Here is a 51,374-nt window from a genome sequence, read left to right as displayed (position 1 = left end):
GTTGTTTCATTCTGATAGAGGAAAAGAGTTTGATAATCATTTGATTGATGAATGTTTAACAGCATTTGGAATTAAACGGTCCTTAAGTCGCAAAGGCTGCCCCTATGATAACGCAATTGCAGAAAGTACATTCAAAGCAGTGAAAACAGAATTTGTGTCAAATACTATTTTTGATTCACTGGCGCAACTTAAATTGGAATTTAATCACTATGTGGATTGGTTTAATTATAATCGACTTCATTCAACATTAAATTACCAGTCGCCGATTGAATACAAAAGAAATCGATGACCTTATCTTTTTGGTACTAAAAAGTGTGGACATACCACCGCCGCCGTCTACAGCGACAGAGCCAGTGACAGCTGGTCCCGCTATGGCCTTTGCACCGCACCTTAGTTTTTAGCGTTTAGTTCTTAATCCTTAGGGTGCGGAAGGTGGTTACGGTGCTTGAGAGGATAATATAACAAAGAATAAAGCCCCCGCGTAAGTTGGGGCGCTGAGCAGGCAAAGTCTGTGAACCTAGCGCTTTAATGACTGAAAGTCAAAACAATGCTTCGACCGATACAATTTTCAAGCTTGCGCTTTTGCTATTAACTGACTGTTATTAACAAGCTGTTATTAATAGCTATTATCAAATAACAAAAGCGCTTTTATTAAAAAGCCAAATGCAACGTAATAAAAAACTAGCCTATAATTGTTTGATTTTATTTAGAAACGCAAATAAAAGCTTCAATAAAATCAATAGCCTACCTGAACAATTTTAGAGCAAAAAACACACTTATAGCACCACAATGCTAATATGCTTGCCTTATCACAGCATCAAAGCATGCCGATAACAAAGTAAGGTTATGGGCTGTTGGGTATGTTTGTGTTTTAGAAGTTATCAGCAATATTAATCATTCCACAAAACTTAAAAACTCCTAAATTTAACACCATATTTTAATTAAGAAATTATCAAGAAAACTTGCCAAAATTTTCACAAAAGATTACACTTTTACTGGTAATAGAAAATCAGCTTATTTAATAAGTGAATAAAAATGAAATGGAACATTCGTTAATAGGTGAAATATAATGGATTATTGTCGTAGGAACAAGAATAGACAGGCCTATATCTTAAATTCTCTTAAATCTCTAAATTATCAAAAATTCTTACAAGCTGATATTTCTTTAGGAAAATTAGCAGATTTGTTTATACCGCGACTAAAATTCATTTTTACATTCTCGAGCGTATTGCCCTTGACTCCGTTGTTGTTATTATCGTATTCATCGAACTCTCAAGCACTAACGGCTCATACAAGCGGTGTTATACAAGGTAGTGCACCTTATTTAACCTTTGACGAAGGTCGAACTAAGGCTATAACTACTAATGAGCTATTGGCTATTACATTATCGGATGGTAGTAAAATCACACCAGAAATTAATAGTTCCTCGTTTATAAAGCCAATTGAGTTACCCGTAGAAGGCCAAAGTTTTGCTGATATTGATATGATGGTACAAGCAGCAACCAATTCAGTGAGTATAGATAGATTAGTGAAACGTTATCATTATTGGAAGGATGATGATGGTGATGGCGAAGGTGGTAATGGAGTTGAAATAAAAGGAAGTATAACGCTCAGGATAATTGATAGAGATGGTCAAGCAGTTAATCGTAGTGATGTTTTAGATATTTGTAAGTCGCCTTATAAAGTGGAATTAAGTAGTACGGATGGTAGTATAAGCACTAATTACGGTATACCAAACACCAGCACTTTTAAAGGTCGTACTGTAGTATATTACATCAAACCGAAGGCAGCACCAATCATTTGTTTTGTAAGGCCGAATCTGTATTGGGGTAATGCTTTACAAGCTGGTCCAGCTGATATATGGAATAACAAAAAAGGATTTTTAGTTCAATCAACCTATCCAAACTCATACAATCAAAATTTTCCGACAACGGGAGCTGATAATTTATATTTTGATTTCATCATAGGTGGAGTAGAACCTGGTCAGTTGACTTGGGAACCTGTTACTCAGGGGGGAATAACTGCTACGGTAACAAATCTTGCAGCTAGTGAAAAATGGATTCCTAATGCTGATAGAGGGAAAGTCGTAGCACGCGTTAAATTAACAGGGCCTGCAGCAAGCGATAGTCAAAAAGAGTCAGACAGTCCTAGTATAATTTCCAAGCCAAGTTTACCACAGACGTTTGAATTAGTGGGTAAAGATAGTCGTGAGAATGTATTAAAATATGGATTTCAATTAAGGGAATGGTACGTTAGTCGATCTAAAAAAGATACATTTTCTAATCAGGAATCTTGGTGTAATAGTATAGGTTATCATATTCCACAGGTAAGTGATCTGACTAATGAAGGTGACTCAGGATTTGGAGCTAAACCATCTTCAAATAGTATTCATTATCAACGCCGAATAGGAGCAGGATTTTTTACAGAGTGGGGGCCTGTGGTAGATTACACTAATGCGGGCTTTGGCAGCTCTTATTGGACAAGTGACTGGAAAATAGAAGATAAAAAAAATAGAATTGCGAGGCTCGAGGTAAACGGAACCGGTCGTGCTGTCAGGAAGGCTGATGTTGACATTTCGGTTGTTTGTGTTTTTAAGGGTAGATAGGAGTTACGGTGTTAATAAAAGACAGAACCAAAGTGAAGATAAGTCCCAACAGGAAAAGTTTGAGGTCTAGGTACTTTAATGATTGAAGGCAAAAAAGCGGTTCGATCAGCAATACTGAAGCTTACGCTTTTGTATAAAGCGCAAAAGCATTTTATTAAAATTCATCACAATAAAAAAGAATTAACCAATAGTTATTTGATTTCACTTAAAAACTTTAATAAAATCAGAGATTCTATCTGAGTTATTTATATAAAAAATTCCACCGCTTTAGGTAAAAATTGCTCAGAAAACATATTAATTTTATTTGTGTGTTTGTTTTGATATCTTTCTAATAAAAGCTTATGTGAAAAAACAGTAACCAAATAGCTGCTGTTTTTTATTGCGTTTGTTTTTTTCGGTTATTTAATCGCCTTTGCTACAATTTCTTGGGCTTCTTGTTGAAGTGTATTTAAATGCTCGTTACTTATAAAGCTTTCTGCATAAATTTTGTAAGCATCTTCTGTTCCTGATGGGCGAGCGGCAAACCAGCCGTTTTGGGTTATCACTTTAAGCCCACCAATTGTAGCATTGTTAGCTGGTGCAGTGGTTAAACATTGAGTGATTTTTTCACCCGCTAAGTTGTCGGTGGTTAGTTGGCTAGCATCAAGTTTGGCTAGTTTTTGTTTTTCACTAAACGAGGCTGGCGCTTGGATTCGTCCATAATAAGAAATACCAAATTTATCTTCAAGTTCTTGGTACTGTTCTTGTGGGTTTTTGCCTAGTTTAGCCGTCATTTCGGCAGCAAGCAGACATAAAATAATGCCATCTTTGTCGGTAGACCATACTTTACCGTTCGTTCTTAAAAACGATGCGCCTGCGCTTTCTTCGCCAGCAAATCCAAGTTTACCATTGTAAAGCCCATCGGCATACCATTTAAAACCAACTGGGTATTCTAAGTATTGTTTGTTTAAGCTATTTGCAACTCGGTCGATCATTGAGCTTGTGACTAATGTTTTACCAATAGCAATATCTTTGTGCCATTGTGGACGGTTTTGGAACAAGTAATTAACACAGGTTGAAAGGTAGGCATTTGGGTTCATTAGCCCTTTTGGTGTCACAATGCCATGACGATCAAAGTCGGTATCATTACCAAAGGCTAAATCAAATTGGTCTTTTAATTTTAATAACCCAGCCATAGCCCAACGGCTTGAGCAGTCCATACGAATAACTTCGTCATGATCTAGATGCATAAAGCTGAAAGTTGGATCGACTTTGTTATTAACAATATTAAGGTTGATGCCATATTTTTCGGCAATGCGTGGCCAATAGGTAATACCAGCACCACCCAATGGGTCAACACCGATTTTGAGCGATGATGATTTGATAAGGGAGAGATCTAAAATGTTTTCAAGATCGTTGATATAGTCGGTTTCGTATTCTTTGGTGTGGATGTAATTTGAATTTAGAGCCTTGTCTAAGGTGACACGTTTTACACCATTGAGTTTATTTTTCAGTAATTCGTTGGCGCGGTTTTCAATTTGTTTGGTGATTTCAGTATCCGCAGGTCCGCCATTGATTGGATTGTATTTTATTCCGCCATCTTCTGGTGGATTATGCGATGGAGTGATAACAATGCCGTCTGATAGTTGTGATTGTTTATTTTGATTGTAAGTTAAAATGGCATGCGAAATAACAGGCGTTGGTGTATAGCCCCAATCATTAGCCATAACCACGGTTTGCTCATTGGCGACAAAAACTTCAAGCACTGATTTTAAGGCAAGTTCTGATAAGGCATGTGTGTCCTGACCAATAAAGCAAGGGCCTGTAATGTTGTTCGCTTTGCGGTATTCGGCAATTGCTTGAGCAACGGCTAATATATGTGCTTCATTAAATGTGCCTTTGTTTGAGCTTCCGCGATGACCTGATGTACCAAAAATGACTAATTGGCTAGCATTATCTGTATCAGGTTGGATTTGGTAATAGTTATTGCGTAATGTTTCAACGTTGATAAGATCTGATGGTTGAGCTAACATTCCTGCGCGGCTTTGCTTGGCCATTTTTTACTCCTCTTTCATAAAAAATACTTTATATGACTAAAAACGTGAATCTGTTGAGTTTATATCACGTTTTTAGTTTTTTTATTTTTATTTAACCTATTAAGGTAAAAATGCGTTGGTGACTTGGTTTATCATGGTTTCAGATATGCCCATGTCACTCATTATTGATTCAATAATATATAATTTTCTGGCAGTATTAGTATTGCTGATAACCCAATAAGGTGTACCAATGATTTCGCGGGGTTTTGTGTTTTTGCCTGATGTTTCTAGTAATTGTTTATCTTTGGCTAAATATTTTCGCTTGCTCCCATGTAAGGATGTTGTGGCAATGGCAAATAGTGCTGGATTATAGTTATACAACGCACTAAGCAGTAATATAAAGCGACTAATAATGGATTTCTCGTTCGTGAAAGCGTCACTAGTTAATAAGTCATTAAACAGGGGATAATGATTCTCTTTTTGTGCAATAGTCTGTTTTTTTGCCGATGTAGATTGGTTTATGTTTAATAAACGTCGTAATATACTTGATGCATCTTCGCCAATGTGTTTAGTTTGACCAGCAATAAATTGGTATAATTCTTCGTCGATTTCGATATTTTTCATTATGTTACTTGTGCCTATTGTATTATTTCACGGGACATCCTAAAGCAGGAATTTTGCCTAAATGCGAATCATGGGTTGATTTGTTATCTAAACAATCATTCGATGGCTGTTTAATGACAGCATTATCGGTTTTTGTAGGTGCTTGATTTGCATCATGACAAGCAGTTATCATAACTGATAATGTTAATAGAAAAAATAACCGTTTCATATATTCATTGCATAGTTGATAAATTTTTGTGCTGAGTATAACCTAACTTAAGCATAAATTATATTGGATATTGATAAAATAATGAAAATGGTATTGTTGTTTTTTAAAAAAAATATTATTCTAAACTGCGTATAACAAGCTTATACTATTATTATATGAGGAATGAATTATGAAAAAAATCGTCACGTTAACTATTTTAGCTGCAATTTTATCTGGATGTAGCAATAGTGATGTTTATTCTGGCGATGTTTATACAGCAGATCAAGCAAAACAAGTTCAGCAAGTAAGTTACGGTACAGTTGTTTCAGTACGACCTGTTAAAATTCAAGCTAATGCGTCAAATGGTAAAAGTGAAAGTGTAGCAGGTAGCCTTGGTGGTGCTGTTATAGGTGGCGTTTTAGGTAATACTATTGGTAATGGTAGTGGTCGTGTGTTAGCTGCTGCAACAGGAGCTATTGGCGGTGCGATTTTTGGTGATGCTATTCAAAATAAATCTAGCCAAGCTAGCGCTGTTGAGTTAGAAATCAAGCAAGAAAAAGGATCTAATATTGTTCTTGTACAAAAAGGTTCGGCTAACGATTTTTACGCTGGTCAAGCTGTTCGTTTAGTCACTAATGGTAAACAAATTAGTGCATCACCACGTTATGGTAGTAGTACAAAAAAATAACGCTTAATTTTATTAGTTTTGGACATATTGTCCTTAAATAACAACTAATTTTCGCTCATCTTGATGATGAGCGAAATGCTTCGGCTAATAATTTGATTAAGACAATTTTTGTTGTTTGTCTTCTACCTATAATTACTCAGTTTTTAACAAAAATTTGCCTGTCTGAATTCTAACGTATAAACTCAAACAAATTATTAATTGTTATAAAAGGATAATAAAGCAATGCGTATATTACATACTATGATTCGAGTTGGCGATCTACAGCGCTCAATCGATTTTTATACTCGTGTAATGGGAATGCGGGTGTTAAGAACTAGTGAAAATACTGAATATAAATATTCACTTGCATTTGTTGGTTATGGTGATGAAATAACTAGCTCAGTTATTGAGTTAACTTATAATTGGGGTACTGATAAATACGAGCATGGTTCGGCGTTTGGTCATATAGCTATTGGTGTTGATGATGTTGCTAAAATGTGTAATGATGTCAAACAAGCTGGAGGAAAGGTAACGCGCGAAGCGGGACCTGTAAAAGGTGGCTCAACCATTATTGCTTTTGTTGAGGATCCTGATGGCTATAAGTTAGAGTTGATCCAAAATGATCAGGCTGATAAAGCGTTAGGTAATTAATTTATTCCATAAAAATATCGCCACTTTTTGGGCGATATTTTTCATCTTATTTCGAATTATTCCCCTAGCAAATCTATTAATAATTGCCTATTGATGATAGCTTGTTTTGGTTGCTCAAGGCTGGCAGCGGTAATAATGGAACTTAAGGCATTTAATGAAGTGTCAAAATCATCGTTAATAATGACATAGTCATATTCGTTATAATGCGAAATTTCAGATCGAGCTTTTTGCATTCTTTTGACAATCACATTGTTGTCATCTTGTCCTCTTTTAACTAGGCGGTTTTCAAGCTCTTTGAGCGAAGGTGGTAATATAAATATGCTTTTTGCTTGTGGCATTTTTTTGCGTACTTGCCTTGCACCTTGCCAATCAATATCCAAAAAAACATTAATTCCTTGCGATAGGCTTTGTTCTATTTCGGCTTTAGATGTTCCGTAATAGTGATCAAATACGTTGGCATATTCGACAAATGCTTGCTGATCAATTAAAGATTCAAAGTGTTTGTGATCCACAAAGTAATAGTGTTCACCATGCGCTTCTCCTGGGCGAGGATCACGCGTAGTATGCGAAATTGATACTTTAGCTTGATGTTGATTTTTTTGAGCTAGATAAGCTTGGATCAGGCTTGATTTGCCTGCACCACTTGGCGCAGAAATAATAAATAGAGTTCCTGTATGCATAGATATATTTGTCACATTAATTGTTATTAAGTTATTTTGATTGTCATCAATATTAGTTAAGCGATATTATAACAAAATTCGACAATATATTGTGGCTTATTGTAAATTAAGTTATTAAATTAATGTTTTGTTTTTAGTCAAAATAGATTTAAATAGTCAGTTTTAATATGTATTTGCAATATAGGCAATATTAATCTATAACATATTGTTATTATTAAGGAATATCTATGCCATTATCATTTAAAGATGGAGTTTATGCTTGTGTCCCAACACTATTGGGGTATATCGGTATTGGTATCGCTGCTGGTGTTGTGGGTAAATCGGCAAATTTATCGGTACTCGAAATTACATTACTGGCTATTATTGTTTATGCAGGCGCTGCGCAGTTTATTATTGCTGGATTAATGATAGTAGCTACGCCTATTTCGGCTATTATTTTTACGGTTTTTTTAGTTAATTCACGTCATTTTTTGATGAGTATGGCAACAGCGCCAGCTTTTCGCAAATCATCGTTATTAAATAATATTGGTATCGGTAGCTTATTGACCGACGAAAGTTTTGCCGTGGCAATAAATGCGATGACAAATAAAGTGCCAGTTAATGTTGCTTGGATGCATGGACTTAATTTAACGGCTTATATTACTTGGATTTTGTCTTGTTTTCTTGGTGCTTTAATCGGAGAGTGGTTGCCTGATCCTATGCAATTTGGCCTAGATTATGCTTTAGTTGCCATGTTTATTGGTTTGCTCTATTTGCAATTGATCAGCGATAATAGCAAAAGTCTTAAAAATCGGCTTTTAGCCATGTTAACCGTTGCTGTTTTGCTAATTTTCTTAATGCGTTTTGTGTCACCTGAAATGGCTATTTTAATCAGTACGTTTGGTGGTTGTTTTATGGGTATGGCAATGGAGAAAAAGCATGACAACTTATAGTTTATTGATTATTTTAGGTTGCGGGTTAGTAACTTGGTTGCCAAGAGTGATTCCATTTATATTGGTTCGCAAGTTTCAGTTACCTAATGTTGTGACTCAATTCTTGTCATATGTACCTTTATGTATTTTAACAGCACTATTTGTGCAAAATTTATTTGTGGCAAAAGAAGGGTATTTTCCAGATTTTAATGTGGAATATTGCTTAGCGACAATTCCAACCGTAATTGTCGCCTTTTTGACTAAGAATCTGATGTGTATTGTAGTTACTGGTATGTGCTTTATGGCGTTAATTCGCTATTTTATGATTTGATTTGTATCAATCAATAACTTAATTTTAATCATTATTGTGAGTTCAAACAAAAACAGGGCAATTGCCCTGTTTTTCTTGTTATATTTTTTTATGTTCTTTCTTTTTGTTCAAGTTTACTAATCGATTTTAATATCTTTTCTGCTTCGCTGTCTTGGCCTAGTTGAGTGAGATAATTAGCCATCGCTTTTTGATAGGCCATATTATTTAAAATGGCTCTTGGTTGTTCATTCCACCATTTTACTAGTGTTTGTGCATCACTATTAGTCGATAATTGCTTAATTCGACCAATATAAGCTGCTTGTTTAAACTGATCTAGTTGCGATTCGCTGTACACTTTAGCTTTGTACATTGCAGGTAATAGGTCAATAATCGCTTGATAATCACCCATTTCATAATAAAGTTGATCTGCTAATCTAAGTACTTCAGCATTGCGAGGTTTTTCGTTTAGTAGCTGATCTAATGTGATGCGTGCAGTAGTGTATTCGTGGTTTTTTAGTTGCAGTCTAATTTGTACTAGCTGAAAGGCAAATAACTCATTAGGTTGGCAACTTTTAGCGGCTTGTTCTAGTGACTGATTAGCGGGGATTAATTCATCATTATCAATTTGAGCTTGTGCCGCAAGTAAATACGATAAGGTGGTATTTTTTGCCCCTTTGGCACTTTTGATAAATAGTTTAGCAGCTTGTTTATAATCACCTTCAAGTAATAACATTTGTGCTTGTTCAACACGTTTTATTGATTTTTTGGGCGACTTTAAGCGTAGCCAATTGCCTAATGCTGTTTTAGAATTAAAAATTTTATTCAACAAACAGTAAATTAAATAAAGGCAAAGTAGACCAACTAATTCAAGTATCATAAATGAATTAAATGACATACTGACACGATATTTGGCAAATTCAAATACCGCTGAACCTTGGTGCCCTTGTAATAATGGTCCCAAAAAGAATCCACCCACTAGCACTAAGAAAATAATTAGTATTTTTATCATTATTATTCTCCTATTTTGACAACATTGAGCGAACGCGGGTTTGCATTAATTTTTCAAGTTCGCCAATGCTAGTTAGGCTTTCAGGCACATTTTGATTGCTGATTGATTGATTTTGCAAATTCTCAAGTTCATTAATAAATGCTTTAACGCTTGGAGCATTCCCATCAAAATAAGCATTAACCCAAATTGCGGTTTCACTTAGTGCACGTTGGTAAATAAGTTCTTGATGTCTTGGTACGGCTTGCGCTGCAATCAATAAACGGAAGCGGATGTTTTCACGTAGGTAAAGCGACTGTTCCAAATTCAGTGGTGCTTTTAATATTTGGCATTTGACGATTTGTTTTTCGTCTTGTCCTGCTTGTTCTAAGCAAGCCTTAAAGTTGGTCTCTTTGTCATCAAGTTTTTCTATGGTGATAAATTTATCCATAAAAGTCTTGGTACTGTTTAATAAATTATCAGACCAATCGTTAACCGATGATGATACCTCACTATTATTATCATTAGCTATATTGTTAATGTTTGTTTGTGGTGTGTTTGTAGCATCTTCGGCATATTGTGTCATGCCAAGATCGATATCTTTATAATTACCTACTAAAGGTAATTCGGTAAGCGATTCTGATAAACCGATTAAATTCATAATAATGCCATCGGTATCAGTAAAGCTTACTTGAGCAAGTGAATTAATATCCTTACTAATTGCTTGTCTTGCAGGCAATAGGCTTGGGTCATCAGCTTGGGTTAGGCTTTCGTCGGCACTTTTTAGTAGTAATCGTGCGGATGTGTAGTCTTGGTCACTCCAAATTTTACGTCCAGCTAAATGTACTAAGTAATTGGCTTGTGAAATTAACCAAACATTGTGATCACTTGTTGACATTGCTGCTAAGCGTTCATTGATATTTTGTAAGCTTTGTTCTGTCAACTTTTGTGAATCATTAATTTGAGTTGTTAATTGTTGCTGTAGCTGTTTTTGATCACTCAGTTTACGATCAACACGCTGTTCTAGTGAATTGAATTGCTGATTTTGTTTATTAACTGCGTCGGTAATACTACTTTGTAAATCATTTGTTATACTTTGCTTGGTTGTTTGTTTTAAATTGGCCAGTTCAGTTTGTAATATTGAGATGGTTTTTTTTTGTTTTTTAATTTCCTGTTGACCATAATAAAGCCCCAAACCACCTAAGCAAACGGTTAATGCTATAGCAATTATTGATAGTTTTGAAACGGGTGATTTGCTTGTGTTATTAGTGTTACCGCTAACACTGTTATTAGGTTGGGATTTAGATTCCACTGATGGATTGGATTGAGTGGTTGTTTGATTTTTTTTATCTTCTTTCATAGTGTTATTCGCTTCATTTTGAACCGCTGTTATCGTTATTTGACTAAACGAAGTTGTGTTTATTGTTGAAAGTGTTGCATTGGCACCGTAATATTTTGGTGGCATAAATAACCTCATTTAGATTTCTAGAAATTTATGTTGCATTATGACATAGAGTTAACATTGTTTTAAATAAATTTTAATTATTGTCTTAATAAGCAAGTGTCATAGATTATTTATATTATCGGCTATAGTATAATTTATCATAACAGATTTAAAAATATTTTGATTATTTGCGTTATTGACCAGTAAGATTTTTTGCCAATTAAGTTGTTTCGCTTTTGCAAAAATTCGTTGACTTGTTACCACAAGATTAGCATGCATTTTATGTTCAAGATTAATATATAACTCAAGCTGGATTAAGTGTTCTAAACTAGTGATAATGATGATTTGATTTTCAATATTACTAGATAATATCTTTGGCGGGTAGGTGATTGGTTCACGGCAGTAACACGTTATTGATTTTACCTTGGCTTTTCGATTTGTTAGTGTTTGAGCTAATAATTGCCGGCCTGAATTACCGCATAAAATTAAAACAGTATGATTTTGTACAGATTCTTGTTGTAGTTTTATCAATAATCCTTCACTGTTTTCTTGCTCTGGATAATTGACTTTAGTTGTGGTGAGCTGATTAAATAATTGTGCTGACTTTTTTCCTATTGCGTAATACCGAATATTAGTTGGTAATATTAGATTGCCAATATAGGCTTTAATGATGTGTGTAACTTGTGGTGAAACAACGATCACAATATCGTTAGGTAAAAGTTTATTCAGTTGTTGTTGTAAATTTAGTAGGTCATTGCCTTGTGAAATAGTAAAAAATGGAAGATGTTGTACAGGCAAATTTGCTTGAGCAAATAGTTGGGTAAGGTTTTCACCCTCTGGAGAGGGTCTAGTTACATAAATCATCCGCCATTTAATTCCTTTAATATTGCTTTTGCACCTTGATCTAATAAGCGTTTTGCTAATTCTTGTCCTAACTTTTTGGCTTCAGTTATACTACCTTCTAATGTCCCTTTGATTATTCTAGAACCGTCAATGCGTCCAACAAGGCCTTGTAGTGATAAAATATTGTTATTTAATTGGCTATAACTAGCAATGGGCACTTGGCATCCGCCTTGTAAGGCTTTATTCATTGCTCTTTCTGCTTCAATACAAACTCGGCTATGTTTGTCATCAAGCACTGAAAGAATTTCTAATATTTGCTTATCATCTGATCGAGTTTCAATACCAATAGCACCTTGTCCGACAGCAGGTAAAATTAAGTCAGTATCAATATATTGTTTGATTCTGTCTTCTAATGCTAAACGCTTTAACCCCGCTGAGGCTAAGATGATGGCATCGTATTGCTTATTATCCAGTTTAGCTAAACGAGTGCCGACATTGCCACGAAGATCTTTAATTTGTAAATGGGGATATTTTGCCCGCAATTGACATTGACGTCGTAAACTTGATGTACCAATTATAGCACCATTGGGTAGCTCATCTATATTTGAATATTTATTTGAAATGAAGCTATCACGTACATCATCTCGCTTGCAAATTGTGGCTAGTGTTAATCCTTCAGGAAACTCAGCAGGGATGTCTTTTATTGAATGGACTGCAATATCTGCTTCGTTATTTAATATTGCTTGTTCTAGTTGTTTTACAAAAAGACCTTTACCACCAATTTTTGATAAAGGGCTGTCTAGCAATACATCACCTTTAGTTACCATGGGAATTAATTCCACAGTCAAATTTGGGTGATTAGTTAAAATTTGTTGCTTAACAAAATTTGCTTGCCATAGCGCTAATGGGCTTTTACGAGTTGCAATGCGAATGTTCAATTAATTTCCCTATTTTTGGTTTAGGTGATTTATATTTAATGAGTAATTTCTACACTAGTGTGATTAATATGATCACCTGAAAGTCAATATGGCCTGATAGGGTGTGACTGTATCAGGCTATTTGAATTTAAGTTGTTATTCTAAATTGTCAACAAAGCTAACGGCATAACCAATATAGTTAGCTGGTGTTAACTGTTTTAATCGTGTTTTTTCACTTTCGGGTAGATCTAATGAGTCAATAAATTTTTGCATGCCTTTTGCATCAACTCTTTTGCCTCGAGTTAATTCTTTTAATTTTTCGTAAGGTTTTTCAATACCATAACGACGCATTACTGTTTGAATTGGCTCGGCTAAAACTTCCCAGTTGCGATTAAGTTCTTCAAGTAAGTGGTCTTGGTTGACTTCGAGTTTGTTTAATCCTTTTAGGGTTGATTGATAAGCTATAATGGCATAACCAATACCTACACCTAGATTACGCAACACTGTAGAATCGGTTAAATCACGTTGCCAGCGGGAAATCGGTAATTTGCTACCTAAATGGTTCATAATTGCGTTGGCAATCCCTAAATTGCCTTCTGAATTTTCGAAGTCAATAGGATTAACTTTGTGTGGCATGGTTGAAGATCCAATCTCGCCAGCAATAGTTTTTTGTTTAAAGTGATTTAGTGAAATATATCCCCAAATATCTCGATCAAAGTCTATTATTATGGTATTAAAGCGTGCTACACAATCAAAGAATTCGGCAATATAGTCATGCGGTTCTATTTGGGTGGTATAAGGATTCCATTTTAGTCCTAGCGAGTTAACAAAATTCTCACTAAATTTATGCCAGTTCACTTGCGGATAAGCAACCATATGTGCATTATAATTACCTGTTGCACCATTAATCTTACCTAGTATTTCAACCGATTTTAGTTGTTTTAATTGGCGCTTTAAGCGGTAGGCTACATTAGCAAACTCTTTACCTATGGTTGATGGCGTAGCGGGTTGACCATGTGTTCTTGAAAGTAGCGGTAAATCACGATAAGCGATAGCTTGTGAGGTGATTTTATCAATGAGTTTATTCCAATATGGCACTAAGACAGCTTCTCGAGCTGTTTTTAGCATTAACGCATAAGATAAGTTGTTAATGTCTTCTGATGTGCAGGCAAAATGGATAAACTCATTAATGGCGTGTAATTCTTCATGAGTGCTTACTTTTTCTTTTAGAAAATATTCTACAGCTTTAACATCGTGATTAGTGGTTTTTTCGATTTCTTTAATGCGACTTGCATCTTGCACATTAAATTGGTCTACAATTTGATTAAGATGATTAATAGCTGATTGACTTAATGTTGGAACCTCTAAAATATCTGCTTGTGAAGCTAATTTTTGTAGCCAACAAACCTCGACCTGAACACGGTATTTTAATAAACCATATTCGCTAAAAATGGTACGTAACTCTGTGGTTTTGTCACCATAACGCCCGTCAATTGGCGAAAGGGCAGTGAGTGCAGATAATTCCATCGGTTTTACTCCGTTACAATATTTGAAATATCAGTTATAAAGTGCAAATTAGTTTGCGCAATTAATTTGGTCTAATAGCTCTTGTGCTGCTTTGCAAATGCGTTTACGGCAAAAAAGAAACTGAAAACGATTTCCACCAACTTGATACCATAAAATAGCCGATCGAACACATCCCAAAAGAGCTGTTCTTACTTTTGCTTGTACCAATGTGTTTTGTAAAAATTCGATTTTCCCAACAACTTTTATTTTTGTTGATATTGGGCTGATGATATCAGAATAAATTCCGGCTAATGAATAGGACAGATCATCAATATTAGTACTAATAGTTTCATCATTTATGTCTAGATAAAGCCCTGAAATGCGTTTTAATCGTTGGTCAATTTTATCTAATGCGTCATCATTTTTTAATAATTTGCTAGTAATGCCAATTGTACCAAACAGGTAACGAATAATTTGGACTTGTTCTTTTTGTCCTGATAATAATAATTGTATTATTGTTTGTAATCCTGTTTTGATATTTTTAATACCATCATAAACATCATCCGTTGTTTTTGGCGAGGTTTTAAACAAGCTTTTTATTGCTTGTTCATAAAGTGTAGCATTACAAACGCCTGTGTTAGCAAGTTGTGGCACCAGTATTGCACTTTGTGTCGCACCAGCGAGGGCAATAGCAATATGGTGGTATTTATTATTCACGTTAGTCTTCCTTACTGTTTGTAATTCGTTCTTCTATAATACCACCACCAAGACATACTTCATCTTTATAAAAGACAGCAGACTGACCTGGTGTAACAGCTACAACAGGATTATCAAATATGACTTTAATTTTGTCATCGGTTAATGGTATTACTTGGCAGGCTATGTCTTGTTGACGATAACGTGTTTTTACAGTACAGCTAAATGGTTTTGTTACTACTTTACGATCAACCCAATGAAGTTGTTGAGCAATTAATCCTTCAGAAAGGAGTGCTGGATGATCGTGGCCTTGTGCCACAATCAATTCGTTATTGGTAAGATCTTTGTCAACAACATACCATGGTGTGTCGTCAGCTTGTTTTAAACCACCAATACCAAGCCCTTTGCGTTGCCCTAATGTGTGATACATCAAGCCTTGATGTTGACCAATAATCTCGCCATCAATAGTGCGAATGTTACCTGCTTGAGCGGGTAAATATCGTGCTAAAAAGTCACTAAATTTACGTTCACCAATAAAGCAGATGCCAGTTGAGTCTTTTTTAGCAGCGGTCGCTAAACCAAGCTGTTGTGCAATTTTTCGCACTTCAGGTTTTTCGAGTTCACCAACAGGAAATAAGCTTTGGTTTACTTGTGCTTCGCTAAGGGTGTAAAGAAAGTAGCTTTGATCTTTGTTATTGTCGATCCCTCGTAATAATTCTACTTTATCACCTGTTTGACGTTTACGGACATAATGCCCTGTGGCAATAAAGTCTGCGCCAAGATCTTCGGCCGCATATTCTAAAAACGCTTTAAATTTTATTTCTTTATTACATAAAATATCAGGATTTGGCGTTCGGCCTGCTTTGTATTCCGATAAAAAGTGCTCAAATACGTTGTCCCAATATTCGGCAGCAAAATTGACAGTATGTAATTTTATATTTAATTTGTCACAAACTGCTTGCGCATCGGCTAAGTCAACGGCGGCAGAGCAATATTCTTCTGTGTCGTCTTCTTCCCAATTTTTCATAAATAGCCCAACAACATCATATCCTTGTTGTTGTAATAAATAAGCAGAAACTGAAGAATCAACGCCACCAGACATTCCGACAACGACTTTTTTTCGAGTGTTTATATTTGGCATAATATTATATTAATAGGTAAAACTAATAAAAAATTTAGTGCTAATTCTAGCATAACTAGCGAAAAAAGCATAAAGTTATGCTGACAACGATTGTTAAGTTAATTTATTTTTTATAATAGCTTTACATTGATTTTATACTGAAACACATAGTTACCTGAAACTTTTTGACATTTTTTTACTTTGGTATTCATAGAAAAAAACGAGAGTTAAATACATTAAAACAGCCTTACCGTCGAAGCCGATAAAGCTGTAATTAGCCCAAGCTTAAATGGGTTTTAGTTAAGATCTTTTAGAAGATAAACTACATGCCCAATAATTTTAAATTCTTGCGGTTCATGCTTATCCCCAATAATGGTTGGATACTTAGGATTGTCGCAAAGTAAAGCTAAGTTTGCTCCTTGATTTTGAATGCGTTTTATACTGATTTGATCCTCATATTCAACAGCATACAAATAGCCATCGATCGGTTTGTAATGCGCTTTATCAATAATAAGAATATCATGATTTGATATTGTTGGCTCCATGCTATCACCTTTTGCCCATACGGCGACTAAGTCTTCGTAATTACAGCCTTGATGCTTTATTAAATTAATATCAAATGGGATTGATTCGATTTTTGAGTAAGATTTCACCATATTATTTAAATGGTGGAATGGAATATATACTGAATCTTGAGTATCTGAATCAGATAATAATCGACATTTTCCTTTTCCAGTTACTAACCATTCAATAGGAACATTACATTTTTGGGCTATGATGGCTAATCTATTTAGTGATGGGTAGGTTTTACCTGATAAGTAATCTCTTATTACAGCTTCTGACATGCCAACTTTTTTAGCAAAGGCATTACCTGAAAGACCTTCTAACACTAGGCTTAATCGATTTTTAAAATTAATGACCCCTGTATTAGTTAGGGTTCGTGTTTTTTCTTTTTCGATTTGGTTTTTTATTTTATTTTCGAACATTTTTTCCTCTATTCCATTTTTTTATTGTTTTTATTGTTTTAAATCGTTTTTTTCTGTGTTATTCTGTTCTATATAAATTCATATCTTTTGAACATTGTATTATCGATAATCTTTACAATAGTAAGAATTTAACTAATAGAGGATCTCATAATGAGAGAGCAAGATCAAGACTGGGCACCATCTAGAGTTGTAGGCGAAATTAAAATTAGAGGCGGAAATTTAAGAGCATTGTCTAGAGCTAGTGGTTTGCAGGCTGATACTTTAAGAAACGCATTATATCGTCATTGCCCTAAGTATGAACGAATTATTTCTGATTATTTACAAGTACCTGTCGAAAAAATTTGGCCTACACGTTATCCGACTAAGGCTAAATAATGATATTAATTTAAATGATAAAAAGACGCTAAATTAAGCGTCTTTTTACTTTGTTATTCGACATATTTATGCGTTATTTTTTAGCTTGTTCAGCCGCTTTAACAATTGCCGCAAAAGCATCAGCTTTTAGTGATGCACCACCAACTAATGCGCCATCAATGTCGGGTTGAGTAAATAGTTCAGCAGCATTTTTATCATTAACTGAACCACCATATTGAATGGTTACTTGTTGTGCTACTTTTGCATCTTGTTTAGCAATATGATCACGAATGAATTTGTGAACAGCTTGTGCTTGTGCTGGAGTTGCAGATTTGCCAGTTCCAATAGCCCAGATTGGTTCATAAGCAATAACCGCACCGTTAAATGCTTGAACACCAAGTGCTTTTATTACAGCATCAATTTGGCGTGCGCAAACAGCTTGTGTTTGACCAGCTTCGTTTTCTGCTTCGGTTTCGCCAATACATAATACAGGCACTAAACCAGCTTCTTTAATTACACCAAATTTTTTTGCAATAAATTCATCAGATTCTTTGTGATAAGTTCGGCGTTCAGAATGTCCAATAATAATATGAGTCACGCCAATTTCTTTTAACATGTTAACTGATACTTCGCCAGTAAAAGCACCTGACAAATTAATACCAACATCTTGTGCTCCTAAAATAATATTAGATCCACTTAATTGGTGTTTTACAAAATCAAGGTATACAACAGGTGGTGCAATTGCAATATCACATGCTGTGTCGTTTGATAGCTCACTTTTTAGTCCTGCGACTAAGCTTTTAGCCATATCCAAACTACCGTTTAATTTCCAGTTACCCATAACGAGAGGTTTTCGCATAATTTTCTCCAACTTAAGATTTAAAAAGGTGTTGATTTTAGAATGAATTCGGTATAATGATTAGCATTATACACCAAATAATTTGAGCTTGAGGAAAAATATGTCATTAGAAATACTAAATCAATTAGAAAGTCGAATCCAACATACTATAAATACTATCAATACATTACAACAAGAGATTGCAACCTTAAGAAAAGGCAATCAAGAGTTAGAGCAATTAATTAATGATAGTTCAGATGAAATGAAAGCACTACGTGACGAAAACGAAAAGTTAAAACAAGATCAGCAAGTATGGCAACAACGTATTCAAACTTTATTAAGTAAAATTGGTGAAATTACACAATAATTGATTCGACTTTATGAACGCGACTTATGTCGCGTTTCTTTTATATTTTATTTACTATAATGTTGAAGATTAAGTCTAATGCGACAAAAGCTAAAATCACTTTGGTTGACCGAAACGATCCATTTAATTGAAACAGAATCTGGGCAGTTTGCTGATCAAGATATCAACCGACAAGTAAGAGCCGAACAAATATCGCTTTCAGATCGAATTGTGATGCGTGCAATCATGTTGTCTAAACAAAATGGATTGTATTTGGCGCAAAAAGTACTTTTGCGATCGGTAAAGTTGTCTTTTGTATTATTGCTGTTACTATCTGTTTTTTTAGGTGGTTCATTAGCATTGGGGGCGTTAAGTCAAAACCCTATCAATTTGTATTGGGCGCTTTTTAGTTTATTAGGAGTTCATTTAATTACGCTAACTATTTGGCTTGGTTCGTTTTTCCTCTTTTCCAATTTTGGTGGTAGTTTGTTGATTCATTGTTGGTTATGGTTGGCTAAAAAGCTTTCTCAAAAAAAGACAGTGCAACAACTGATCCCTGCATTTGTTGAACTATTTGGCTCTCGTATTCGTTGGCTTATTGGATTTGTGCTTAACCTGTTTTGGACTGTGATTTTAAGTTGTGCATTATTAGTTTTAGTTGTGCTATTTTCAACTAAGCATTATAGTTTTGAATGGCAAACCACTTTGCTCAGTTCTGATACGATTATTGGTTTAACTCATTATTTAGGCTATTTACCGTCATTACTTGGCTTTGAAATTCCAAAAGACGAAGTTATAAAACTAAGCGAACATGCGTTAAGTGCTGGTGAAATTCGATCATCGTGGGCTGTTTGGCTGTTAGGTGTATTTATTGTTTATGGATTAATGCTGCGGTTTTTGTGTATGGTGTTTTGTGGTGTTAATTGGCTTATTAGTAGTCGTCGAATTCAGCTAAATATCTCTCATCCTGATTATCAAATATTAGCAAGTCGGTTGCAGCCATTATTTGTGAATATTGAAGATGCTGATAAATTAGGTCACAATAGTCACCAGTGGCATTTTTCAACACATTCAATAGAAGCTGCTGAAGGTAATTTTTTGGTTGCCATCGATGTGCAAGAAAGTTGGCATTACCCTGAGTCTGTCTCATTTTTAGGTTTTTTAAATACCCGTGAACAGCGCAGTAATATTTTAGATTATTTGCAATTAACGCCAGCTCAAAAATTATTAATTGCGGTTGATACCGATAGAGCGCCAGATAGGGGAGTATTGAATTTTATTAATCAACTGATCAATAAATCTCAGCAAACTCGTATTTGGTTTATTAATCAAGGTAAACAGTATCATAATTGGCAATCATTATCTTTACAGTTGGCTCAACCTGACTGGCTAAGCGAGGCTCTGTAAAATGCTATCAACATTAAAATTAGCAGTGGTTGGTCATGCCAATGTCGGCAAAACATCTTTACTACGCACCTTAATTCGTAATAGTCATTTTGGAAATGTATCTGATAGCCCTGGCACCACAAGACACGTTGAATCAATAACATTGCCACTTGAGCATAATAAATCAATAATTTTTTATGATACCCCAGGATTAGAAGACAGTTTAGCACTTTATGATTATATTAACCAATTACTTCCTACTAATGCAAAACTTGATGGTGTCGATAAATTAACATTTTTTTTACAAAGCCCAGAGTCTGAAAACGTATTTAATCAAGAAGCTAAAGTCATTAAGCAACTACTAAATAGTGATGCGGCTATCTACGTGATAGATGTACGAGAGCCAGTATTGGCAAAGTATCACGATGAATTAGCTATTTTATCCAATAGTGATAAGCCCATATTAGCTGTTTTAAATTTTACTGCAGACAACAACCAAAATGAAAAGGAATGGAAAAGATTGCTGTCACGCATTGGGATTCATGCTATTATTAGGTTCGATGCTATATTTCCTCCTATGGATGGTGAAGAACGTTTATATCATAGCCTTGCCTTACTGGTTGAACCTGCTAAGGTTATATTAGATAACTGGCTAGATAAAATTGCACAAATTCGTAATTCTCGAAATCAAACCGCTAATCTGATTATTGCCGAAACACTCGTTGATGTTACAGCCTTTTATGAAATGGCTAAAACAGAAGATGTGCAGGCAATTGCTGATATGCAAGATAAAGTTAGAAAGCGAGAACAAATAGCGATCAATGAATTATTAAAATTGTATCAATTTGATTCAAATCAAGAAAGTGAAGAGAATTTACCTTTAATAAAAGGTCGCTATAATGCTGACCTATTTAATATTGATGCTCTAAAAATGATGGGTACTCATTTGACTAAAGGCTTTGTTCAGGGGGCGACAATTGGTGCTAGTATTGATTTAGCGACCGGAGGTATCTCACTTGGCTCAGCAGCGTTAATTGGTGCCGCAGTTGGTAGTTTAATGCAGACTGCAAAACATTATGGTTCTAGAGTTCGGTATCAGCTTTCGGGATATAGAAAGTTAAGTGTTGATGATGTTATTATTTGTTTTCTTTCTTTGCGCTTAATTCGCCTTAAAGAAAGTTTGAATCATCGTAGCCATGCGGACACTAGCCCAGTTAGGTTATCTAAAATAGATAAAACTGAATGGGAAAAAGGCGTGTTGCCTAAAAGCTTAAAATTGGCTAGGCGTTATTCGTATTGGTCAACGTTAAATAAAGGAACAAAAAGAAATGATAAAAAAAGACAATCAACTATTAGGGACGTTGCTCGGCAACTGTACTAACGTGAAAAAACGTTTTTTAATAACTATATTGTTTTTTTCTATTTTCATGTTGTTTGGTTGTAGTACTACCCAACGTCAGGTTTCTATTAAGAAAACTAAACCTAGTCCTAATCTAACCATGTTAGCTAAAATAGAATCTCACTATAAAAAATGGCAAAACACGCCATACCGTTATGGTGGTACGACTTTAGCTGGAAGTGATTGTTCAGGTTTTGTAATGAACTTTTTTAAAAATAAACTTTCAAAAAACTTACCAAGAAGTGCTGCTGAACAAGCTCGGTTGGGTGTTAAGGTAAACACCCCTAAAGCAGGTGACTTAGTATTCTTTAAGACAGGTCGCAGCCGTAGTGGTCTACATGTTGGAATTTATTATGCAGATGGCAAATTTTTACACGCTTCAACATCAAAAGGTGTAATTTATTCAAACTTAAATGATAGTTATTGGAAAAAACATTATTGGATGACGCGTCGTATTATGGGTAGCTAAATTTTTTTCGTCATTATTCTCAATGAATAATTCAATTTTAACGGCTCATAATAAAAATAAAGCTCTTTAAATTAGCTAATATTTAAAGAGCTTTAGAATAAGCAGTTAATTTAAATTTTTCCTTTTTCTTTTAATTCACGCATTACATTTGCAACGTAAAGCATTTCGCTAGGCGAACCAAGCGATATTCGACACCAATTTGTTGCTGGTGCGAAATCTCTACCAATTAATACAAAATTATTTTTCATTAGTTCTCGATAATCTTTCAAATCAATTGGGCTTTTGTGAAACATAAAATTAGTTTGGGATTTTAAATAATGCAAACCTAGTTCAGACAATGCTTTTTCCATAATTTGCCTTGATACATCAACCGCTTTTTTAGAGTATGTTAAAAAGGGTTGATCATCTATTGATGCGAGAGCTGCGCAAACACCACAGTAATTAAGTTTTTCACCAGCAACATATTGAGCTATATTCTTAACATTTTCAACTGAACTGACCACATAACCCACTCGTAACCCTGCCATAGCATGGATTTTTGAGAATGTTTTAAGCAATATAATATTGTCACAACCTTGTGTAATTAATTTATCCACCGATTCAAATGCAGGATCATTAACAAATTCAGCATAGGCTTCGTCAACAATAAAAATAGTATTTTTAGGCTTACTTTTTATCCAAGATTCAATTTCACTTGTTGCAAAAACTGTCGAAGTTGGATTGTTTGGATTAACTAAATAGACAATTGAAAATCCATTATAGTCTTCAGCAGCTTTTTGTATGCCTTTTATATCGATCTGCCAATCTGGCAAACTTGGTACTTTGGTAATTTTTAAATTAAAGATCTTTGCAAAATGTTCTCCATCTCCATAAGTAAGCTCAGGAATGACTAATTGAGTATTTGACTTAACAAATGCAGCAATAGCACTACGAATACCTTCTGAAGATCCTGCAGTTAATAAAATTTGAATATCATCGACTTTATGATATTTAGCTAATCGTTTGTTAAGCAATGGCATTTCGGCTTTGGCATAGCGATTAGCTTTTGGTACAGCCTCAATTGCAGCTTGTTTTGCACGTGGCGACATACCAAGCGCATTTTCATTAAAGTTGAGCCTTACTGGATTATTAATATCAGGTGTTGCTACATTTTCAAGCAGAGGTAGAGAGAATGAAATCGAGTTTTGTGATTCTATTGCATGAGCTTTAGATAATAATTGATTAATAGATAGCCCTGCAATTGCCGCACTGGAAAATGTGATTAATTTTCTTCTACTGACGTTTAAATTGGATATCATGATTCACCTCCCATTTAATTAATTTTTATGTGGTCAACTATTAATCATGCAAAAATAATACCAAGTTTTTAATAATCATTGGATAATTGATTTATATAGTACTCAATAACATAAAGTTAGTGATATTAGCTTGTTATATGAACTATAGTGATCGGAATATGCACAATTCTAGTGCTTTATTGCTCAAATGCGGTAATAAAAAAGGACTGTTATTAATAACAGCCCTTTATAATGGTTTGTAATTACCTGTATAGCTATTGTTAGCTATCTGCTGGGTGTTTCAATATCCGAATAGGTTGCTAGCATCTGTAAGAATTTATATTTAGAATTTGCCATTTTTGTTGAACGTTCATGCAAGGTATTTGCAATTACAGGTTCAAGTGTTTCTAAACGACGGAAACGTTGTTCTTTTAGTAAGATACCAGTTAATGACTCACTAGTTGGTGTTTTGGAATCTAGCACTAATCCTGGTTTGCCTTCTGCCATACGGCGTGGGTCGTAACGATACAAAGGCCAGAATCCTGATTTAACTAGATCTTTCATTTGTTCATGCGATTTAGCCAGATCATAGCCATGTTCCTCACAAGGACTATAAGCAATAACTAAAGATGGTCCATCATAAGCTTCGGCTTCTTGTAATGCTTTAAGTGTTTGATTTAGTTGCGAGCCTAACGCAATTTGTGCTACATATACATGACCGTACATCATTACACTAACACCAAGATCTTTACGTGCTTTATGCTTACCTAAATCAGCAAATTTTGATACAGCGCCCATTGGAGTGGCTTTTGATTGTTGGCCTCCAGTGTTGGAATAACACTGAGTGTCTAATACCAATATATTTACGTTATCAGTTAAGCTCATAACATGATCAAGCCCGCCGAATCCAATATCGTAAGCCCAACCATCGCCACCAATAGCCCAAACTGATTTATCTACCAAATAATTTGCATCTATCATCAACTCTTGTGCTTGCGAAGAATCTAAGTGTGCAAGCTGTTCACGTAATAACTCGACTTGTTGACGTTTTTCCGCTATAGAGGTTTCTGGTGATTTTAAGGCGATGACTATTTCGGGCGAAATATCACCAGCAACATAATCAAGCAAACGTAACGCCCGTTTTTTATGTTGGTTATAAGTAATACGATATCCTAATGCAAACTCTGCATTATCTTCAAATAATGAGTTTGCCCAAGCAGGTCCACGACCATTTCGATCAGTAGTGTAAGGAGATGATGGGAGGTTGCCACCATAAATTGAGGAACAGCCAGTGGCATTGGCAATGGCTAAATGGTCACCATAAAGTTGGGTCAACAATTTGATGTATGGTGTTTCGCCACAACCTGCGCAAGCACCCGAATATTCAAATAACGGTGTAAGTAATTGCGATGTACGCACATCAATGCGTTCAAGCGTGCTAATATCACGATCAGGCAATGCAGTAAAGTACTCAAAGTTAGCTCGTTGAGTCTCAAGATTATCGATACGTGATTGCATGTTAATGGCTTTAATTTCAAAATTATTACGATCACGAGCTGGGCACACTTCGACACATAAATTACAGCCAGTACAATCTTCTGGTGCAACTTGTAAAACATATCGTTGTCCCTTCATATCACGAGCTTTTACTTCAAGTGAGCTTAATGAATCAGGCGCATTGATCATTTCATCAGGATCAACAACCTTAGCTCGAATAGCTGCATGAGGACAAGCAACCGCACAATGATTACATTGGGTACAGAGTTCAGGTTGCCAAATAGGGATCTCTTCAGCAATGTTACGTTTTTCCCACTTAGTTGTACCTATAGGCCAAGTTCCATCGGGTGGAAATGCTGATACAGGCAAGTTATCTCCTAAACCAGCTAACATTGCAGCAGTGACTGTTTTAACAAAATCAGGCGCATTAGCAGGTACAATAGATGGCATTGTTGAACTGCTTTGGTCAACACAGCTAAGTGGTATTTGTTCAAGCGAAGCTATAGCTAAGTCGAGCGCTTTCCAGTTATTTTCAACTAAATCTTGTCCTTTACTGCTGTAACTTTTGGCAATGACTTCTTTTAATTGGGCGATATTAAAATCGTTTTTAAAAATTCCAGCTAGATGAAAAAATGCCGCCTGCATAACGGTATTAATTCTTGCGCCTAAATTACATTCACGAGCTATTTTTGCCGCATTGACAATGTAAAAGTGTGCTCGTTTTTGTATTAATTGTGCTTGCACTTCTTTAGGTAGACGATGCCAAACTTCATCTTTGCTATATGGAGTGTTAAGTAAAAAGATACCATCGTCCTTTAACTTATCAACAATTTGATATTTATCGATAAACTGATCTTGGTGGCAGCCAATAAAGTGTGCGCTGGTAATTAAATAGGGTGAATCAATTGGATCTAAGCTGACTCGTAAGTGTGAAGTCGTCAAACCTCCTGCCTTTTTAGAGTCATATACAAAATATCCTTGCACATAAAAAGGAGAATTATCACCAATAATTTTAATATTATTTTTGGTTGCAGATACCGTGCCATCACTACCAAGCCCATAAAATAACGCTTCAAGAGCAGATTTTTGTGGTATCGATTGGTTAGGTAAAGGTAAAGAAAGCCCTGTTATATCATCATAAATACCAACGGTAAAACGTTGTTTGGGTTTATCTAATCCAAGTTCATTAAAAATAGCAAGTACACACTTAGGATCAAATTCTTTAGATGATAACCCATAGCGTCCACCTATAATAAGAGGCATAGTTGCGCGTTCTTTGCGCGACAGGCTTTCAGCAAATGCGGTCATAATATCTAAATAAAGCGGTTCGGCTTGGGCCCCCGGCTCTTTAGTTCTATCAAGCACAGCAATTTTATCAACAGTACTTGGAATAACTTCGAGCAGATGATTGGCTGAAAATGGGCGGAATAGCCTAACGATCACAACCCCGACTTTTTCGTTTTGTTTAAGTAAAACATCCACTACTTCTTTGGCGGTACTAGCACCAGATCCCATAACTATAATAATATGCTCAGCATCACTAGCACCATAATATTCAAAAGGTTGATACTTTCGGCCTGTTTCTGCTGCAAAAGCATCCATAGCATCAACAACATGTTGATAAACATTATCATAATAAGTATTTATCGCTTCTCGGCACTGGAAGTATGTATCAGGATTAGCTGATGTACCTCTAGTTACTGGTTTATCAGGCGTTAATGCTCGTGAGCGATAGGCTTTAATAGCTTCGTGTGGTAATAAATTACGAATTTGGTCATCACTTATTGGATGGATTTTATTAACTTCATGTGAGGTTCTAAATCCATCAAAAAAATGAACAAAAGGAACAAGGCTATTAAAGCTGGCCATTTGCGAAATTAAAGCAAAATCCTGCGCTTCTTGCACTGAGCTAGAACAAAGCATCGCAAAACCAGTTTGCCTAATTGCCATCACATCAGAATGATCGCCAAAAATTGAAAGAGCATGCGTTGCAATGGTACGTGCTGCAACATGCAAAACAAAAGGAGTCAGTTCGCCGGCTATTTTGTACAGCGATGGGATCATTAAAAGCAAACCCTGTGATGAAGTAAACGAAGTTGCAAGTGCACCTGTCATTAATGAACCATGAACGGTTGCAATTGCACCTGCTTCGGATTGCATTTCAATCACTCTTGGTGTATCACCAAAGACATTTGGTTTATTAAACTCAGCCCAAGTGCTAGCTTGCTCGGCCATGGTTGAGCTTGGTGTGATTGGGTAAATAGCAATGACTTCGTTTGCCCGATAAGCGACGGATGACACCGCACTATTAGCGTCTGATATGATCATTAAAAAACCTTTTATTTTAAAGTATTACGACATTACTTTGTTATAATCATTTTATTTACTATTGTATCAAAAAGTCAGGTTACTTTGAGCTATTTTTATATTAATTTTTGAGTAAAAGCGTTGAATTTTTGGGTTACAGGATAGACGAAAGATGATGATTGAAAAAACAGAGCAATGGTATCTAGTTAGTTATGCTATTGGTGATTTTTTGAATCAATAAACTTTGTAGTAGGCTAAAAAAGATATTATCCAACTTATCTAAAGTTGCATAATATCTAAAATAGAATACTTGCTACTTAATAATAACACGATCATTTGACGTTGAATTTTTAATTTCACCTAATAGCCAAGCCTTTTCACCATGATTATTTAGTAAAGTAATTGCTTTATCGGCTAACTGTTTTGGTAAAGCAATAATTAAGCCAACACCACAGTTAAAAGTTCGATACATTTCGTGAAGGCTAACATTTCCCGATTGTTGTAACCAATTAAATATTGCTGGCCATTGCCAACTAGCTTCATTAATGACTGCTTGAGTATTTTCAGGCAAAACACGAGGAATATTTTCCCAGAATCCACCGCCAGTTATATGGGCAATGGCGTGCACATCAACTTGAGTAATAAGGTCAAGAACGGACTTAACGTAGATCTTAGTTGGTGCAAGTAGGTGATCGGCAAGAGTTTTGCCATCTAACTGTTCAGTGGCAGGATTTACACCGCTGACTTCAATTATTTTACGCACTAATGAATAGCCATTAGAATGAGCACCGCTTGATGCTAATGCAATTAATGCATCGCCATCTTGTACTTTACTACCGTCAATCATAGCCGACTTTTCAACAACACCAACGCAAAATCCTGCTAAATCATAGTCATTACCATGATACATACCCGGCATTTCGGCTGTTTCACCGCCAACTAAAGCACAACCCGATTGTTTACAACCCTCAGCAATACCAGTTACCACAGTGGCTGCAACATCAACATTAAGTTTGCCGGTAGCATAATAATCAAGGAAGAATAAAGGTTCAGCACCTTGTACAATCAGATCGTTAACACACATTGCTACTAAATCGATGCCGATTGATTCGTGGCGATTTAAATCCATGGCTAGACGTAATTTAGTTCCGACACCATCGGTACCAGATACTAAAATAGGTTCTTTATATTTTTGTGGAATAGCACACAGTGCGCCAAAGCCACCCAGTCCACCCATAACCTCAGGTCGTTTGGTTTCTTTAACAACAGATTTAATACGATTAACAAGTTCATTGCCAGCATCAATATCGACACCAGCATCTTTATAACTAAGAGAATTGTTGTTTGACACGGTAAGTAGTCCTTACAATAAAAAGTTGTTACTATTTTAGCAAGGATGAAATTTAATGGCGATTAATTATTTACAAAATAACCAATTAAATAAAATTACTAATTATTTTCAAACCAACTTTCTAAAATAATGATTGCCGATGTAGCATCTACATGACCTTTTTTCAGTGCACGAAAACCACGAGATGCAAATATATGAGATTTAGCTTCAACAGTTGATAAGCGCTCATCTTGTAGATGGACTTGATAGCCAAACATACCGTGTAATCGGTTAGCAAATTTGCGTGCTCTAGCCGTAAGAGGTTGTTCTGTACCATCCATATTTAAGGGTAACCCAACTATTAAAAAGTCGGGTTTCCACTCATTTAAGACCTTTTCGATAGTTTGCCAGTTAGGAATACCATCGCGGGCTTTAAACGAGCATAAAGGATTGGCTGTTTTAGTTATATCTTGTCCAATAGCCGCTCCAATACTGGCAGTGCCAAAATCAAATGCGATAATGGTTGCCATGGGTCATGCATTTCCCATTTGGTGTGAAATAGTATTCATATTGATTCCAAGTGATTGAGCGGCTTTTTGCCAACGTTCATCAATGGCAACTTCATAAATAATTTGAGGATCGGCATCAACCACTAACCAATCATTACGAGCAATTTCATTTTCGAGTTGTAGAGACTGCCAGCTTGAATAACCTAAAGCCAAAAAGATATTTTGGGGCTGTTCAGGAGAGCCGATTGATTTAAGTGCATCAAGCGAAGTACTAATCATCACATCATCTGAAATCTGAATACTAGAAGCAAACCCATCTAAAGGTGTGTGTAAAATAAAACCCTGTTCATCAGCAATGGGGCCACCACAAAATACAGGTTGTTCTAGTTCTGCGCAACTTGTAGGTGATGTAATTTCTAAACGTGCAAGAACGGTTGCCACATTAAGTTCAATAATTGGTTTATTAATCATAATCCCCATAGCGCCATCACGATTATGTTCACAAATATAAATAACTGAATGACTAAACATAGAATCATCAAGTGTTGGCATTGCGATAATAAAATGGTTTTTTAAATTCATAGTTTTACATTCAAGTTAATTTTATAATGCACATTTGCCAATTTTAACGTTGTGTTCAACATTACAGTGCATTAATAATTCTGGTTCATTTGTTTCTTCATTGATCGATTCTGAAACAATTTCAAAATTTTGAGAAAGATAAAAGTTGATCGCATTAGTATTTTTTTTATAAACATGTACCAACAGTTCGTTATGGCGTTGTTTTGCTTTTTCAACAAGAGCTTTACCTGTTCCTTGCCGGCGAAAAGCTTCATCTACAAATAGACCTGAAATATAATTTTCAGTTATACCGATAAACCCTTTAACTCCATCAAGGTCTTGAACGTATAAAGTAGACATTGGAATTAACATTTTTACTAAATCACAATTTTGTTTAAAAAACTCAGGATTGATAAAGCTATGAGCTTGCAAATTACCTTGCAACCATATCGTCATTACACTGTTTAAATCTGTGGGTTTATATTCTCTAATCATTGTTTAACTCTTTTTATTTAATCGATGTTCTATTGCGTCCATTAACATACCGGTAATTGAAAGGCCTGGGTTAGCTGCTTCAATTTCACGAACACAGGTTGGGCTGGTAACGTTAATTTCGGTTAACTTATCACCAATGATATCAAGTCCTACAAATAGTAGGCCTTTTTCTTTTAAAACTGGGGCGATGCTTTTAGCTATATGCCAATCGCTTTCGCTTAAGGCTCTAACTTCGCCATGTCCTCCAGCAGCAAGGTTGCCACGAGTTTCACCTTTTTGAGGGATTCGTGCTAAACAATAAGGTACAGGTTCACCATCAACCACTAATACACGTTTATCACCGTCTTTAATCGCAGGAATAAAGTTTTGAGCCATGCAATAACGTGTGTTATGTTCGGTTAACGTTTCAATAATCACTGAAACATTGGGATCGTCTTGTTTGATTCGAAAAATGGATGATCCCCCCATGCCATCAAGTGGTTTTAAAATGATATCATGGTGTTGTTCGTGAAAAGCTTTGATATGCTGTGTTTGACGTGTAACCAAGGTTTTTGGTGTAAACTCGGCAAACCAAGCGGTAAAAAGCTTTTCGTTACAATCGCGTAGACTTTGTGGTTTATTTACGACTAACACACCGTTAGCTTCGGCACGCTCTAGAATGTATGTAGCATAGATATATTCAGTATCAAAAGGTGGATCTTTACGCATTAAAATTGTGTCAAGGTCACTTAGTGGAATTGTCTGTTCTTGCCCAAATTCAAACCAATGATCTTTATCGTTATAAACTGTTAAAGAGCGAGTTGTGGCATAAGCTTCGCCAGTATCTAGAAAAAGGTCATTCATTTCAATATAAAAAAGTTCATAACCCCTTTTTTGCGCCTCAAGTAACATGGCAAAACTGGTATCTTTTTTTATTTTGATGTGACTAATTGGATCCATTACAATGCCCAGCTTTATCATGATGACTCCTTACCTATTTTGTCTTTATAAAATTGTTTTATACTGAAACATGGGTATTCCTGAAACTTTTTAACAGGTTTTTAATCATAATACCCAAATTAAAATTTAATATTTGTTGTTATCATACTCGTTACAAGTTCAGTTGCAAAGCAATCATTACTTATCATTTGTATAAGATATATTTATCCAAGATCGCCTAAATGTACTTGTAAGGCGGTGAGAGCCGTTAATGCTGCAGTTTCTGTTCGCAACACTCTAGGGCCGAGTAAAATGTCTGAAAAATGATAGTTATGTGTCATGCTAATTTCATTATCAGATAAACCACCTTCAGGTCCAATTAGTAAGTGAATTTGTTTATGCGTATTAGTCAACTGTTTAATACCATATTCAGCTTTGGGGTGTAGATTGAGTTTTAAGCCTTCGGTTAAACTAGCACACCAACTTTCTAACTTCATTACTGGATGAATAACTGGGATCACGTTTCGACCGCATTGTTCACAAGCAGAAATAACAATTTTTTGCCATTGCTGGATTTTCTTTTCGAGCCTTTCTTCATGAAGTTTGACGCCACAACGTTCAGAAAGGAGTGGGGTAATACTCGCTACGCCTAATTCGACTGATTTTTGAATTGTAAACTCCATTTTTTCACCGCGTGAAATCACTTGCCCTAAGTGAATATCTAATGGTGATTCACGATTATCTAAAATGGGCAAAGAGGTTTTTACTGTAACTGTTTTTTTATTGATTTCATATATAACTGCAGGAGTAATATGGTTTGAACCATCAAATAAAATAATATTTTCACCTACTTTCATGCGTAACACGCGAATAAGATGGTTAAATGCATTATCATCTAGGGTAACAAGACTATTTGGCTCAATGGTAAATGGTTGAAAAATTCGAGTCATAATTTTGTATATCTTATATTATTTGCAATAAATTATAGCGTAATTTAACAAGATTCGGTAATCTCTATTTAATGTAACTTATGTTTTGGAATCAGGTATGAATACATATAGCAAAGATAGGGTATTAATCGAAGGATTAACTGTTTTAACCACCATCGGCGTATATGAGTGGGAAAAGACCATCAAACAAAAATTAATTATTGATCTTGAAATGGCGTGGGATAATAAACCTGCTGGAGAAAGTGATAACGTATCACTTTGCTTAGATTATTTTGTGGTTAGTCAAACTATAACACAATTGGTTGAATGTTCGAATTTTGAATTGATTGAATGTGTTGCTGAGCGTATTGCTGAGCGTATTATTCAACAATTTTCGGTTAATTGGCTTAAAGTTAAAGTATCCAAACCGAATGCAATAGCTAATGCTCGAAATGTTGCTGTAATAATTGAACGTACGGCAAATAAATAAACTAACTAGTGGTAAAGATACTGTAACAATGATAGATAATAAAAAGCAAGATTTAATTACTAACAAAAAACATCATACAGCTAAAGGGTTTAGGCACGACGAATCTTTTAAAATAAAAATAAGTGAGTTTTTGCGTTGGCGTTTTGAACGTAAAGTTTTACCTCCTAAAGAGGGTTATCACAACTTTAATCAGACGTGGTTTGAGCAAATAAATCTTGACTTGCCCGATGATAGAGTTTGGTGGATTGGTCACTCAACAACATTGATTCGTTTGGGCGGTAAAATGATTTTGACAGATCCTATCTTTTCTAAACGAGCTTCGCCATTACAATTGATCGGACCGAAACGTCGCACACCTCCAGCTTTAGAAATCGAACAACTACCGCAGATTGATTTTATTGTAATTTCACATAACCATTATGATCATCTTGATTATCATAGCATTCGGAAATTAATTGTGCGTTTTCCTAATATTGCAATAATGGCTCCTCTTGGTTTAAAAAAAGCATTATTAAAATTGGGAGCAAAACAGATTACTGAATTAGATTGGTGGGATAGCGTAACTGTTGATGGGCTTACTTTTTCGGCAACATCGGCTATACACTGGAGCAATCGTGGATTATTTGATGTAAATAAAGCATTATGGTGTGGTTGGGTGATTCAATCTAATATTGATAATCAAGATCAATCAAAGACAGTCTATTTTATGGGGGATACATGCTACTCTGCTGAATTAAAAGAGATCGCTAAGCGATTTCCTTCAATTGATTTGGCATTAATTCCAATTGGGGCTTATGCACCACGTTGGTATATGCAATCACAGCATATCGATCCCAAACAAGCTGTGCAGTTATATGACGAACTCAATTGTCATTGCGCAATAGCCATTCATTGGGGGGCATTTGAATTAGCTGATGAACCATTAGATGAACCACCTCAATTATTAATTGAACACAAAGCCGAGCGCGCTTTTCATCTATTAAAAATAGGTGGTAATTTAGCTATTAAACGTATCAATTATGAATTAAAATAACTTCAATAGAAACAAATGTAATACCTATAATTATTTAATGTATTTGCCAAAAGGAGAAAGAAATGAAAGTAGCAGTTATTGGGCTATCTTGTTTAATTTTTAGTCTAGCATTAGTTGGATGTGGAGGGAAAAACGACGAAGGCAAAACTTATCATTGGTCAAAAGCACACGGTGTGTTAGAAGATTGTCGTGGTGTAATGAATAAATCGCAACAATGTAATACTAATTCCAATAATCAACAATATCTATTTAAAGTCGATAAATACTAATATGAGTGCATGGCTTATTTACGCATTACTTTCTGCTATTACTGCGGCAAGTGTAGCTATTTTAGGGAAAATAGGTTTACAGCATCTTGATGCTAACACCGCAACTGCAATTCGTGCCGTTGTAATGGCCATTTTTTTAGTCGGTGTGGTTGTTGTTCAAGGTAAATTAAATCTTATCAACACTTTTTTTAATGATAAAAAGGCATTACTTATTATTGCGCTAAGCGGTATTGCAGGTGCGTTATCTTGGCTATTTTACTTTATGGCGATCAAAGAAGGCAAGGTGTCGCAAGTTGCGCCAATTGACAAATTAAGCGTAGTTTTTGCTGTTGTGTTTGCCGTTGTTTTATTTGGTGAAAAGATCTCGTTGTTAGCAGGGATTGGCGTTGCCATGATTGCGGCAGGGGCGATATTGGTTGCACTATTTTGATATTAAATAGTGCATTAACCTGAACCTAGGCTACTTTAATAGCGCATTGAATAGCTCAACAGTAACAAGTTCACCTTTAGCTACATTGCCTCGTTCTTGTTCAAGCACAATAAAACAGTTTGCTTGATTAAATGACTGAGTAATATGCGAACCTTGCGCTCCAGTTATACTTACTTCTAATTCGCCCTGTGCATTGATTTGCAGCATACCACGTTGAAAGTCTAACCTACCGACAGTCTTTTTAAGATTTGTTGCTGTTTTAACTTTAAAGCTAAAATCCATGGATGAATATTCAAGCCCTGAAAGCGCCAAAATCAAAGGTTGCACTAATTGGTAAAATGTCACCAAGGTCGAAACGGGATTACCAGGTAAACCACAAAATAGTGCATTGCCAATTTTGCCAAAGGCAAAAGGCTTTCCTGGTTTCATTGCAATCTTCCAAAAATTGATTTGTCCTAATGTTTCAAGTGCAGTTTTGGTATAATCAGCGTCACCGACGGATACGCCTCCACTTGTTATCACCAAGTCAGCTTGACTTGATGCAGTTATTAACGCTTTTTTGATTTCGGTAAGATCATCAGCAATAATACCGAGATCAATAACCTCACAGTTAAGTTTGGTTAATAATAATTTTAGTGTGAAGCGGTTGCTGTCATAAATAGCGCCATTGCCAGATAATGGCTGACCAATGGGGGTTAATTCATCACCCGTTGATAAGATGGCTACCTTTAATTTTTTAAAGACAACAAGATCACTAATGCCTAATGTTGCAAGTGTCGATAGTGTTGGTATCGTTAATTTAGTCCCTTTTTTGACTGTGATCGCACCTTTTTTAACATCTTCACCTATACGACGAATATTATCGCCAGCTTTTACGTTACTTAAAAAGGTAATCCCTAGATCAGATTTTTCGGTCTGCTCCTGCATAACAACCGCATCGGCATCATTTGGCACTGGAGCTCCTGTCATAATGCGTAAACAAGTGCCTTGTGGCCAATGAAGATTGTTTATATCATCACCTGCAAAAATAGCACCAGCCAGTGGCAACAATTTTGATTGTTTAAAATCTGCTAACCGAACCGCATAACCATCCATAGCTGAATTATCAAAACTAGGTACATTAATAGGGGAAATTACAGGTTCAGCGGTAATCCTTTCTAATGCATCAAATAACGTAACTTTCTCACTATGCAAAGATTTTATGGTTGAGGCGCTTTGAAGTAGTTGTTGCTTGGCTTGTTGAAAAGTGAGTAACATAAAAGTGGGCTGTCCTTATATTTACCAATCTATTATTGGTTCAGTTGACAAAAAGTTTCAGGTAACACTACGTTTAAGTAAAAAAATAAATTTTATATCAATATTAATTAGTTATTATGGATATCAATATAACAACGTCGCCAAAAGGCGACGTAAAATAATCAACTATACATTAAATAAGAAGTTCATAATATCGCCATCTTGCACGATATAATCTTTACCTTCAGCACGCATTTTGCCAGCCTCTTTAGCTCCTTGTTCACCGCCGTATTTAATAAAATCATCAAAAGCAATGGTTTGCGCACGAATAAAGCCTTTTTCAAAATCGGTATGAATTTTGCCTGCTGCTTGAGGGGCGGTATCGCCAACCGAAATTGTCCATGCACGAACTTCTTTAACACCTGCGGTAAAATAAGTTTGCAGATTAAGTAAGCTATAGCCAGCACGAATTACACGATTTAAGCCTGGTTCGGTTAAACCTAAATCTTGCATAAACTCATCACGATCGGCATCATCAAGTTCAGCAAGTTCTGCTTCAATTGCAGCACAAACAGGTACGACAACAGCTTTTTCTTGTTCTGCTATTGCTTTTACTTTATCTAAATAAGGGTTATTTTCAAAACCATCTTCATTCACATTAGCGATATACATTGTTGGTTTTAATGTTAAAAAACTAAGGTATTTGATGGCTTCAAGTTCTTCTTTGCTAAGATCTAATAAGAGTAGCTTTTTGCCTTGCTCAAGATGAGGTAAACACTTTTCAAGGATTTCCACTTCAAATTTGGCGTCTTTATCACCACCTTTAGCGCGTTTTTGTTGGCGAGTTATTGCTCGTTCACACGCTTCAAGATCGGCTAATGCTAGCTCGGTATTGATAATTTCGATATCTTCAGCAGGATCGATTTTACCCGCAACGTGGACAATGTTCTCGTTTTCAAAGCAACGCACTACATGACCGATAGCTTCTGTTTCACGAATATTAGCTAAAAATTGATTTCCTAAACCTTCGCCTTTTGATGCGCCTTTAACAAGCCCAGCAATATCAACAAATTCCATGGTAGTAGGTAATGTGCGTTGTGGTTTAACAATTTTAGCTAACTCATCTAAACGGGGATCGGGCATTGGTACAACCCCAGTATTTGGCTCGATAGTACAAAACGGAAAATTAGCCGCTTCAATGCCAGCTTTAGTTAGTGCGTTAAAAAGTGTTGACTTACCTACATTCGGTAATCCGACAATCCCACATTTAAATCCCATACTGTTTGTTACCTTTTTTGTTTTAAAATATCTTAAAAATAAGGGGCGATTATATACTAAATTGCGCTATTTGTGCTAATCTTCTTATCAATAAATCAACCGATAATTAAGCAAATTAGTAATAATTATTTAGTTTATTATCCAGTCAACGCTTTCTAAAAACCGTTTTATAAGCCATACCAAGTAATGTTACTTAACGACCCAATTATTGTTCGGAATCTAAACCAATTTGATAAAGTTGATTTTTTTTAAGTCCATATATTTCAGCAGTAATGGCTGCTGCCTTTTTTAGCGGTAATTCTTTTTGCAATAGTTTAAGGGTACTAATTGCCTGAGGATCAATATCATCATCGCATTTGATATGACCTTGAACAATCAATACAAATTCACCTTTTTGACGAGAAGTATCCTCGTTTAGCCAATTAATCAGCTCATTAACCTTAAAACTGACAATGGTCTCCCATGTTTTGGTTAGTTCCTTAGCTAAAATGATCTGCTTATTAGCTCCCCAAATAGTTTGCATATCGTTAAGCGTGTCTAATAAGCGATGTGTTGATTCATAAAAAATCATTGTTCGAGGTTCGTCCAACAATTTTACAAGACAATCTTGGCGAGCTTTAGCTTTAGCTGGTAAAAAACCTTCATAAATAAACTTATCTGACGGCAACCCTGATGCACATAAAGCAGCAATCGCAGCACAAGCACCAGGAACGGGAACTACTTTTATGTTATTTTCGCGACAAGCCTTAACTAAATGATACCCGGGGTCATTAATTAACGGAGTGCCAGCATCAGAAATCAAAGCAATTGATAAGCCAGATTTAAGTTTTTCAATCAAAATATTGGACTTTTCTTGTTCATTATGATCATGTAAAGAAAACAATTTTGCTTTTATTCCAAGATGTTGTAAAAGTAAACCACTATGGCGAGTATCTTCAGCCGCAATAAGATCGACACTTTTCAGTGTATTGATGGCTCTGAGCGTAATATCATCTAAGTTTCCGATGGGGGTGGCAACAATATATAAAGTCATTTTTTTAAATCACATTAAATTTTTATAGAAATACGGCAAAGGTACTGTACGAAAACCTATTTTATTGTATATACTCATTACATTCAAAATAAATCCGACAAAACCAAAATAAATAGTTAATTAAAAGTAGAAAAATAGCTTGCTTATAACAAAATTAAGCATAAGCTGACTGGGATTATGCCTTTGGATAATAAAGAAATTATATTAGCTCAGTTTGAATTTTGATGGTTATAGAACGCAAGAATAATCAAATAACAAATTTAAGGTTTTCATCGTGAAATTCTAGATGAATTTATTGATTTAACTAATAACTAATTAATATAATAGCGTTTTTACTATAAAAACGCTAAAATGTGCTGATAAAATAAGATGTATAAATGCTATTGAACGCAAAATAGTCAAAAACAAAATTTACGAATGAAAGGTGTTGCTTTGAAAAAAATACTTACATTAAGTTGCTTAAGTTTGTTGATTGTTGCTTGTACGCAAACTGAGCAGGCCGAAATCGAAGATATTTCTGGCGCAGGTGGATCATCAACTTCTTCTGTCTATACCAAACCACCTGCCAATATATCAACAGGCGGTAGAACTGTTTCTACTCCTGCTAACCACAACCTTCCATCATCAAAACAGGCGACGGTTTCAAATTCCAACACCGCTAACAATACTAGCACGGTGATTAGTAATGAGCGTATTGTCTATAATCGTAATTACGACGACATTCCAAAAGGCGGATACCAAGGCGATACTTACACTGTTAAACGAGGCGATACTTTATTCTATATTGCATGGGTAACTGGTAATGATTACCGTTCACTAGCAGCTAGAAATAATATCAAAGAACCATTTGCCGTTAATGTTGGACAAGTATTAGACGTTAGTGGTGGAACTGTTGTAGTAACACAAAAAACCACAACCAATAACACAACCACAAATAAATCAAACAACAATAATTCATCTGTAGTGATTGGACAAGCTAAAACTAAACCAACAATAACCAAAACAACAACGACTTCAATTACCACAATAGATAAAAATAAACGTCCAACAACAACTGAAACAACTGAAACAATTACTGAACCGCTCGATGATTCTACTAGAAGTCCAACTATAAATTCAAAGGCAGTCAATATTTCATGGCGATGGCCTGCACGAGGCAAGATTATTGAGAAATTCTCAAAGGCAAGCAAAGGTATTGATATTTCGGGTTCAATTGGCGATAAGGTTTTGGCTGCGGCTGATGGACGCGTTGTTTATTCTGGTAATGCGTTACCAGGTTATGGTAATTTAATCATTATTAAACATAATGATGACTATTTAACAGCATATGCGCATAACCAATCTATATTAGTAAAAGAACAACAAGCCGTTCGCGCAGGTGAGCAAATAGCCACAATGGGTGCAACTGGCACTTCGTCAGTTAGATTACACTTTGAAATTCGTTACAAAGCGCAATCAGTTGACCCGTTAAAATACTTACCCAAATAATAAACGTTTTGAGTCAGTCTGGTTGGCTCAAAACAAATGGGCATGCACGGTAATAACCTAGCATGTCTATGACAGAATATACCAAAAATTTAATCTACGTAACAAAGGAGTTATATTCATGGCAGTTAAAAAATTAGTGCTAATTCGACATGGAGAAAGTGTTTGGAACCAAGAAAACCGTTTTTGTGGTTGGACTGATGTTGATTTATCTGATAAAGGTAACAAAGAAGCGGCTGAAGCAGGTAAATTACTTAAACAAGAAGGTTTCACATTTGATTATGCCTACACTTCAGTATTAAAACGTGCAATTCACACATTATGGCACGTTTTAGACGAAGTAGATCAAGCATGGTTACCTGTTGAAAAAAGCTGGAAGCTAAACGAACGTCATTATGGTGCATTACAAGGTTTGAATAAAGCTGAAACAGCAGCAAAATATGGTGATGAACAAGTAAAATTATGGCGTCGTGGCTTTGCAATTACACCTCCTGCACTTGAAAAATCAGATGAACGTTTCCCTGGTCACGATTCACGTTATAGCAAACTACCTGAATCAGAATTACCATTAACCGAAAGCTTAGCATTAACTATTAAACGTGTACTACCTTACTGGGAATCAACAATTGCTCCACGTGTAGCAAAAGGTGAACGTGTTATCATTGCCGCTCATGGTAACTCACTTCGTGCATTGGTAAAACATTTAGACAACATCAGCGATGATGATATTATCGAACTAAACATCCCAACTGGTGTGCCATTAGTGTATGAATTTGATGACAATATGAAAGTTATTAAACACTACTACCTAGGCAATGCTGACGAAATCGCTGCAAAACAAGCTGCTGTTGCCAACCAAGGTAAAGCAAAATAATTATTCAATAAACTATTAAAGAGGTAGGTTATTTAACTTACCTTTTTTATTATCCAAATTATCATTTTATTTAACCACTTTTATTGATTTAATCTAATTTCGAGAACTTAATTTTGTCTAAAATCTATTATATATATGGCGTAATGAATGCCGGAAAATCCACAGAGCTTTTACAAATTGACCATAATTATTTAAGTAATAATATGCAGACTTTATTACTTAAATCATCAGTCGACACTCGTGACTCGGCAGTTGAAATTGTTTCTCGCTTAGGATTACGCAAAAAAGCGTTACAGCTTGATGACACAACGGTTGATGAAATTATTGAGCATATCAAACAAAGCAATTATGCCTGTATACTAATCGATGAAAGCCAGTTTTTATCGCGTAATACTATTTGGAAGTTATCTGATGTATGTGACGAATATGGCGTACCAATCATGTTTTTTGGTATCAAAACCGATTATATGGGACACCTGTTTGAAGGTTCTAAAACACTACTTGAAATAGCCGACAATTTTAGAGAGCTCAAAACTGTATGCTGGTGTGGCAAAAAAGCAACTATGATTTTATTGGAAGGACAAGACGGTAAAATTGTTAAATTCGGAAATTCTATTCATCTAGGTGATAGCGAATACCACTCAGTATGCCGAAAACACTGGAAAGCAGGGCAAATAAGGCCTAAAAACTGATCCTCTTAAAATTTCACACTTATTTCTTTCAACAAATTGCTTGTACATATGCAATATGCTTTTGGAAAAGTGTGAATAAACTCTCATTTTTGCGATTTTCTTTTTGTTGATTCTTTTTATTTTATGTCATATTAACTGACACGATTCAGTATTATTTTGTTAACTATGAGGAATCACCATGAAAATCAAAATTATTTCACTAGCTGTTGTGATTAGTTTAGTTAGTTATAATGCCAATGCTAAAGAATTTGTATTAACTGATAACGAAAAAGGTATTGCCAAAGGTAATTGGTCAGTTTCAAATCAAGATTTAGGAATAAAAGGTTCAAAATTCGCTATTCAAAATACGATCCTTAAAGGTGGTAAACAAGACGGAACTGAACTACTAACAATTTCTAGTGATAATTTCACTATTAAATTAATTCCAACTCGTGGATTAGGTATTTTGTCTGTTGTTGGTGATGGTGTTCGCATGGGATGGGATTCACCAGTAGATGAAGTCGTTCATCCTAAATATATTAACTTAGAAAGTCGGGCAGGGCTTGGTTGGCTAGACGGTTTTAACGAAATGATGGTTCGTTGTGGTTTTGAATGGACAGGCCATGCTGTGCAAGATAGTGGCATCATGTATACGCTTCATGGTCGTGCGCAAAATACACCTGTTTCTAAATTAATTGTTAATGTATCGGACAAAGCACCGTACACCATTACAGTTAAAGGGTTAATTAAAGAAAATACTTTCAAAAAAAGCAATTTAGAAACTTGGGCATCGCTGATCTATGTGCCAGGAAGTAGAGAATTTACGGTCCACGACGTTCTCACTAATAAGAGTGATTATATCCGTGATTATCAAATCATCTACCATAGTAATTTTGGTACACCTATTCTTGAAGATGGTGCTAAATTTGTTGCACCAGTTAAAGAAATATCTCCATTTAACGATTATGCAAAAGGTGGCCTTAATACGTGGCAAACTTATCTAGGTCCAACTAAAGATTTTGATGAAATGGTATTTAATGTTTATCCTTTTTCTGAGGAGAATGGCGAAACACAAGTTATGGTGACCAATAAAGCAGGTGATAAAGCAGCTGGTATTAGTTTTAATACTAAACAGCTACCCGTACTATCATTATGGAAAAATACCGATACCCTCAAGCAAGGCTATGTTACAGGCTTAGAGCCAGGCACCAGTTTCGCTTATCCAGTGACTATCGAACGTGAGCAAAAACGTGTACGTCAACTTAAACCAGGACAAAGCACTGAATTTACTTTAACTTATAGTTTATTATCTAGCAAAGATGCTGTAACAAAATATGAACAAAAAATAAAAGCTATTCAAGGTAAGCAAGAAACAAAAATTGTAAATGAACCAATAGCTAAAGAGTAAATTATTAAAAATGGCTACCAACCTTATATGGTAGCCATAAAACAACTTAATAATCTCAACACTTTTCCCTTATTTTAATATTCATGATAGTAGCCTTAGCTACTTGATTCACTATCAATAGATAGGTATAGTCACTAAATTAATAACTAGCTTTAATATCACTTATTTTTGAATGTACAATATAATTTGTAGGCTAAATAAAATAATGATTAACAATTTTATTAATATAGGATAAACATGACTCTCCAGCGGATAGTGATTGGCATTAGTGGTGCAACAGGGTTTGCTTATGGAATAAAAGCGTTAGAGCTTTTAAAATCACTTGATATTCAGACTCATTTAGTAATATCAAAAGCAGCACAAATAACGCGTGCTTACGAATTCCCTAACACCAGCATAGCACAAATAGAATCACTAGCTGATAAAGTATATTCTGTCAACAATATTGGTGCGGCCATTGCAAGCGGATCGTTTAAAACTATGGGTATGCTAATTGCACCTTGCTCAATGAGGACTCTAGCTGCCATAGCACATGGCTTATCAGATAACTTACTTACTCGTGCTGCTGATGTTGCATTAAAAGAGCGTCGTCGCTTGGTATTAATGGTTCGTGAATCACCCTTAAATTTAACGCACCTAAAAAACATGGAAACCGTGACACTTATGGGTGGTGTAATATGCCCGCCAGTACCAGCTTTATATCAGCATATTGAATGTTTGGATGATATCATCACCCATAGCGTAGCAAGAGCACTTGACCTATTTGATATTAACATCCCATCGCTACCACGATGGGGCGAAGATCTGCACCTAAACACTAAAACCGAATAACACCAATAAATAAAAAATATGCAAGCCGACTCTAAAATCATAAAATTTATTAAAAATAATCATGTATTATCGCTAAACGTAATCTTACCTGACAACAAACCATGGGCATGTAACACCTTTTATGTTTTTGATGAATCGGTAATGTGTTTGTATCTTCTTTCCGAATTAAAAACTGAACACGCTAAAGCCATGTTAACAAACCCACTAATAGCGGGCACGATCAGTATTACGCCTAAGACGGTTGCACAGATCCAAGGGATCCAATTTCAAGCTCAAGCAACACGATTACAAAAACAACAAGCTGAGCATGCCTATGCGCTATATTATCGGGCATTTCCCTTTGCAAGAGTTATCAAAGCACCAATTTGGGCATTACAGTTACATTATGTGAAAATGACGAATAATTTGCTGGGATTTGGGCGTAAAATTTATTGGAAAAAAGAAAAAGATTTTTAGATTTCTCTAAAAACTATAATCTTACTCCCCCTTCCTGTAATTAACTGATCTTCAATGGAAAATTCAATAAAATCAATGAACCACCTGAACGATTTTAGAGTAAGAAAGACGGATATAGCACCACAATGCTAATATGCCTACCTTATCAGAGCGTCAAAATATACCGATAACGAAATAAAGCTAGCACGCCAAACTGGGCTGTTGGGTGTGTTTGTGTTTTAGATGTTATCAGCAATATTAATCATTCCGCAAAAGTTAAAAAGTCCTAAAGCTAACACCCTATTTTAATTAAAAAATTCACCTATCTATAAAGCCAATCGTTTTTATTTTTACATTTCTTTACAAAAAAGTCCGCCAAAAAAACTAGTCAATCACCCCTTAAACGGCTATACTTTCATCGCTTCAGAAAAATGAGCTTATCAAACAAGCAAATAATTATAAAAAATTCAAATAAAACAAAATATTACTTGACAGGTAAAACGAAATGCAGTACCATTTTAGGCACAAGGCACAAGGCACAAGCACTGGCAAACCTATGTCTTAAATTTATCAAATAATCCTATTCGACAAGTTTTTACTCGAAATTTATTTATATCTTCGAAATTATCGCTCAAATCACCTAAAACAGCTTTGCTAGTATTAGCATTGTTATTATTGTCATTTTCATCGAATTTACAGGCATTGAATGGTAAAATAGCTCGAGCGGATAATCGTAGTGATGCAATAATGCTACAACCGTCGCCAGTTATCAATTATGTAAGGCCAAATCTATTTTGGGGTGATTGGGATAGCGGCGACTTTGCAGGCCCAGCTGACATATGGAATCCTTATAAGGGCTTTTTAGTACAATCAATCAATCCTGAATCATACAACCTCAATTTTCCAACTACAGGAGCGCATAATTTATATTTTGATTTACTCATAAGTGGAGTAGATATAAATGAATTGACATGGGAACCCGTTACTTTGGGGGGAATTACTGCAACAGTGACAAATGTTGTAGCTAAGGATCGGTGGATTCCTTATGCAGATAGGGGACAAGTTGTAGCACGTGTTAAGCTAACAGGTCCAGAGGCAAGAAATCAATGGGACAATCCGAATCCTAGCCCAATTGCTAAGCCAAGGTTACCACAGACGTTTGAGTTAGTGGGTAGAGATATTAGTACCGGTGATGAGGTAGTAAAATATGGATTTGTGTTAAAGCAGTGGTTCGTCAATCGGGGGATGCCAGGGGGCATTTATAGTGACCATTTAGCATGGTGTAATAGTTTGGGTTATCGAATGCCACGGGTAAGAGATTTAACCAATGCAGTTTGTTCTGGTTGGGGTTCAACAAGTATGTGTCAAGGCGCAGTAGGCGCCAAACCTAGCTCATCAGGTAATCATTACCAGCGTCACATAGGCGCTGGCTTTTTCACGGAGTGGGGCCCCATGGAATTATTCACTGATGCGGGCTTCGTCTACGGAGTCTTCTGGACGAGCGACGCAACAGGTAGCAACCAGTTCCATGTCGGGAACAACGGCTACGTCGGCAGCTACGGTGCCGGCTACTTCCGCGATGGCGTTTGCACCGCACCTTAGCTTTTAGCGTTTAGTTCTTAATCCTTAGGGTGCGGAAGGGGGTTACGGTGCTTGAGAGGATAATATAACAAAGAATAAAGCCCCCGCGTAAGTTGGGGCGCTGAGCAGGCAAAGTCTGTGAACCTTGTGCTTTAATGACAGAAAATCAAAATAGCACCCCGACCGATACGACTTAAAAACTTGCGCTTTTGTTATTAACTGACTGTTATTAACAAGTTATTATTAAATAACTATTATCAAATAACAAAAGCGCTTTTATTAAAAAGCCAAATGCAACGTAATAAAAAAATAACTAGCCTATAAATGTTTGATTTTATTTAGAAATGCAAATAAAAACTTCAATAAAATCAATAGTCTACCTGAACGATTTTAGAGCAAAAAACACACTTATAGCACCACAATGTTAATGAGTTTGCCTTATCATGGCGTCAAAGCCGAATGCAGGTAATTGTGTGGATGTCAAAAAGATAAATAAAATTGAAGCTATTGTTAAAACCGAAACTTTGTTTGTTACTATTGGTTTTATTGATAAGATTGCTGCTGAATAAACACGGCTATTTTTAAGTAACGTTTTATAAATATTTAATTTTTATTATCAATCCTACAAAAAACCGTTCAATCTAGAACGGTTTTTATTGATTGATATTAATTAAATTTACTTATTAGGCTTTATATTTTTTCATTACAATTGAGGCATTAGTACCACCAAAACCAAAGCTATTTGACATGACTGTTGTTAGCTCACGCTCGGTCGGTTCAGTAATAATGTTCATGCCGATTGCTGCTTCATCAAGTTCATCAATATTGATACTTGGTGTAATAAAGCCATGTTCTAACATTAATAATGAATAGATAAGCTCTTGCGCACCTGTTGCACTTAATGAGTGACCAGTCATTGATTTGGTTGAAGAAATAGCAGGGATGTTATCGCCAAATACTTGTTTGATTGCCCATAATTCTTTGACATCACCAACTGGGGTTGATGTGCCGTGGGTGTTGATGTAATCAACTGGTACATCTAAATCTTGAATGGCAAGTTGCATACAACGCATTGCGCCTTCTCCTGATGGGGCAACCATGTCATGACCGTCTGATGTTGCGCCATATCCAACCAGTTCGCCATAAATATGAGCACCACGAGCAAGCGCATGTTCTAATTCTTCAACCACAACCATCCCTGCACCGCCAGCAATAACAAAACCATCACGGTTTTTATCATAAGCACGTGATGCCTTTTCTGGGTTATCGTTATATTTTGTTGATAAAGCGCCCATGGCATCAAATTCGCAAGACATTTCCCAGCAAAGTTCTTCACCACCACCCGCAAAGACGATGTCTTGTTTGCCAAGTTGAATAAGTTCAGCAGCGTGACCAATACAGTGAACTGATGTCGCACAAGCAGATGTCATTGAGTAGCTAATCCCTTTAATTTTAAATGGAGTTGCTAAGCAAGCCGAAATTGCCGACGACATTGATTTAGTTACAGCATAAGGACCTACACCTCGTAATCCCTTTTCTTTCATTCCGGCTACTACATTGTATTGTGTTTTAGTTGAGCCACCATAACCAGCAATTAAGCCAGTACGAGGGTTAGAGACTTGTTCAGGGGTTAATTTTGCGTCTTCAATAGCCTGTTGTAAAGCAAGATAACCGTAGATAGAAGCATCATTCATAAAACGAACAACTTTGCGATCAATGAGTCCAGTAGTGTCAAGTTTTACATTTCCGCATACATGGCTACGCATCCCGCTATCTTTCATTTCTTGAGAAAAGGTAATACCACTACGACCTACTTTTAGTGATTCTAAGACTTCTTTAGTATTATTTCCAATACTTGAAAGAATTCCTAACCCTGTAATTACAACTCGTTTCATTTACTATTTAGCTCCTAAGTTATCTGGCTTCATATAAAAAAGTCTGTTGATTATAGCGTACAGTTGTAAGCTGAACAATACCTTGCCATGTTTTTATTTATATCTTTTGATATTGCCTTAATTCTTTATATAAAAGTAATCAAATCAATAGAATTGCCTACGTAGCGTAGGTAACAGTGATTTTGTCGACAATATTTACTTGCTAAGCTTTATATGATTATTATACACTGTATATATAAACAGTTATTTTAATGGGCACAATATGAACGAAAAAATGATAACTAAACTTGAGATATTAGCTGAATCGGCAAAATATGATATTTCTTGTTCATCAAGTGGCGCTTCAAGAGGTAATAAAGGTAAAGGCATTGGTAGTGCACATAAGTCTGGTATTTGTCATACATTTACTGCCGATGGGCGATGCGTTTCGTTACTTAAAATTATGCTCACTAATTATTGTATGTTTGATTGTGCTTATTGTATTAATCGTCAAAGTAATGATATTCCAAGAGCAGGTTTTACACCACGTGAGTTGGCTGATGTGACCATTGAATTTTATCGCCGTAATTATATTGAAGGTTTATTTATTAGTTCAGGCATTGTAAGAAGTCCAGATCATACTATGGAAAGAATGATTAAAGTGGTAAAGATTTTGCGAAATGAATATGGTTTTAATGGCTATATTCATATGAAAGTGATTCCTGGTGCTAGTAATGAGTTAATTAATCAAGCAGGTTTATTGGTTGATAGAATGAGTGTTAATTTAGAAATTCCAACTGAAGAAAATCTTAAATTATTAGCACCTGATAAAGATCATCAAAGTATCTATCAGCCTATGCGACAAATACATCAGAATGTGTTAGAAAATATCGAAGATCGCAAAAAATTTCGCACTGCCCCCAAATTTGTACCAGCTGGGCAAAGTACTCAAGTTATTATTGGCGCAACCGATGAATCCGATAAACAGATTTTGCAATTAACCGCCAAGCTTTACAAACGACCAAGTATGAAACGAGTTTATTATTCGGGGTTTATTCCTGTGAATGGTTACGACAAGCGGTTGCCTGTTGTACAAGATGTACCAAGAGTGCGAGAAAATCGTTTATATCAAGCCGATTGGTTATTGCGTTTTTATGATTTTAATGTTGATGAAATTGTTAATGATCAATATCCTGATCTTGATTTAAGCGTTGATCCTAAACTGGCTTGGGCTATACGTAATCCGCAGTTTTTTCCCGTTGATGTTAACCGTGATAGCTATCAAAAAATTTTGCGAGTGCCAGGTATCGGTGTTAAATCGGCCAAGTTAATTGTGATGGCAAGACGTCATCGTAAGCTTACTTTTGATGCGCTTAAACGTATTGGTGTTGTTTTAAAGCGAGCAAAATTTTTTGTTGTTTGTCATGAAATGAGAAAATTTAAATTGCTTGATTCTTCGGCCGAATATATCCGACTATCGTTGCAAGATCCGCCTTTGTTAGAAGATAAACAAGATAATATTTCACAGCAATTAGTCATGGAGTGGTAGACATGTTGGCGTTTTATTATGATAAAAGCTTTGAAGGATTGCTATGTGCGGTATTTGATGCTTTTAAACTCAAAAAGATGCCTGAATGCCTGTTGGCTATTGGGCAGGTTCAACCGCTATTAGTGTCTAATAGGCATAATGTTGAATTTTGTGATCTTAAATATGAGCGTGTACGTTTGGCGTTAATTAATAAGATTAGTAAAGCGGCGCTTCGTCATTTAATGTATGTTTGGTTATCAGAATTGCCTGAAAGTGATTTAATTGTTTTTCGTTATATTTGCAAGGTATTTAAATCATCTAAATCAATCGAAACGGATTTTGCCGATAAAGATGTGTTATTTGTACATGATATTGCCAAAAAAGTTAGTCGGGAGCGACATCGTATAATGCAATTTGTACGTTTTAGTGCAATTGACAATCCTCTTAAAGATACGACAATGCCTAATGAAAGGGAAGATAAGATCTATTTTTCGAATATTGCTCCTATTTATAACGTATTGCCTTTGGTTCTTAAATTTTTTAAAGATCGTTTTGCCGATCAAAAGTGGGTTATATATGATGAAAAACGCAAATATGGTTATATCTATAATTTACACAGTATTGAACCGATCTCGCTCGTTGATAAAGATGATCTGATTATTAATAGTCAGGTGAATCAACATTACCTATCTAAGGACGAAGTACTATTTCAGAATATGTGGTTACGCTATTGTAATGCATTAACTATAAAAGAACGAATCAATCCTAAATTACAACGTCAGCAAATGCCAAGCCGATTTTGGCAATATTTGCCAGAAATGAAATCAATCTCAAAATAAATATGTAAATAAAAAATCATTAAATTAGTATCATCATAAATAAAAGAACATAAAAAACCGCCAATTAACGGCGGTTTTTAACATGATTTAATAAAAGCGTATAATTTAACAAAAGTTATTGTGAATCGATATCATTAATAACATCATTAATCGATTCTTCACGTTGTTTCTGTTTATTTTCATCTACTTTACCACCCGATGCGATAAAGTCATTACGCTGGAAGTAAGCATTACGCATAAAGTTATAAGGATCATCGCTATTTTTAATCAGATCTTCATACTCGATTGCCATTGCACGTGCTTCAACACCATTAATTACACCACGTGCCAACATCCATTGCCAATCTATCCAAACAAGTGGAGGATAAAGGGTGTCAACAATACCACCACCTTCTTCTCTCAATGTTGCTGAACCATAAAATGGCAGTACAACATAAGGACCATAAGGTACATCGTAATGACCAAGAACATCACCAAAAGTTCGTTTGCCGCCTTTTTGTAATTGTGGATCAGACATGCTAGCAACATCCATCAAACCAGCAAAACCGAAAACGGTATTTAAAAAGAATCGTACTAAATGTGTTCCAGCTTTATGAACGTCACCTTGTAATAAGTTGTTCACCATTGAAGCTGGTTCAGAAAGGTTAGATGAAAAGTTAACTACACCTGTACGAACAGGAGACGGAACATAATCTTTCCAAGCTACTGCGGCAGGACGCAAAACATAGGGATCAAGCGCATAGTAGTTAACATCAAACATGGTTTTGTTAAAACCTGATAACGGATCACTATAGGAATTAGTTTCGGCTTGATAAGTAGCACAACTTGTGAGTGCCATTACAGAAAACATCATACCAACAATTCGTTTTTTCATAGTATCTTCGATTAAAAGTAATGAGGTTAATTATGATGCGATTGTATCATGATTACTTAAAATAGAAAATTTTTCGTTATTTAAATGGCATTATCTAATAAAATTTATTAAAATGTACAACCCTATGACCTCATAGTTAAATGGATATAACAAGCCCCTCCTAAGGGCTAGTTGCAGGTTCGATTCCTGCTGGGGTCGAAATTATACCGTTCAATAAAATTCAAAACAATTAGTCATGTTGGAATGATTTTTTAATCCAAAATCAAATATAAAAATCTTATTACTATTTGGTTATACGTTAAAAAAATGTTTTAATTTAACTATTTTATTTATAAGGGTATTTGGGTGAAAGTGACAGGGTTCACCATAAAATAATTTATCATTTTTCACCATTTTAATTCTAGTTAATAAAATTATAAAATAGAGAACATTTATTGTTGGTATTAATTGGGCTATTATTACTAATTATTAAAATAGTGGGATGGAAATGGATGTATATTTTGTATTCATTACATGGGCAAATGCTTAAAGATGGTAAAATCACCTATATTAACACCAAAGACAAACGTAATCGAACCATTCCAATTAGTAACAAACTCTTTAACGAAATTCCTAAAAAGAATAGTAACTTATTTACTCCCTGTTATTCAGCGTTCCGCTCGGCAATTGAGCGTGCAGGAATAGAATTATTAGATCGACAATTAACCCACGTATTACATCACACTTTTGCTAGCCATTTTATGATGAATGACGGTAATATTTTAGTATTACAAAAAATCCTCGACCACACCAACATCAAAATGACCATGTGCTACGCACATTTTGCACCTGATCACTTTGAAGATGCGTTAAGGTTGAATTTGTTGAATAATTGAAAGGAAACCTCTATGAAAATTTTATTTTGTAATATCGGTTGGATGAAACATTATCGAGGACAAACGTCAGATGACCAGATTATCAATGGCGGTAGTTATAATGAAACAGGTGTTGGGCTAGAAGTGACTAACTTCTATCGAATAGACAATTATTGCTATGGTTATGTTTACGTAAAATCTCAATCGCTTGATTTATCTAGAATAGCAAAAGAAGAAGTGGTAAATAAAGATTTTATTGATGACGTTTGTATCGTATGGGTTGCAAAAAGTCCAAAAGGAAAACGGTTTATTGTTGGATGGTATAAAAATGCAAAGGTTTACGGAAAACCTCAACATTTATTGAATAATGACGATAAAAACCCTGATATTATTGATTACTGGTTGGAATGGCAACACATTTTCAAACAAAAAAATTAAGGGGTAAGTGTTTTTTAAATTCAACGGGAGGCAAGTAGCCTAACGAAGAATGTAATCGTTTATGATTATACCAATAAGCATAAGCCGAAAAAGCGCGTTGTAATTCAGCCGTTGAGTTGAAACGTTGGCCTTTTACAAATTCCGTTTTAAT

General features: G+C 35.5%; 53 protein-coding genes, 1 tRNA gene and 1 pseudogene. 28 read left to right on the top strand and 27 right to left on the bottom strand.

Annotated elements, in window-relative coordinates:
- Both A9G38_RS08085 and A9G38_RS08080 read left to right on the top strand, forming a co-directional pair.
- A partial coding sequence (locus A9G38_RS08085; protein ID WP_176713247.1) for an IS3 family transposase occupies positions 1 to 289 on the top strand: 289 nt, incomplete at its 5' end.
- 939 nt (positions 290 to 1,228) lie between these two features.
- Positions 1,229 to 2,605, top strand: coding sequence for a hypothetical protein (locus A9G38_RS08080; protein WP_176713249.1), 1,377 nt, complete (start codon positions 1,229 to 1,231; stop codon positions 2,603 to 2,605).
- Between the two features lie 398 nt (positions 2,606 to 3,003).
- Here the strand turns inward: A9G38_RS08080 and pgm are convergent, their stop codons facing one another.
- From pgm to A9G38_RS08065, 3 genes are all read right to left on the bottom strand, one after another.
- On the bottom strand, positions 3,004 to 4,641 hold the full coding sequence (pgm, locus tag A9G38_RS08075) for a phosphoglucomutase (alpha-D-glucose-1,6-bisphosphate-dependent) (RefSeq protein ID WP_034911007.1): 1,638 nt from the start codon (positions 4,639 to 4,641) through the stop codon (positions 3,004 to 3,006).
- A gap of 99 nt (positions 4,642 to 4,740) precedes the next feature.
- The gene (locus tag A9G38_RS08070) at positions 4,741 to 5,244 is read right to left on the bottom strand and encodes a hypothetical protein (RefSeq protein ID WP_034911006.1); all 504 of its coding nucleotides are present in this window, start codon (positions 5,242 to 5,244) and stop codon (positions 4,741 to 4,743) included.
- A gap of 22 nt (positions 5,245 to 5,266) precedes the next feature.
- Positions 5,267 to 5,452 (bottom strand): hypothetical protein, encoded by a 186-nt coding sequence (locus tag A9G38_RS08065; RefSeq protein WP_034911003.1) that lies wholly within the window; start codon positions 5,450 to 5,452, stop codon positions 5,267 to 5,269.
- Positions 5,453 to 5,618: 166 nt separating this feature from the next.
- Between A9G38_RS08065 and A9G38_RS08060 the strand changes: the two genes are divergently transcribed.
- Positions 5,619 to 6,119 (top strand): glycine zipper 2TM domain-containing protein, encoded by a 501-nt coding sequence (locus A9G38_RS08060; RefSeq protein WP_065623228.1) that lies wholly within the window; start codon positions 5,619 to 5,621, stop codon positions 6,117 to 6,119.
- Positions 6,120 to 6,341: 222 nt separating this feature from the next.
- Complete coding sequence (gene gloA / locus A9G38_RS08055; RefSeq protein ID WP_034910998.1) at positions 6,342 to 6,749, top strand: lactoylglutathione lyase; 408 nt, start codon at positions 6,342 to 6,344, stop codon at positions 6,747 to 6,749.
- Between the two features lie 56 nt (positions 6,750 to 6,805).
- On the opposite strand, the gene gmk is transcribed toward gloA, so the two are convergent.
- Positions 6,806 to 7,429: a guanylate kinase gene (gene gmk, locus A9G38_RS08050; RefSeq protein ID WP_034910995.1), complete on the bottom strand. Its 624-nt coding sequence runs from the start codon at positions 7,427 to 7,429 to the stop codon at positions 6,806 to 6,808.
- A 227-nt stretch (positions 7,430 to 7,656) separates the two neighbouring features.
- On the opposite strand from gmk, the gene A9G38_RS08045 reads away from it, so the two are divergent.
- Entirely contained in the window at positions 7,657 to 8,361 is a 705-nt protein-coding gene (locus tag A9G38_RS08045; RefSeq protein WP_034910993.1) for an AzlC family ABC transporter permease, read from the top strand.
- The gene (locus A9G38_RS08040) at positions 8,348 to 8,671 is read left to right on the top strand and encodes an AzlD domain-containing protein (protein WP_034910991.1); all 324 of its coding nucleotides are present in this window, start codon (positions 8,348 to 8,350) and stop codon (positions 8,669 to 8,671) included. The genes A9G38_RS08045 and A9G38_RS08040 overlap by 14 nt, the downstream gene beginning before the upstream one ends.
- Before the next feature lie 88 nt (positions 8,672 to 8,759).
- Here the strand turns inward: A9G38_RS08040 and A9G38_RS08035 are convergent, their stop codons facing one another.
- The 8 genes from A9G38_RS08035 to A9G38_RS08000 all read right to left on the bottom strand — a co-directional run bounded on the left by A9G38_RS08035 (position 8,760) and on the right by A9G38_RS08000 (position 17,147).
- A complete protein-coding gene (locus tag A9G38_RS08035) occupies positions 8,760 to 9,659 on the bottom strand; it encodes a heme biosynthesis HemY N-terminal domain-containing protein (protein ID WP_034910989.1) in 900 nt (299 codons plus the stop codon).
- 10 nt (positions 9,660 to 9,669) lie between these two features.
- Positions 9,670 to 11,100 carry a uroporphyrinogen-III C-methyltransferase gene (locus A9G38_RS08030; RefSeq protein WP_051634188.1) on the bottom strand — a complete coding sequence of 477 codons (1,431 nt, stop codon included), beginning with the start codon at positions 11,098 to 11,100 and terminating at the stop codon, positions 9,670 to 9,672.
- 99 nt (positions 11,101 to 11,199) lie between these two features.
- A complete protein-coding gene (locus A9G38_RS08025; protein ID WP_034910987.1) occupies positions 11,200 to 11,943 on the bottom strand; it encodes a uroporphyrinogen-III synthase in 744 nt (247 codons plus the stop codon).
- Positions 11,940 to 12,860 (bottom strand): hydroxymethylbilane synthase, encoded by a 921-nt coding sequence (gene hemC, locus A9G38_RS08020; RefSeq protein WP_034910984.1) that lies wholly within the window; start codon positions 12,858 to 12,860, stop codon positions 11,940 to 11,942. Before hemC ends, A9G38_RS08025 begins: the two co-directional genes overlap by 4 nt.
- A 135-nt stretch (positions 12,861 to 12,995) precedes the next feature.
- Positions 12,996 to 14,366, bottom strand: a complete 1,371-nt coding sequence (gene purB, locus A9G38_RS08015) for an adenylosuccinate lyase (protein ID WP_034910983.1) — start codon at positions 14,364 to 14,366, stop codon at positions 12,996 to 12,998.
- Positions 14,367 to 14,414: 48 nt separating this feature from the next.
- Positions 14,415 to 15,062, bottom strand: coding sequence for a high frequency lysogenization protein HflD (gene hflD / locus A9G38_RS08010; protein WP_051634187.1), 648 nt, complete (start codon positions 15,060 to 15,062; stop codon positions 14,415 to 14,417).
- A gap of 1 nt (position 15,063) precedes the next feature.
- Positions 15,064 to 16,182 carry a tRNA 2-thiouridine(34) synthase MnmA gene (mnmA, locus tag A9G38_RS08005; protein WP_034910982.1) on the bottom strand — a complete coding sequence of 373 codons (1,119 nt, stop codon included), beginning with the start codon at positions 16,180 to 16,182 and terminating at the stop codon, positions 15,064 to 15,066.
- A 275-nt stretch (positions 16,183 to 16,457) separates the two neighbouring features.
- Positions 16,458 to 17,147, bottom strand: coding sequence for a LexA family transcriptional regulator (locus A9G38_RS08000; protein ID WP_051634186.1), 690 nt, complete (start codon positions 17,145 to 17,147; stop codon positions 16,458 to 16,460).
- A gap of 150 nt (positions 17,148 to 17,297) precedes the next feature.
- Between A9G38_RS08000 and A9G38_RS07995 the strand changes: the two genes are divergently transcribed.
- Positions 17,298 to 17,522, top strand: coding sequence for a helix-turn-helix domain-containing protein (locus tag A9G38_RS07995; RefSeq protein ID WP_034910980.1), 225 nt, complete (start codon positions 17,298 to 17,300; stop codon positions 17,520 to 17,522).
- A gap of 73 nt (positions 17,523 to 17,595) precedes the next feature.
- On the opposite strand, the gene tpiA is transcribed toward A9G38_RS07995, so the two are convergent.
- Complete coding sequence (gene tpiA / locus A9G38_RS07990) at positions 17,596 to 18,360, bottom strand: triose-phosphate isomerase (RefSeq protein WP_034910978.1); 765 nt, start codon at positions 18,358 to 18,360, stop codon at positions 17,596 to 17,598.
- Positions 18,361 to 18,460: 100 nt separating this feature from the next.
- On the opposite strand from tpiA, the gene zapB reads away from it, so the two are divergent.
- The 4 genes from zapB (at position 18,461) to A9G38_RS07970 (ending at position 21,939) form a co-directional block, all read left to right on the top strand.
- Positions 18,461 to 18,706, top strand: coding sequence for a cell division protein ZapB (gene zapB, locus A9G38_RS07985; RefSeq protein WP_034910977.1), 246 nt, complete (start codon positions 18,461 to 18,463; stop codon positions 18,704 to 18,706).
- 78 nt (positions 18,707 to 18,784) lie between these two features.
- On the top strand, positions 18,785 to 20,092 hold the full coding sequence (locus A9G38_RS07980) for a DUF2868 domain-containing protein (protein WP_034910975.1): 1,308 nt from the start codon (positions 18,785 to 18,787) through the stop codon (positions 20,090 to 20,092).
- 1 nt (position 20,093) lies between these two features.
- Positions 20,094 to 21,452: a DUF3482 domain-containing protein gene (locus tag A9G38_RS07975; protein WP_034910972.1), complete on the top strand. Its 1,359-nt coding sequence runs from the start codon at positions 20,094 to 20,096 to the stop codon at positions 21,450 to 21,452.
- Positions 21,400 to 21,939 carry a C40 family peptidase gene (locus A9G38_RS07970; RefSeq protein ID WP_080702319.1) on the top strand — a complete coding sequence of 180 codons (540 nt, stop codon included), beginning with the start codon at positions 21,400 to 21,402 and terminating at the stop codon, positions 21,937 to 21,939. The genes A9G38_RS07975 and A9G38_RS07970 overlap by 53 nt, the downstream gene beginning before the upstream one ends.
- A gap of 110 nt (positions 21,940 to 22,049) precedes the next feature.
- Here the strand turns inward: A9G38_RS07970 and A9G38_RS07965 are convergent, their stop codons facing one another.
- The 8 genes from A9G38_RS07965 to rsmE form a co-directional block, all read right to left on the bottom strand.
- Complete coding sequence (locus A9G38_RS07965; protein WP_034910967.1) at positions 22,050 to 23,237, bottom strand: pyridoxal phosphate-dependent aminotransferase; 1,188 nt, start codon at positions 23,235 to 23,237, stop codon at positions 22,050 to 22,052.
- Positions 23,238 to 23,501: 264 nt separating this feature from the next.
- Positions 23,502 to 27,041 (bottom strand): pyruvate:ferredoxin (flavodoxin) oxidoreductase, encoded by a 3,540-nt coding sequence (nifJ, locus tag A9G38_RS07960; protein WP_034910966.1) that lies wholly within the window; start codon positions 27,039 to 27,041, stop codon positions 23,502 to 23,504.
- A 292-nt stretch (positions 27,042 to 27,333) separates the two neighbouring features.
- On the bottom strand, positions 27,334 to 28,371 hold the full coding sequence (gene purM, locus A9G38_RS07955) for a phosphoribosylformylglycinamidine cyclo-ligase (protein WP_034910965.1): 1,038 nt from the start codon (positions 28,369 to 28,371) through the stop codon (positions 27,334 to 27,336).
- Between the two features lie 98 nt (positions 28,372 to 28,469).
- Positions 28,470 to 28,880 carry a Holliday junction resolvase RuvX gene (gene ruvX / locus A9G38_RS07950; protein WP_034910963.1) on the bottom strand — a complete coding sequence of 137 codons (411 nt, stop codon included), beginning with the start codon at positions 28,878 to 28,880 and terminating at the stop codon, positions 28,470 to 28,472.
- Positions 28,881 to 28,883: 3 nt separating this feature from the next.
- Positions 28,884 to 29,441 carry a YqgE/AlgH family protein gene (locus tag A9G38_RS07945; protein WP_034910961.1) on the bottom strand — a complete coding sequence of 186 codons (558 nt, stop codon included), beginning with the start codon at positions 29,439 to 29,441 and terminating at the stop codon, positions 28,884 to 28,886.
- 21 nt (positions 29,442 to 29,462) lie between these two features.
- Complete coding sequence (locus A9G38_RS07940; RefSeq protein WP_034910958.1) at positions 29,463 to 29,915, bottom strand: GNAT family N-acetyltransferase; 453 nt, start codon at positions 29,913 to 29,915, stop codon at positions 29,463 to 29,465.
- Between the two features lie 3 nt (positions 29,916 to 29,918).
- Positions 29,919 to 30,875: a glutathione synthase gene (gshB, locus tag A9G38_RS07935; RefSeq protein ID WP_034910954.1), complete on the bottom strand. Its 957-nt coding sequence runs from the start codon at positions 30,873 to 30,875 to the stop codon at positions 29,919 to 29,921.
- 182 nt (positions 30,876 to 31,057) lie between these two features.
- Positions 31,058 to 31,783, bottom strand: coding sequence for a 16S rRNA (uracil(1498)-N(3))-methyltransferase (rsmE, locus tag A9G38_RS07930; protein ID WP_034910951.1), 726 nt, complete (start codon positions 31,781 to 31,783; stop codon positions 31,058 to 31,060).
- Between the two features lie 97 nt (positions 31,784 to 31,880).
- Here rsmE and folB point away from each other — a divergent pair, with 97 nt between their 5' ends.
- The 4 genes from folB (at position 31,881) to A9G38_RS07910 (ending at position 33,984) form a co-directional block, all read left to right on the top strand.
- Positions 31,881 to 32,252 (top strand): dihydroneopterin aldolase, encoded by a 372-nt coding sequence (gene folB / locus A9G38_RS07925; RefSeq protein WP_034910947.1) that lies wholly within the window; start codon positions 31,881 to 31,883, stop codon positions 32,250 to 32,252.
- Positions 32,230 to 33,285, top strand: a complete 1,056-nt coding sequence (locus A9G38_RS07920; protein ID WP_218056514.1) for an MBL fold metallo-hydrolase — start codon at positions 32,230 to 32,232, stop codon at positions 33,283 to 33,285. The genes folB and A9G38_RS07920 overlap by 23 nt, the downstream gene beginning before the upstream one ends.
- Positions 33,286 to 33,347: 62 nt before the next feature.
- Positions 33,348 to 33,554 (top strand): hypothetical protein, encoded by a 207-nt coding sequence (locus tag A9G38_RS07915; protein ID WP_034910945.1) that lies wholly within the window; start codon positions 33,348 to 33,350, stop codon positions 33,552 to 33,554.
- A 1-nt stretch (position 33,555) separates the two neighbouring features.
- The gene (locus tag A9G38_RS07910) at positions 33,556 to 33,984 is read left to right on the top strand and encodes an EamA family transporter (RefSeq protein ID WP_034910942.1); all 429 of its coding nucleotides are present in this window, start codon (positions 33,556 to 33,558) and stop codon (positions 33,982 to 33,984) included.
- A gap of 30 nt (positions 33,985 to 34,014) precedes the next feature.
- Here A9G38_RS07910 and moeA read toward each other — a convergent pair whose 3' ends face one another.
- The 3 genes from moeA to rsmI form a co-directional block, all read right to left on the bottom strand.
- Complete coding sequence (moeA, locus tag A9G38_RS07905) at positions 34,015 to 35,241, bottom strand: molybdopterin molybdotransferase MoeA (protein WP_034910939.1); 1,227 nt, start codon at positions 35,239 to 35,241, stop codon at positions 34,015 to 34,017.
- A 165-nt stretch (positions 35,242 to 35,406) separates the two neighbouring features.
- Complete coding sequence (gene ychF / locus A9G38_RS07900) at positions 35,407 to 36,498, bottom strand: redox-regulated ATPase YchF (RefSeq protein ID WP_034910937.1); 1,092 nt, start codon at positions 36,496 to 36,498, stop codon at positions 35,407 to 35,409.
- Between the two features lie 205 nt (positions 36,499 to 36,703).
- Positions 36,704 to 37,531 carry a 16S rRNA (cytidine(1402)-2'-O)-methyltransferase gene (gene rsmI, locus A9G38_RS07895; RefSeq protein ID WP_034910935.1) on the bottom strand — a complete coding sequence of 276 codons (828 nt, stop codon included), beginning with the start codon at positions 37,529 to 37,531 and terminating at the stop codon, positions 36,704 to 36,706.
- Positions 37,532 to 37,948: 417 nt separating this feature from the next.
- On the opposite strand from rsmI, the gene nlpD reads away from it, so the two are divergent.
- The 8 genes from nlpD (at position 37,949) to A9G38_RS12580 (ending at position 45,385) form a co-directional block, all read left to right on the top strand.
- A complete protein-coding gene (gene nlpD / locus A9G38_RS07890; RefSeq protein WP_034910932.1) occupies positions 37,949 to 39,019 on the top strand; it encodes a murein hydrolase activator NlpD in 1,071 nt (356 codons plus the stop codon).
- Between the two features lie 118 nt (positions 39,020 to 39,137).
- Complete coding sequence (gene gpmA, locus A9G38_RS07885; protein ID WP_034910929.1) at positions 39,138 to 39,890, top strand: 2,3-diphosphoglycerate-dependent phosphoglycerate mutase; 753 nt, start codon at positions 39,138 to 39,140, stop codon at positions 39,888 to 39,890.
- 113 nt (positions 39,891 to 40,003) lie between these two features.
- Positions 40,004 to 40,582 carry a thymidine kinase gene (locus A9G38_RS07880; RefSeq protein WP_034910926.1) on the top strand — a complete coding sequence of 193 codons (579 nt, stop codon included), beginning with the start codon at positions 40,004 to 40,006 and terminating at the stop codon, positions 40,580 to 40,582.
- Between the two features lie 178 nt (positions 40,583 to 40,760).
- Complete coding sequence (locus A9G38_RS07875) at positions 40,761 to 41,969, top strand: aldose 1-epimerase family protein (RefSeq protein ID WP_034910924.1); 1,209 nt, start codon at positions 40,761 to 40,763, stop codon at positions 41,967 to 41,969.
- 237 nt (positions 41,970 to 42,206) lie between these two features.
- Entirely contained in the window at positions 42,207 to 42,800 is a 594-nt protein-coding gene (locus A9G38_RS07870; RefSeq protein ID WP_034910921.1) for a UbiX family flavin prenyltransferase, read from the top strand.
- An 18-nt stretch (positions 42,801 to 42,818) separates the two neighbouring features.
- A complete protein-coding gene (locus tag A9G38_RS07865) occupies positions 42,819 to 43,256 on the top strand; it encodes a hypothetical protein (protein WP_034910917.1) in 438 nt (145 codons plus the stop codon).
- Between the two features lie 645 nt (positions 43,257 to 43,901).
- On the top strand, positions 43,902 to 44,837 hold the full coding sequence (locus A9G38_RS07855) for a hypothetical protein (RefSeq protein ID WP_176713248.1): 936 nt from the start codon (positions 43,902 to 43,904) through the stop codon (positions 44,835 to 44,837).
- 422 nt (positions 44,838 to 45,259) lie between these two features.
- Positions 45,260 to 45,385, top strand: a complete 126-nt coding sequence (locus A9G38_RS12580) for a hypothetical protein (protein ID WP_255307114.1) — start codon at positions 45,260 to 45,262, stop codon at positions 45,383 to 45,385.
- A 114-nt stretch (positions 45,386 to 45,499) separates the two neighbouring features.
- Here A9G38_RS12580 and fabB read toward each other — a convergent pair whose 3' ends face one another.
- A complete protein-coding gene (gene fabB, locus A9G38_RS07850) occupies positions 45,500 to 46,711 on the bottom strand; it encodes a beta-ketoacyl-ACP synthase I (RefSeq protein WP_034910913.1) in 1,212 nt (403 codons plus the stop codon).
- 262 nt (positions 46,712 to 46,973) lie between these two features.
- On the opposite strand from fabB, the gene A9G38_RS07845 reads away from it, so the two are divergent.
- Positions 46,974 to 48,239, top strand: a complete 1,266-nt coding sequence (locus A9G38_RS07845; protein ID WP_034910911.1) for a putative DNA modification/repair radical SAM protein — start codon at positions 46,974 to 46,976, stop codon at positions 48,237 to 48,239.
- Positions 48,240 to 48,241: 2 nt separating this feature from the next.
- Positions 48,242 to 49,057 carry a TIGR03915 family putative DNA repair protein gene (locus A9G38_RS07840; protein ID WP_034910908.1) on the top strand — a complete coding sequence of 272 codons (816 nt, stop codon included), beginning with the start codon at positions 48,242 to 48,244 and terminating at the stop codon, positions 49,055 to 49,057.
- 115 nt (positions 49,058 to 49,172) lie between these two features.
- Here the strand turns inward: A9G38_RS07840 and A9G38_RS07835 are convergent, their stop codons facing one another.
- A complete protein-coding gene (locus tag A9G38_RS07835) occupies positions 49,173 to 49,931 on the bottom strand; it encodes an MlaA family lipoprotein (RefSeq protein WP_034910906.1) in 759 nt (252 codons plus the stop codon).
- A 126-nt stretch (positions 49,932 to 50,057) separates the two neighbouring features.
- Between A9G38_RS07835 and A9G38_RS07830 the strand changes: the two genes are divergently transcribed.
- The 3 genes and pseudogenes from A9G38_RS07830 (at position 50,058) to A9G38_RS07820 (ending at position 51,223) form a co-directional block, all read left to right on the top strand.
- Positions 50,058 to 50,129: transfer RNA gene (locus A9G38_RS07830), tRNA-Arg, on the top strand.
- Between the two features lie 335 nt (positions 50,130 to 50,464).
- Positions 50,465 to 50,806: pseudogene (locus A9G38_RS07825) on the top strand (tyrosine-type recombinase/integrase); the annotation flags it as partial.
- 12 nt (positions 50,807 to 50,818) lie between these two features.
- Positions 50,819 to 51,223: a hypothetical protein gene (locus A9G38_RS07820; RefSeq protein ID WP_051634183.1), complete on the top strand. Its 405-nt coding sequence runs from the start codon at positions 50,819 to 50,821 to the stop codon at positions 51,221 to 51,223.
- On the opposite strand, the gene A9G38_RS12885 is transcribed toward A9G38_RS07820, so the two are convergent.
- Positions 51,207 to 51,374 carry an IS3 family transposase gene (locus A9G38_RS12885; RefSeq protein ID WP_081297953.1) on the bottom strand — a complete coding sequence of 56 codons (168 nt, stop codon included), beginning with the start codon at positions 51,372 to 51,374 and terminating at the stop codon, positions 51,207 to 51,209. The genes A9G38_RS07820 and A9G38_RS12885 overlap by 17 nt on opposite strands.

Source organism: Gilliamella sp. Imp1-1, assembly GCF_001690415.1.
Lineage (GTDB): Bacteria > Pseudomonadota > Gammaproteobacteria > Enterobacterales > Orbaceae > Gilliamella > Gilliamella bombi.
This window is presented reverse-complemented; position numbering and strand designations above follow the sequence as displayed.

What these genes read in the sequence shown, in the direction of transcription:
- gmk (WP_034910995.1), bottom strand. Translation starts at nt 7,429, where the DNA reads ATGCATACAGGAACTCTATTTATTATTTCTGCGCCAAGTGGTGCAGGC.
- fabB (WP_034910913.1), bottom strand. Translation starts at nt 46,711, where the DNA reads ATGAAACGAGTTGTAATTACAGGGTTAGGAATTCTTTCAAGTATTGGA.
- mnmA (WP_034910982.1), bottom strand. Translation starts at nt 16,182, where the DNA reads ATGCCAAATATAAACACTCGAAAAAAAGTCGTTGTCGGAATGTCTGGT.
- nifJ (WP_034910966.1), bottom strand. Translation starts at nt 27,041, where the DNA reads ATGATCATATCAGACGCTAATAGTGCGGTGTCATCCGTCGCTTATCGG.
- A9G38_RS07975 (WP_034910972.1), top strand. Translation starts at nt 20,094, where the DNA reads ATGCTATCAACATTAAAATTAGCAGTGGTTGGTCATGCCAATGTCGGC.
- ychF (WP_034910937.1), bottom strand. Translation starts at nt 36,498, where the DNA reads ATGGGATTTAAATGTGGGATTGTCGGATTACCGAATGTAGGTAAGTCA.
- gloA (WP_034910998.1), top strand. Translation starts at nt 6,342, where the DNA reads ATGCGTATATTACATACTATGATTCGAGTTGGCGATCTACAGCGCTCA.
- A9G38_RS07965 (WP_034910967.1), bottom strand. Translation starts at nt 23,237, where the DNA reads ATGATATCCAATTTAAACGTCAGTAGAAGAAAATTAATCACATTTTCC.
- A9G38_RS07910 (WP_034910942.1), top strand. Translation starts at nt 33,556, where the DNA reads ATGAGTGCATGGCTTATTTACGCATTACTTTCTGCTATTACTGCGGCA.
- A9G38_RS07845 (WP_034910911.1), top strand. Translation starts at nt 46,974, where the DNA reads ATGAACGAAAAAATGATAACTAAACTTGAGATATTAGCTGAATCGGCA.
- A9G38_RS08045 (WP_034910993.1), top strand. Translation starts at nt 7,657, where the DNA reads ATGCCATTATCATTTAAAGATGGAGTTTATGCTTGTGTCCCAACACTA.
- A9G38_RS07945 (WP_034910961.1), bottom strand. Translation starts at nt 29,441, where the DNA reads ATGAATTTAAAAAACCATTTTATTATCGCAATGCCAACACTTGATGAT.
- moeA (WP_034910939.1), bottom strand. Translation starts at nt 35,241, where the DNA reads ATGTTACTCACTTTTCAACAAGCCAAGCAACAACTACTTCAAAGCGCC.
- A9G38_RS07970 (WP_080702319.1), top strand. Translation starts at nt 21,400, where the DNA reads ATGATAAAAAAAGACAATCAACTATTAGGGACGTTGCTCGGCAACTGT.
- A9G38_RS08030 (WP_051634188.1), bottom strand. Translation starts at nt 11,100, where the DNA reads ATGCCACCAAAATATTACGGTGCCAATGCAACACTTTCAACAATAAAC.
- A9G38_RS07840 (WP_034910908.1), top strand. Translation starts at nt 48,242, where the DNA reads ATGTTGGCGTTTTATTATGATAAAAGCTTTGAAGGATTGCTATGTGCG.
- A9G38_RS07915 (WP_034910945.1), top strand. Translation starts at nt 33,348, where the DNA reads ATGAAAGTAGCAGTTATTGGGCTATCTTGTTTAATTTTTAGTCTAGCA.
- A9G38_RS07940 (WP_034910958.1), bottom strand. Translation starts at nt 29,915, where the DNA reads ATGATTAGAGAATATAAACCCACAGATTTAAACAGTGTAATGACGATA.
- A9G38_RS08000 (WP_051634186.1), bottom strand. Translation starts at nt 17,147, where the DNA reads ATGTTCGAAAATAAAATAAAAAACCAAATCGAAAAAGAAAAAACACGA.
- A9G38_RS07870 (WP_034910921.1), top strand. Translation starts at nt 42,207, where the DNA reads ATGACTCTCCAGCGGATAGTGATTGGCATTAGTGGTGCAACAGGGTTT.
- A9G38_RS07875 (WP_034910924.1), top strand. Translation starts at nt 40,761, where the DNA reads ATGAAAATCAAAATTATTTCACTAGCTGTTGTGATTAGTTTAGTTAGT.
- A9G38_RS07865 (WP_034910917.1), top strand. Translation starts at nt 42,819, where the DNA reads ATGCAAGCCGACTCTAAAATCATAAAATTTATTAAAAATAATCATGTA.
- A9G38_RS08035 (WP_034910989.1), bottom strand. Translation starts at nt 9,659, where the DNA reads ATGATAAAAATACTAATTATTTTCTTAGTGCTAGTGGGTGGATTCTTT.
- rsmE (WP_034910951.1), bottom strand. Translation starts at nt 31,783, where the DNA reads ATGACTCGAATTTTTCAACCATTTACCATTGAGCCAAATAGTCTTGTT.
- gshB (WP_034910954.1), bottom strand. Translation starts at nt 30,875, where the DNA reads ATGATAAAGCTGGGCATTGTAATGGATCCAATTAGTCACATCAAAATA.
- A9G38_RS08065 (WP_034911003.1), bottom strand. Translation starts at nt 5,452, where the DNA reads ATGAAACGGTTATTTTTTCTATTAACATTATCAGTTATGATAACTGCT.
- A9G38_RS07980 (WP_034910975.1), top strand. Translation starts at nt 18,785, where the DNA reads ATGCGACAAAAGCTAAAATCACTTTGGTTGACCGAAACGATCCATTTA.
- A9G38_RS08025 (WP_034910987.1), bottom strand. Translation starts at nt 11,943, where the DNA reads ATGATTTATGTAACTAGACCCTCTCCAGAGGGTGAAAACCTTACCCAA.
- folB (WP_034910947.1), top strand. Translation starts at nt 31,881, where the DNA reads ATGAATACATATAGCAAAGATAGGGTATTAATCGAAGGATTAACTGTT.
- pgm (WP_034911007.1), bottom strand. Translation starts at nt 4,641, where the DNA reads ATGGCCAAGCAAAGCCGCGCAGGAATGTTAGCTCAACCATCAGATCTT.
- A9G38_RS12580 (WP_255307114.1), top strand. Translation starts at nt 45,260, where the DNA reads ATGGCGTCAAAGCCGAATGCAGGTAATTGTGTGGATGTCAAAAAGATA.
- A9G38_RS07835 (WP_034910906.1), bottom strand. Translation starts at nt 49,931, where the DNA reads ATGAAAAAACGAATTGTTGGTATGATGTTTTCTGTAATGGCACTCACA.
- purB (WP_034910983.1), bottom strand. Translation starts at nt 14,366, where the DNA reads ATGGAATTATCTGCACTCACTGCCCTTTCGCCAATTGACGGGCGTTAT.
- A9G38_RS07820 (WP_051634183.1), top strand. Translation starts at nt 50,819, where the DNA reads ATGAAAATTTTATTTTGTAATATCGGTTGGATGAAACATTATCGAGGA.
- rsmI (WP_034910935.1), bottom strand. Translation starts at nt 37,531, where the DNA reads ATGACTTTATATATTGTTGCCACCCCCATCGGAAACTTAGATGATATT.
- A9G38_RS08070 (WP_034911006.1), bottom strand. Translation starts at nt 5,244, where the DNA reads ATGAAAAATATCGAAATCGACGAAGAATTATACCAATTTATTGCTGGT.
- gpmA (WP_034910929.1), top strand. Translation starts at nt 39,138, where the DNA reads ATGGCAGTTAAAAAATTAGTGCTAATTCGACATGGAGAAAGTGTTTGG.
- A9G38_RS07995 (WP_034910980.1), top strand. Translation starts at nt 17,298, where the DNA reads ATGAGAGAGCAAGATCAAGACTGGGCACCATCTAGAGTTGTAGGCGAA.
- zapB (WP_034910977.1), top strand. Translation starts at nt 18,461, where the DNA reads ATGTCATTAGAAATACTAAATCAATTAGAAAGTCGAATCCAACATACT.
- ruvX (WP_034910963.1), bottom strand. Translation starts at nt 28,880, where the DNA reads ATGGCAACCATTATCGCATTTGATTTTGGCACTGCCAGTATTGGAGCG.
- nlpD (WP_034910932.1), top strand. Translation starts at nt 37,949, where the DNA reads ATGAAAGGTGTTGCTTTGAAAAAAATACTTACATTAAGTTGCTTAAGT.
- A9G38_RS08040 (WP_034910991.1), top strand. Translation starts at nt 8,348, where the DNA reads ATGACAACTTATAGTTTATTGATTATTTTAGGTTGCGGGTTAGTAACT.
- tpiA (WP_034910978.1), bottom strand. Translation starts at nt 18,360, where the DNA reads ATGCGAAAACCTCTCGTTATGGGTAACTGGAAATTAAACGGTAGTTTG.